Below are 56,140 nucleotides of genomic sequence, written 5' to 3'. Positions count from 1 at the left end.
AGCAGCCGGGCGGTCCAGACGTGCAGGACGTATCCGGGCTTCAGCGGCCACTCGCCGGGGATGCGCTCCAGCGCCTCCGTCTCGACACCCAGCTCTTCGCGCAGCTCGCGCACGAGCGCCTGCTCCGGACTCTCCCCCGGCTCGGCTTTGCCGCCGGGCAGCTCCCAGCGGCCGGCCAGCTCGGGCGGGGCGCTGCGCCGGGCGGCCAGCAGCCGCCCCCGATGGCAGAGGGCTCCGCCCACGACGACGCGTTCAGTCATGGGCGGAGCCTATGTGAATCCCTGTACACCGATGCGATCAGCTGCGCGTCGCGCTCTGACCGATCCGCTCGACCCAGTAGAGCTGCTTGTGCCCCCGGTCATCGAGGCTGTCAACGATCTTCTGGGCTTCGGCACGGGTGGCGTATCTGCCCACCCGGTAGCGGTTGCCGTTGTCGTCCTGCCGTATGACCAGCCACGGCAGAACAGCGTCGCTGTCGTTCATTGCGCTTTACCCTCCGCCGTCGTGCGCACCTCTGAGAGTCCCCAGGAAACCGCAATCCGCATATGCCCGAGCTTACGCCCGACCTTTACTGAGCGGATACGGGTTTTCACAAAGAGGTACGGCTCACAGGTAGCATCCAGCCAGTCGGCGGTTCGTGCGAAGGGGGCGCACAACAGCGCGCACGGGAGCAGGCATGACGGGGCGTCAATCCCGGTGCCGCCAGGGCGAGTCCGGTCGCGATGAACGCTGAAGAGGCTTCCGGCGTATCTGCCGAACAGCCTGAAAACGGCCGGAATCGGTACGGTCGAGGCGGCCACCATCACACCCAAACCGGCCGGAATTATGAGCGCCGGCGCGGTGCCCCACCGGCCTGGGCGGCGGCGGTTACCTCACGGGCAGGTGGTAGGCGATCCGGTACCGGTCCGCCGGGACCACCACATCGGCGGTCTCCACCGCCCGCCCCGACGCGTAGTACGTCCGCTCGATGACCAGCACCACATGCCCGGGGACCCCGCCGAGCGCCATGATCTCCTCCGCCAGACCAGGACGCGCGCCGACCTCCTCCACGACGTTGTCCACGACGACGTCGATCGCGGCCATCCGCTCGACCACCCCGCAGCCGCCGAGGGGCCCTTCCTCGGGCAGCATCACGGGCGTACGGCCGGTGACGGCGAGTGGCTCCCATGACGTGGAGAGCATCATCGGCTCCCCCGCGTCCCGGAAGACGTACCGCGTGCACATCACGCGCTCGCCCGGCGCGATGCCGAGCCGCGCGGCGACCTCGCGGCTAGCCTCCGCCTGCTCACTGCTGGACTCCCAGGTGCCGCGCACGCCACCGTCGGCCTGCTCCTGCCGGAAGGGCGTCGAGCCGCCGCCCGCGCGATAGCCGGTGCGGGCCACGCGGCGCGGGACGGGTTGCTCGCGTACGTACGTCCCGGAGCCGGAGCGGCCCTCGACGAGCCCCTCGGCCATCAGCACCTTGCGCGCCTCCAGGGCGACGGTGTCGCTGACGCCGTACTCCTCGCGGATGCGGGCCTGCGAGGGCAGCCTGGTGTGCGGTGGCAGCGAACCGCTGACGATCTTCTGCCGGAGATCACTCGCGACGCGCAGATAGGCCGGCTGCTCACCGAATGTCACTAGCCACTCCCATCAGGTTGACAGACAGCAACAGCGTGGCAACCGTGGGTCGTTGACCGCAAGCACAGGCCAAAGTTTCACTCGATGTGATGACTTGCCCTTACGCAGCACTTACCGCAGGTATGGCGATCAAGCCCCTTGACCTGAATGGTCCAGACCAATAGCTTCCCGCATGCACGACACGGCTCCTGCGCCCGCACTCGTTCCCGTACAGGAAAGAGCCCTTCCTCAAGGCGGGGACCGGGACGGGTCGGGTACCGGGACGGGTACGGCCTCAGGCCGACCCGGACCCGGACCCGCCCGTCGAGTTGGCACCCTCGCTGTCGCCCGCACTGGAGTCCTCGTCGTCGTACACGGGAGGCGTCGTGTCGAGGCCGAGCGCCTCGCGTGCCTTGGCGTCCTTCGCCTGGACCTCGATGTCGAGGGCCAGGTCGGCCGCCTCCCAGTGCTTCCAGAACGTCTCCTCGTCGGCCGCCCCGGCCGCCTTCGCCCAGTGCTTCTGCGCGCCCTCGATCTCCCGTATCCGGTCCTTGACCGCCTTGTCCGCCGACGCCGGCCACGCATGCGCGCGCAACTGCCGCGCTTGCCCGGTCAGCGTGTCCGACATTTCCTCCGCCCAGACCTGGTAGCTCTCCAGGTCCTCCTCGATCTCCGCCTCGGGAGCATCGGCCGCGACGAAGTCGGTCGGATGGGCGGCCTGAAGGTAGGCGAGCTGGTGTGCGTCGATCGACGTGGCCTCCTGCTTCAGCGAGCTCCTGAGCGGTCCGTCCTCCGACCCGAAGGCACAAGTGATCAACCGGTCGCCGAGCTTCCAGCTCTCACTCGTGGGCGAGTAGGAGTAGGTGTCGACGTGATCGGGCACCGCCCAGGGGTCCATCGCGTACTTGTCCTGGAGCCGCCAGCACTGCTCATCCGCCTCCGCGGCGAGGGCCTCGGGGCCGGGGAGGGTTCCGTCGAGGGTGTGAGTGCCGTACACCTCGGCGTCGTGCTGCTCGGTGCAGGGCACGACCGTGACGTCGTAGACCTCGGCCTCGAGGTCGCCGCCGGGGACGTTGAAGCAGTCCCCGGTGGTCAGATCCATGGTGCTGCGGGTCCGGGAGCCCGCCTCCAGCCCGTCCTCGAACGCGTCCCGGAAGCCGCTCGCCCCGCCGACGGCGAGGCCGATCACCAGGAACAGCGTCGAGACGGACGAGAGCACGATGCCGGCGGTGGCCAGGCCCTGACCGCGCTCGCCCTTCCTCTTGATCTGCGAGAGGGCGACGATCCCGAGTACGAGACCGATCGGCAGACAGCACAGGAGACCGAGCACGAGCGAGGCGACGGCCAGCCCGTTGAGCGGCGGCTGCTGCTGCTGATACGGATAGCCGTATCCGTACGGATGCTGCGGGGGCGGCGGCCAGCCCTGTGGCACCTGTCCGGAAGGGGGCGGCGGAGGTGTGTCCACGGAGTGCGGTGCTCCTCGTTGAGATCATGCGAACGGCTGCGCGAATCGTACGCGGTGGCCATGCGCCGAGGAACGAAGCGGGGGCGGCCGCCGCAGCGACCGCCCCCGCCTTCAGCTCACCCGCGCGTCAGAACTGCAGCGCCCAGGAGTCGATCTTGCCGGTGTCGATGTTCGCGTTGTCGCTCACCCGCAGCTTCCAGGTGCCGTTGGCCACCTCGGACGACGCGTTGACCGTGTAGGTCTGAAGCACGTTGTCCGAACTGCCGCCCGTGCCGTACCCCTTCAGGGTGTAAGCGGTACCGTCCGGGGCGATCAGGTCGATCTTCAGGTCACCGATGTAGGTGTGCTTGATGTCGACCGGGACGCCCAGGGTCGCGGGCGCGTTGCCGGCTACTCCGCTGACGGTGATCGGCGACTCCACGGTGGAGTTGTCGTTGATCGCGTAGTCGGCGGTGTTCTCGAACTTCGGGCCGGGTGGCTGGGTGGTGCCGCCACCGACGTGCAGCAGGCGGTTCGGCGAGCCGGTGCCCGGGCTGCCGACGACGTTCGGCGTGGCGGCGTTGACCAGGGCGGTCGACACCTGCGCCGGCGTGGACGACGGGTTGTCCGCCAGGTACAGGGCGGCCGCGCCGGCGACGTGCGGGGACGCCATCGACGTACCGGAGATGGTGTTCGTCGCGCTGTCGCTGGTGTTCCAGGACGAGGTGATGGACGAACCGGGCGCGAACAGGTCCAGGACGTTTCCGTAGTTCGAGTAGCTCGCCTTGGCGTCCGTGCTGGTGGTGGCGCCGACCGTGATCGCCTCGGTCACCCGGGCGGGCGACTTGGTGTTGGCGTTCGTGGACTCGTTGCCCGCCGCCACCGCGTAGGTGATGCCGGAGGCTATGGAGTTGCGTACGGCCGTGTCGAGCGCGGAGTCCGCGCCGCCGCCGAGGCTCATGTTGGCGACGGCCGGCTTGACGGCGTTCTGCGTCACCCAGTCGATGCCCGCGACGACCTGGGCGGTGGTGCCCGAGCCCTGGTTGTTCAGCACGCGGACGCCGACGATCTTGGCCTTCTTGGCGACACCGTAGGCGTTGCCGGCGACGGTTCCGGCGACGTGCGTGCCGTGGCCGTGGCCGTCCTGGGCGGTGTTGTCGTTGTCGATGGCGTCGTAGCCGTACGAGGCCCGGCCGCCGAAGTCGCTGTGGCTGATCCGGACACCGGTGTCGATGACGTACGCGGTGACGCCCTCGCCGGCCTTGTCCGGGTAGGTGTAACTCTGGTTCAGCGGAAGGTTCCTCTGGTCGATCCGGTCCAGACCCCAGGACGGCGGACTGGGCTGGGTTCCGGAGACCGTGAAGACGCGGTTCTGTACGACCGAGTCGACGGCCGGGTCCGCGGCGAACTTCTTCGCCTGGGCCTCGGTCAGCTCGACCGCGTAGCCGTTGAGAGCCGCGTGGTACGTCTTCTTGATCTTCGCGCCGAACTTCTTCGCAAGCGCGCGACCCTCGGCGGAGCCGGCGTCGGCCGCCGATTCGTCGAGGGTGACGATGTAGCTGCCGGCGATGGCACCTGGGGCGCCCGCGTTCTCGATCCGGCCTTCGGCGGCGGTGTCCGCGGCGACGGCGGGGAGCGCGGAGACCGCGCCGAGTGCGAGGGCGGCGACTGCGGTCGCACTGATGCCGGCAATTCTTCGCCGGGAATGACGCATCACAGACATGTGAGGGGTCCTCCTCATAGGTGGTGCGTTGCGGTGGGGGGTGCTGTGGGGGGTGCTGGGGATAGATCGACAGGGACATGACAATCCGCCGCTACGGGTTCTGCGCCGGTCCGTCGTCCTACTGCCAGCGAAAGATTGACGCATGCATAGGAATCCCACAAGGGTTCTACACACGCGTAACGCGCCTGCCACACAGTCGCCATGACACCACGTCACCAATTGCGACATAGGCCGACGCGGACGGCAGCCCGGTCCGCTGCGATGCGGCGGCCCGGCGGGCGCCCTCCGATCCACGACACGACCTCTCCCACCAGCCCGGCCGGCCCGGGCCGAGGCGCTGGGACCTGGCCTTCTCCGACTTTCTCCGCCGCAGAGATCAAGCCAACTCCGGCTCAGGCAGCCGGTTTCACAGGGGCGTTACAACGGCCGCGGTTTACTCGGGATCCCGCGAGGCCCGTCACCGGGCCGTCACCGTCGGCGAGGATGCACACCAGGGCTCCGCCATTTCTCCACCGCTTCCCCAAAGCGCCCGCCACCTCGATGTCGGATTCTCGCCAGCGTTCGACCGCACCGCCTGATGAACTGCGGTCATGACACAGCAGACAGAACAGCCGCAGCAGACGGCTGAGCAGACGGCTCAGCAGCGTGAGCAGGCCCAGCACGCGAAGGCCGTCGCCTTCCGTTCCCTGCACACCGCCGCCACCCCGCTCCCGCTGGCCAACGCCTGGGACGTCGCCAGCGCCCGGCTCGCCGAGGCGGCCGGCGCGCCGGCGGTGGCCACCACCAGCGCGGGTGTGGCGTGGAGTCTCGGCGCGGCGGACGGTGACGCGCTCGACCGCGACCGCGCGCTGGACCTCATCGCCCGGGTCGCCGCGGCCATCTCGGTCCCCGTCTCCGCCGACATCGAAAGCGGCTTCGCCGACACACCGGCCGGGGTCGCCGCGACCGTCGCGGGCGTCCTCGCGGCGGGGGCCGTGGGCGTCAACCTCGAGGACGGCCGCCGGGCGCCCGCCGAACAGGCCGAGCGCATCGCCGCGGCCCGCGGCGCGGCGGACGCCGCCGGCATCCCGCTCTTCCTCAACGCCCGGATCGACACCTACCTGTTCGGCCTCGGCGCCGCGGCCACCCGCCTCGACGACACCGTGTCCCGCGCGAAGGCGTACGTCGCCGCCGGCGCGGACGGCATCTTCGTCCCGGGCGTCGCCGACCCCGCGACGATCGCCGCCCTCGCTCAGGCCGTGCCCGCCCCGCTGAACATCCTGGCGGGCCCCGGCTCCCCCACGGTCGCCGAACTGTCCCGGCTGGGCGTCGCCCGCGTCAGCCTGGGCTCCTCCGTGGCCGAGGCGGCGTACGCCGTAGCGCGACGCGCGACGGAGGAACTCCTCTCGGCCGGCACCTACACCGCCGTCTCCGATGCCGTCGACTACCACGAGCTGAACACCTTGCTCAGCCCCTGAAATCGCTTCCCTGTGCCCGAATTCGGGCAGAAATCTTGGCGTTACCCAGCCGAATCCTTAGGATCATGCCTCGTGTCCACACGAAAAGCGCCGGCAGAGCCCGCGGCCTCCCTCACCGGCATACCGCCGCAACCACCCCAACCGCCCACGGCCCGGCGGGTCTCCGGCACGGTGTGGGGCGCCCTCGCCATCGTCTACGTCCTGTGGGGCTCCACGTACCTGGGGATCCGTATCGCGGTGGAGACGATGCCGCCGTTCCTCTCCGCGGGCAGCCGGTTCATCGTGGCGGGCCTGCTCCTCACCGCGCTGGTGGCCTGGCGGCAGGGCCCGGCCGCCCTGCGCGTCACGCCACGGCAGCTCGCCTCCGCCACGGTGGTCGGCCTCCTCCTGCTCCTCGGCGGCAACGGCCTGGTCGTCCTCGCCGAGACCACGGTCCCATCCGGCCTCGCCGCACTCCTGGTGGCCGCGGTGCCCATGTGGGTGGTCATGCTCCGGACGGCCTCGGGCGACCGGCCGCCCCTGCGGACGTTCGGCGGCGTACTGCTGGGCCTGGCGGGCCTGGTGGTGCTGACCGTGCCCGGCCTGAGCGGCGAGGTGAAGCTCTCCGGAGTCCTCACGATCATCGTCGCAACCCTGCTGTGGTCGGTCGGCTCCTTCTCCTCGTCGAAGATCCCGATGCCCGCCAACCCCTTCGCGACCAGCGCGTACGAAATGCTGGCGGGCGGCCTGGGCTGCCTCCTGCTGGGCCTGACCCGCGGCGAGCACCAGGGCCTCAACGTGGCCGAAATCTCCACCCGCTCCTGGCTCGCCCTCGCCTACCTCATCATCTTCGGTTCCCTGGTCGCCTTCACGGCATACGCCTGGCTCCTGCACACAGCCCCCCTCTCCCTGGTCTCGACGTACGCGTACGTCAACCCGGTGGTGGCGGTACTGCTGGGCAGCCTGATCCTGAACGAGCACCTGACCTGGCCGATCGCAGTCGGCGGCGCGGTAGTGGTGGCGGGCGTCTGCGTCATCGTCAGCACCGAACGCAGGAACTGAACCACCCAATGACGAAGGGCCGGACTCAACAAGCCCGGCCGCCGAGCAGGCGATCGAGGCCTCAATAGCGCGGCATGTTCGGGATCGCCTTCTCCGCGAGCTCGATGAGTGCCTCCACCTTCGTCAAGTCGGCCGCAACCTCCTCCGGCATCACGCTGGGGGCCTCCGACGACCGGCACTCGACTTCGTTCCGCCGGGCTCGCATGCGGTTGAAGGGACGCAGTATGGACCCGAGCGGCGGATCGAGCTGCGCTCGCACGGCCGCGTAGATGACGGTATGGCCACCACGACTGGTGGCGCGCAGTCCCTGGTTCTGCAATACCGCGGCCAGCGCCCTGCGCGCGGCGTCATAGGCCAGGGTGTACGCGCCCTCCGGGTCCGTGGCCAACAACTGCCGCGCGGAGCCGACATGCGTATGCGCCCGGACCAGTTCCGCTTCGGCGGCCTGCCGGGAAGCGGGGACGCGTTCAAGCTCACCGGCGCCGATGAGCGCGTCGACCGTCGACCGCCCTTGGTCCCAACGCGTCATTGCGCCTCCAGGTCAAGGTTCAACTGGACCAGCGGACGTTCACGAACGCTGGCGAGGAACGGATCATCCGTGCGGGCCTCCCACGCCTCGGCGGAGACCCGATGCACGTTGACCTCACGACGCAGCCGTCGGGAGGCCTCTTCGGCAAGGTCAAAGAGCGCGTCGGCATCGGGATCACCCACAACGAGGACATCGACATCAGCGGGCGGCGGCCCCGGCTCGCCGCTGTACCGAGCGGCCCACGTGCAGTCCTCCCAGCCCTGATCCTCGAAGACAAGCCTCACGCGGCACCCGTACCGTCGTCCGTCACGTCGGGATCGATCAGCTCGCGCTCTGAGACGTTGAGGTTTGCCAGGGCATTCTCATAGGCCTTGAGCAGTCGGCGAGCGTTCGCCGGCGAGCGCAGGAGGTAGGAGCCCTCACGCAGCGCAGCGTAGTCCTCGGCGGAAACCAGCACGGCGTTCCCATGTGGACACGATCTCAATGGCTTCGTGATCGTCGTTGACCTTCTTGATCAACGGAAAGAGAGCCTTGCGGGCTTCGCTCGCGGTTATGGACACGACCTGGCCCCCTTCAACGAGTGGCACGACAGGCACCACACCCGGCTCACCTAAGCAGTCGTGTACACATAGCACACTCGGTACGCTTGAGCGCATGAGTCAGATGCCCATAGAGTCCATCCGCGACGTGCGCGCGCACCTGGCTGAGGTCGTAGAGCGGGCAGACCGCGACGACGTGCCCACCGTCATCACGCGCCGAGGCAAGGAAGTCGCTGCCGTGGTGTCGATCGAGGTGCTGCGCAAGTACCAGGAATGGGAAGAGCGCGAGATCAACCGGATCATTGACGAGCGTATGGCCAGCCCGGCGGCCGGCATCCCGATTGAGGACATCATGAGGGAGACGCTGGCGCGCAGTGAGTGAGTACCGAACCGTCTTCCGACCCGAGGCGCAGGCCGAGCTTCGGAAGATCCCTCGCGACATGGCACTGCGCATCCTGGCCAAGCTGACCGAGCTGGAGAGCGACCCCCTCGGCTTCAACACCACCGCACTCGTGTCCCAGCCCGAGCGCCGCCGCTTGCGAGTCGGCGACTACCGCGTCGTCTACACGATCGACAACGGCGAACTGGTGGTCTGGGCGTTCACGTCGGACATCGCTCCACCGTTTACGAGACCTGATCACCGCTGACCCCGCGTCAGAATATCGGGCACCCATCCAGCACGGGGACGACGAAGGGGTCGGGCTCACCGGAGCCCGACCCCTTCTGACCTGCGCACTTGACGAATTATCTAGCGCGCAGTAACGGCACTGTTACACATTGAAGCGGAACGTCTGCGGCAGAGCTCCCACCTGCGAAGATGTGACTCTTCCGGGGGGTCATCCCAGCACGGTCCCATCACGGGAGCACCATCCCAGCACCATGCAGCTCGGACATCACTTTGGTCACACGGCCGTCGTGAGCGGTGGCGCCCGTCAAGTGGTGCAGGCGATGAAGGCTGGAAGCAGGTTGGGGACGGTGGGCTCCGCCGGATCGGATCTCAATCCGCACCAGCGAGCTGCTTGCGGGTTGCCCCTCCATGGATATCGCGATGGACCGCGTACCGGAGCGTTCAATCCCCTGCCTCATGTCGCGGAACACGGGCTCGCGACCCCGCCGTCCAGTGTCCGGCTACCGTTTTCGGTACGGCCGATTGCTGCCGGGCTCCCTGCTTCCGTGTGGGCGCGGGGTCGGAGCCTCCACTGACGCGTCGCCTTGCGGCGTGATCGGCCTGACTGCGTGCGGTTCCCGTAGTTCGATGCCCTCAGTCCCTGGAATTGTTTGGTCACGCGATGGCCCCGGAGCTGAGCGGCGGGCGATTTCCGGCACGGGGAGAACACCGCGCCTGAGAAGCTCCTCCACGCTGATCAGTGGGGAAGCGAGGACCCGGTCGAGTAAAAGGGATTGGGCGGGTTGCACTTCGACCAGGTGCCATAAAACCGCCAGCACATGCTGAAGTTCTTCACTCCAGGCAGGAAGCCACTGGTCCGGCCGTATACGGTCCAGCTCGCTGCTCGCTTTGGACGACGGGGGGCCGCTTCGCCGCCTCAGCCAGCCGTCGAGTACGTTCTGTCCGCCGACCTGGTACCCGCGCACACCAGGCGTCACCGGCCCAAAGACACCGCTGCCGAGACGCAGCTCCAGGCGGTCCGAATCATAGAGGAATCGCTCAGGCAGCTCATGTCTACCGACCTGTTTCCGGTACGTGATCGTCGGCAGCGCTGTTTCCCAGATCTGATCAGCGCCCCCGGGTCGCCCATCCTGCGGATCGACGCACCGTTCGCCGAAGGTCGAAGCCCAGATCACGGTCCTGCCAATAGAGAGCGCCTCCGACCACAGCGCGGCATCCCCGGTGAGCGGCACGCGAACGCCTCGCGTGGTCAGTTCATCCCCGAACCGTGAGGTGAAGTCAGGGTGAGCGATGACGGCTGCAATGTACGCAGCCAGATCTTCCGCAGAGACGTTCCGGTAGCCGAAGGAGTTAGCCAAGTGCTGTAGGAGGCCGGGAGCCACGTTGGGTGTGCCGTCCTTCTGCAGGAGGGACAGAACACGCCCCCCTCGGCCATCGAAGTGATCAAGGTCTGGCAACAGAGCCGAGAAGAGTACGGCGGGCCCGGGGCCGAATTTCTTGGAGTGCTGCTCAACGATCCGTATCTGGTCGGGAATCTGGCTCTCCCACAACTCCGGTGAGCTTCTGTCGAGGACTCTGTTGTCTGGAATAAGCCACTGCCGGTCGAAGGCGCGGTAGGCGACCAGCACTGGTTCGGGGCAGGCAGAAGAGCTGTCCATCATCGACTGTTTCGGCAGTGCCGAGCCAGGCAGGGGATGTACCTGCCGGTCCACGGTTCGGCTGTGCGTCTCCCGGAACAGGGCTCGCTTCTCCTCGACGTTCTGCTCCGCGGTCAGTCTCCTCCATCGGGCCCGCAGCGTGTCGTTGTCCGTGGCATAGACCCATGTGCGCTTCGGCAGCACGCCGGGCAACGCCCATGGCAACAGGTCACCAAGGGCCGGATAAGTATCCCAGTCGCCCTCCGCCGCGGGGGTGAAAGGAGCCTGGGCGTCTGAACGCACGGGACGCCATTGCGCACTGTCAGGAGTGAGACCTTCAAGCTGCGCATACTTCTCTTCGCCTGTGCCCTCCAGAGCGACGTACCTGATGCCGGCGGGCTTCTCGTCGCCCCCACTGCGGACAAAAACGGCGATCATGAGCTGCTGTTGAACTCCAGGGAAGAGGCGTGTCCGCACCGGAGGCCGGATGCCCTCCGGGCTGAGGTCGATGATCCAGCCCTCCGAACACGTACGGCGCAGGTACTCCCTCATGCCCCGGAAACCCGGGCCACTCAGAAAACCCGCGGTGCTGATAAAGGCGACGATGCCACGGTGCGATTCAGGACGGTGCTGGTCAAACACCTTGTAGGTGGCCCAGCGCCAGAAGTACACGTAGAGATTCTTGAGCTTGTTCTCCTGGGTGCCGTTCCTCCCTCGGAGACGAAAGGCGTCGAGCAGAGGCGCGATGCCTTCCTTCTCGGAACCCGCCTCTACCCAACCTCCCTCGCCTTCGGCCCTCTCACGGTCCGGCGGGTTGCCGATCACAACGGTCACTTGCTGTTCCCGCTTGATCCAATCCGCTTGTCGGCTGTTCTCGACCAGCGCGTCGTCGGCGGGCAGAAAGGCGAAGAGCGAGGACCTCTCGTAGGGGTCGGCAAGAGTGTCGGCGAGATGGAGCCGCAAGTCGTCTAGCCGTGTGCGGGTGTCCTGCTCACGAAGGGTCTGGGTGATCCTCATCTGGGCGACCGCGTACGCCGCCATCTGCCGCTCGAAACCTATTAGTCGCCCTGCCAGCTGCTCCACCGCCTCACCGCGGAAGCCCTGTCCCCGTCGGGCCCGCTGCTCGGCGACCGTGTCGATGATCTCGCTGAGGAAGGTGCCCGTTCCCATCGCCGGATCGATGACGGTGACCTGGCCATCGGCGAAGCCCTCCGCGCAGTCGAGCCGGGTTCGCAGCACAGCGTCGGTGAAACGGACCATCATACGGACGAGTCGCGGAGGGGTGTAGTAAGTACCGGAACGTCTGCGCAACTCGGGGTCGTACTCCTCGAGGAAGTCCTCGTAGAGATACACGTGGGCGTCGGGTCGCTGCTTCGTGATCGACTTCCAGTCGACGGCATCTACCACTTGGACCAGGGTGTTGAGGCGACGGGCGAACTCGGCATCCACCCTTTCTGTCAGCAGTTGCAGGCGTGGCCCATGACCGTGTTCTCGACTTCCAACTCACTTGCCACTGCGGCGAGATCCCGACCTGTCAGGCGCAAACCCTCGGTACGGGCGAGGAGCAGAGCAAAGGCGATGGTCTGCGTGTAACGGTCGGCGAAGATGTGGTCCGGGTCCTGCCCGTCGGTCGATGGGAGGAGCACCTTGCTCCAGTGATGGGCGAGCGCGGTGAAGGGCTTGTGAGCACGTCGCCGAGCCGGCGCGCTTTCCGGCGTCCGCCGCTCGATATCGAGTTGCTCCAGCACCTCTGCTCGAAGGTATTGGCACAGCGGAGCCATGGAAGTCACCAGTCGGCGGACGGTGGTGATCCGTTCAGGTTGCCAGCCGAGGAAGTCGCGCAGCAGATCCCGCAACGAGGCGCCGTCCGGGTCAGCCGTGCACAGTCGGCTGCCGGACCGGTACAGATCTCCTTCGAGCCGGACTGTCCGGAGGGGAAGCGGGCCACCCCGGTACAAGCACCACGTATGTCCGTTGGTGTAGAGGACATTGGGGAGCTGCCGCATCAGCTCCCACTGCTCGCGATCACGCTTCGTGAAGCCATCCGGCGTGATGTCGTGGCCGGGTGCCTTCAACTCCAGAAAGCCGGTGACACGTCCCCCGCTCTCCACGGCATAGTCGGGCCGCACTCTCGCTTCCGGGAGAGGGAATTCCGGATGCAGACGGGAGTTCAGTCTCCAGCGTCTGCCAAATGTCTCGACGAGCTTCTTCACCGGCGGGCTGAGCGATGCCTCGGTGTCGCTGAATCTCAGGCCCTCCCTGCACTCGGCTCCGAAGTCCGCCACGAGAGCCCGAATCCAGTCCTCCGGCACGCCGTCCCCCTCCAGGCTGTAGCCCTTTGCGGTGGCTTACCACCGGCTCATAGCTTGAGCCGCAGCAATAAGGCGGGGGAGCGCGCTCACAGGGGCGCAGGGCGCATGGAGGGCGCGTTCTGGTGCCGATGGTCCTCAAGATACGGGTGTTGATGCAGTGGGGCCGATCCGGCCGAGGCAGACCTCGTCGCCGCGCGCATCTCGCAAGGTGCGAGGAGGAGCGCACTGTTGACTGTGCTCTTGTGCGGGGCTCCCTTGCACATTCCGGTCCGACGCCCCCACGGAATCACCGACACACGGAATCATCGAAAGAGGGCGCCTGGGCTCAGGCACCTCCCATCACCGTTCACAGCGTGAACCTCAAGCCGCTCCGTAGTTCGAGGGGCACTCGCGAGGTGAGAGACCTCGGGTTCCGCGGCTATCGGGGCTGCCACGCCCGTACGAGGTCCTCCGGTCCCCAGTGCGCGGTCAGCGGCAGATCATCGACCACCCCGCAGCGGGAGACCGCGACCAGCGGAGTGTCCGGGGCGGTACCGGGGACAGCGAGCATGTCGCGTACCAAGGCGTCGTACTCATGACGGCCGAAGGGCTGGGTCTCCAGCCACTTGACCGACCCGACGAAGTGCACCTGCCGGGCCACCGGTTCGCAGTCTGCACCGATGAGATCGATCTCGGGGTTGTTTTGACGGTTCCACCAACCGCCGATGGCCTCGGTCTCGGGCCACTTGTCATTGGGCATCAGACGCAGCAAGGACTCGCGGATCAGTGGCTCGACCGCTCGCCCGCGCCAAGTGGTCCATGACCGCTCGATGCGTTCCAGCGCCAAGTCACCGCGGCCACGCTCGATGAGTGGGATCGCGCGCGCCAGAAAGGCCAGCCAGAACCGCAGATACGGGTCGGCGATCCGGTAGCGCTTGTTCTTGCTATCCGGCTTGACGGACAGGGGGAGATCAGCGGCCAGGACTCGCTTGGCCTGCAGCATGGCCAGCAGCGGGGAGAGCGTGCCGGACGGCAGCGCGCTGGCGCCGCCGGCCTGGGCTGCGATCGCACTGAACGTGCGCTCACCGCTGCCAACCGCTTCCAGTACGGCCCGTGAGTGCGAAGCCTCGGGGAATTCGCCCAGCAGGGACAGCTCGCCAGCCACCAGCAGGGGCGAGAGGGGATTGGCGACCGAAGCCTGCAAGAACGCCGTACGCCCCATTCCCGGCCGCCATGACTGCACGATCTCGGGGAATCCTCCAGTGATCAACTGGGCGTCGACGGCCCCTGCGGCGTCGAGCTCGGTCATGGCCTGCACGTCGGCCAGGTTCAGGGGACGGACGGTCATTTTCGCCGCCCGGCCGAAGAACGGGTGCCCGTACGACTGCAGTGCCTCCATCACCGATGTATCGCTGCCAACCAGCAGCAGAAGCACGGGCTTGGAAGAGAGGTGACGGTCCCAGACAGTTTGGAGTGCGCCCTCGAATTCCTGATCCTGCTCGACCAGCCAGGGCACCTCGTCAATCACCGCGATGCTGGGTGAGTCATCGGGTACCGCGAGCGCCAGCGAGCGCAGGGCCTGGTTCCAGTCCTGCGCCTGGAGGCCGGCGACCAGCTCCACCCCCGGCAGTAGGGACTGCGCGAGGGTCGCGGCAAAGTCGGCGCGCTCCCTCACAGGGTTACGCCCCCGGGTGGCCTGGAACACCACGTACGGCGCTCCCGAGCGGTCGCAGAACTCCTGGACCAGTCGCGACTTCCCCACTCGGCGCCGGCCCGTCATGATCACAGCCCGCCCTCGAGTGGCTCCAACACCCTCTGCCACTGTCCGGTACTGCTCGGCCAGCAGTTCAAGATCTCCGGCCCGACCTTGGAACTCCACGACACAACCCCAGGGTGATTAACGTAGATAGATTATTCCGTAGATTGAATCTTACTTCATCTCAGGCGGCCTAGTGGATCGAGTGAGGGCGGGTACAAAGGGCGAGATTGCGTGGCTGGTTGAGCCACCGCCTTCGGGCCCTCTGACAGTCACCCACGAACGAAACTCACACGCAACGAGCATCGCGGCTGATCAGAAGCCGCCTGTGGAGCTGCGGCCGCTTAGCACACAAGCCCTGCCTAGAACCCAGCACGGTAGGGGTGAGCAGGGGTGATGACGGGTGACGAGGGATCAGATTTCCCAGCACCATCCCAGCACGGGTAAAAACCAGGGGCCCGACTCCGAAGAGTCGGGCCCCATCTGACCTGCATATTTGCCAGGACACCAACGTGGTGTTATTTCACCCGCTCACACATTGAAGCGGAACTCCACCACGTCGCCATCCTGCATCACGTAGTCCTTGCCCTCCATGCGCGCCTTGCCCTTTGCGCGGGCCTCCGGCACCGAGCCCGTTTCCACCAGGTCCGCGAAGGAGATGACCTCCGCCTTGATGAAGCCCTTCTGGAAGTCGGTGTGGATGACGCCCGCCGCCTCCGGGGCCGTGGCGCCCTTCTTGATGGTCCAGGCCCGGGTTTCCTTCGGGCCTGCCGTCAGGTAGGTCTGCAGGCCCAGCGTGTCGAAGCCGACGCGGCCGAGGGTGGCCAGGCCCGGCTCCTCCTGGCCCATCGACTGGAGGAGTTCGAGGGCCTCGTCGTCGTCGAGTTCGATGAGCTCGGACTCGATCTTCGCGTTGAGGAAGATCGCCTCCGCCGGGGCGACCAGTACGCGCTGCTCGTTCTTGAAGTCCTCGTCGACCAGCTCGTCCTCGTCGACGTTGAAGACGTACAGGAACGGCTTGGTGGTGAGCAGGTGCAGCTCGTGGAGCAGGCGGCCCTTCTCCGTGCCGGCCGTGATGCCCGCGGCGAAGAGCGTCGTGCCCGCTTCGAGGATCTTCTGCGCCTCCTCGACCGCGGCGAGGACCGCGACCTTCTCCTTCTGGAGGCGGGACTCCTTCGTCAGGCGCGGGACCGCCTTCTCGACGGACTGGAGGTCGGCGAGGATCAGCTCGGTGTTGATCGTCTCGATGTCGTCCTTGGGCGAGATCTTGCCGTCGACGTGGACGACGTTCTCGTCCTTGAAGGCGCGGATGACCTGGCAGATCGCGTCGGACTCGCGGATGTTCGCGAGGAACTTGTTGCCCAGGCCCTCACCCTCCGAGGCGCCGCGCACGATGCCCGCGATGTCGACGAAGTCGACGGTGGCCGGGAGGATCTTCTGCGAGCCGAAGATGCCGGCGAGCACGGCGAGACGGGGGTCCGGGACGCCCACCACGCCGACGTTCGGCTCGATCGTGGCGAACGGGTAGTTGGCCGCCAGTACGTCGTTCTTGGTCAGGGCGTTGAACAGGGTCGACTTGCCGACATTCGGCAGGCCGACGATTCCGATCGTGAGCGACACGTTGGCGACTTCCTGGAGTGAGGACTGGCGTGGCCCCGAGTGGGCCGGTCCACCAGTTTACGGGCGTGTCGGGGTTGCCTCTCAGCCACATGACGTCGAACTCAGTGCCAAGCTCGGCCAAAGCGCGTGTCCAAAGCCGGATAGATGCCGTCCGGCGACCTACGTTGGTGGCGTGGAGCATCACAGGACGCGACCGCCTCGTCACCAGCAGCTACACCAGACCCCGCTGCCCCCCACCGGGGCGCTCGGTGAGACCGCCGCCCTCTACCGGGTCGCGGCCGCCCGGCCCGTGCGTCCGATGCCGCCCGCGGTGCAGCCGCTGCGCAGGATGCCCAAGCCCCGGCTCACCGGTCTCGGCGGCGGACTGTTCGCCCTGGCGTCCATGTTCCTGCTGGCCTGTGTCTGCCGGCTGCTGTTCGACGAGTCGGTGCCGGCGTACGGGCTGCTCTTCCTGCCGGTGAGCGCCGCGACCGCGCTGTGGGTGCGGCCCGCCGATCTGGTCACCGCGCCGATCAGTGTGCCGATCGCCTTCGCGGTCGGCGTGCTGCCCATCGCGGGCGGCAGCGAGAGCTTCGGCGGTCATGTGATGGGCGTGGTCACCGCCCTGGCGCTGCACGCCGGCTGGCTGTACGGCGGAACGCTGGTCGCCGGGCTGATCGTCACCGTACGGAAGGTGATGATCATGAGTCGGCGCAGGTCCCGCCGCTAGCCGGACCCCCTCAGCGGCCCGCCGCCGCCATCGCCGCGCCCACGATGCCCGCGTTGTTCTGCAGCTGCGCCGGCACTGTCTCGGCCCGCACGCCCTCGATGAGGGGCAGGAACTTGTCGGCCTTGCGGCTGACCCCGCCGCCGATGATGAAGAGTTCTGGCGAGAAGAGCATTTCGATGTGCGCGAGGTACTTCTCGACCCGGTGCGCCCACTGCTGCCAGCTGAGGTCCTCGTCCTCCTTGGCCTTGGTGGAGGCGTGCTTCTCGGCGTCGTGACCGTGCAGCTCCAGGTGGCCGAGTTCGGTGTTCGCGACGAGCCGGCCGTCGGTGAAGACCGCGCTGCCGATGCCCGTACCGAAGGTCAGCACGATGACCGTCCCCTTGCGGCCACGGCCCGCCCCGAAGGTCATCTCGGCGAGGCCGGCGGCGTCGGCGTCGTTGAGGAGCGTGACCGGCAGGCCGTTCAGCTGTCCGCTGAGCAGTTCGCGCGCGTCGGTGTCGACCCACCCGCTGTCGACGTTGGCCGCGGTACGGGTGATGCCGCCGGTGACGACGCCGGGGAAGGTGACGCCGACGGGGCCCGACCAGCCGAAGTGGCCGACGACCTCCGCGACGCAGCCGGCCACCTTGTCGGGGGTGGCCGGCTGCGGGGTCAGTACCTTGTGGCGCTCCTGCGCCAGGTCTCCACGGTCCAGGTCCACGGGAGCGCCCTTGATCCCGGATCCGCCGATGTCCACGCCGAAGATCTGCATGGACTCCACGTTACGGGCAGGCGCCCGCGCTCACTGGCCCGACAGGTCCGCCGCTTCGGCACGCAGGTCGCGGCGCAGCTCCTTGGGGAGGGAGAAGGTGATCGACTCCTCGGCGGCGGTGACCAGTTCCACGTCGGCGTAGCCGCGCGCGGCCAGCCACTCCAGGACACCGTGCACCAGGATCTCCGGGACCGAGGCGCCGGAGGTGACGCCGACCGTCGTGACGCCGTCCAGCCATGCCTCGTCGATCTCGTCGGCGAAGTCGACCAGATGGGCGTCGCGCGCGCCCGCGCCGAGCGCGACCTCGACCAGGCGGACGGAGTTGGAGGAGTTCTTGGAGCCGACGACGATTACGAGGTCCGCGTCCGCGCCCATCTGCTTCACCGCGATCTGGCGGTTCTGCGTGGCGTAGCAGATGTCGTCGCTCGGCGGCGAGATCAGCAGCGGGAACTTCTGCCTCAGCGCGTCGACCGTCTCCATCGTCTCGTCGACGGAGAGGGTGGTCTGGGAGAGCCAGACGACCTTGGACTCGTCACGGACGGACACGTTGGCGACGTCCTCGGGACCGTCGACCAGGGTGATGTGCTCGGGGGCCTCGCCGCTGGTGCCGATGACCTCCTCGTGGCCCTCGTGGCCGATCAGGAGGATGTCGTAGTCGTCGTTGGCGAACCGGACGGCTTCCTTGTGGACCTTGGTCACCAGCGGGCAGGTGGCGTCGATGGTGGCGAGCTTGCGCTCGGCGGCCTCGTCGTGGACGACGGGCGCGACGCCGTGCGCGGAGAAGACCACGATGGAGCCCTCGGGGACCTCCTCCGTCTCGTCGACGAAGATGGCGCCCTTCTTCTCCAGGGTCTGCACGACGTACTTGTTGTGCACGATCTCCTTGCGGACGTAGATCGGCGCTCCGTACTGCTCGAGGGCCTTCTCGACGGCGATCACGGCTCGGTCCACGCCGGCGCAGTATCCGCGGGGGGCTGCGAGGAGGACGCGTTTGTCACTGCGACGCGCAGCGTCTCCGCTCGGGGTGGCGGCGGGCGACGGGCGGGGAGTCGTAGCAGTCATGCCCACCATCGTAAGGCCGCGTCGGTCGGCGCAAGGGCCTCGGGGAGGGGCGGGGCTTCATCGCCCCGGGGTGCTCGCGAGGGCGGGGCGGGCCGAGCGGGCCGAACGGGCGGAGCGGGCGGAGCGGCCGTGTCGGTGCCACCCCCTAATCTGCGTACATGGCTCTGAATACGTCTGCGGATGCGCCGCTGCCCGTCGGCCAGGTGTCGCGGCTGATCGGGGGGTGGATCGACCGGCTCGGGACCGTGTGGGTCGAGGGGCAGATCACGCAGCTGTCGCGCCGCCCGGGGGCCGGGGTGGTCTTTCTGACCCTGCGTGACCCGTCGCACGACATCTCGGTCGGCGTCACCTGCTACCGGCAGGTCTTCGACGCGGTCGCGGATGTGGTGTCGGAGGGAGCGCGGGTGGTGATGCTCGCCAAGCCCGAGTGGTACGCGCCGCGCGGGCAGCTGTCGCTGCGGGCCACGGAGATAAGGCCGGTCGGGATCGGTGAACTGCTGGCGCGGCTGGAGCAGTTGAAGCGGACCCTGGCGGGCGAGGGGCTGTTCGCCCTCGACCGGAAGCGTGCGCTGCCGTTCCTGCCTCAGCTGATCGGGCTGGTCTGCGGGCGCGCGTCGGCGGCCGAGCGGGACGTACTGGAGAACGCGCGGCGGCGCTGGCCCGCGGTGCGGTTCGAGGTACGGAACGTGGCGGTGCAGGGCGTGAACGCGGTGACCCAGGTCGTCCAGGCGGTCAAGGATCTGGACGAGCTGCCGGACGTGGATGTGATCATCGTGGCGCGGGGCGGGGGCAGCGTGGAGGATCTGCTGCCGTTCTCCGACGAGCAGTTGGTACGGGCGGTGGCCGCGGCCCGTACGCCGGTCGTCTCGGCCATCGGGCACGAGCCGGACTCGCCGCTGCTCGACCTGGTCGCGGACCTGCGGGCGTCGACGCCCACGGACGCGGCGAAGAAGGTCGTGCCGGATGTCGGGGAGGAGCTGGACCGGGTGCAGCAGTTGCGGGACCGGGCGCTGCGGACCGTGCGCGGGGTGCTGGACCGGGAGGAGCGGGGTCTCGCGCACGCGCTGGCCCGGCCGGTGATGGAGCGGCCGCACCGGATGATCGAGGAGCGCGAGGAGTTCGTGGACGGGCTCGTCGGGCGGAGCCGCCGCACGCTGGGCCACCTGCTGGACCGCGCGGACTCCGAGCTGTCCCACACCCGGGCGCGGGTGGTCGCGCTGTCGCCCGCGGCGACGCTGGAGCGGGGGTACGCGGTGCTCCAGCGGGCGGACGGCCACGTGGTCCGCTCCCCCGAGGACGCGAGCGCGGGCGAGAAGCTCCGTGCGCGGGTCGCGGAGGGCGAGTTCACGGTGCGGGTCGCCGACTGACCACGTCACGCCCGCCCCTCCCACACGATCGTTGTCGTATCTCGCACCTAGGGTGGATCACATGGCCAACACCGACGAAGCCACGACGCTGGGCTACGAGCAGGCACGGGACGAGCTGATCGAGGTCGTACGCCGGCTGGAGGCGGGCGGCACGACGCTCGAGGAGTCGCTGGCCCTGTGGGAGCGGGGCGAGGAGCTGGCGAAGGTCTGCCGCCGCTGGCTGGAGGGCGCTCGCGCCCGGCTCGACGCGGCGCTGTCCCAGGGCGGGGACGAGCCCGCCGGAACTGCCGACTGAGCGGGCGCGGCCCCGCCCACGATGCCGCCCGCCCGCCGTGAGGTGGGTCACACTCCCCATGTAGTTGAAATTTAATCTATGGGTCTGCGGTTACACCCGGCGTAAAGATCCTCTGCTCGTCTCGGAAGGTACGCCAGCATGACCCTCGTTCTTGACTCCGCCGCCCAGGACCTCCTCTTCCGCGAGGCCCGCACCGCCAACACCTTCTCCGACGAGCCGGTGACCGAGGAGCAGGTTCAGGCGATCTACGACCTGATCAAGTACGGCCCGACCGCCTTCAACCAGACCCCGATGCGCGTCGTCCTGGTCCGCTCGGCCGAGGCCCGTGAGCGCCTGGTCCAGCACATGGCCGAGGGCAACCGCCCGAAGACCGCCGCCGCCCCGCTGGTCGCGATCCTCGCCGCGGACAACGAGTTCCACGAGGAGCTCCCGCAGCTGCTCCCCCACTTCCCGCAGGCCAAGGACATGTTCTTCGCCGAGCGCCCGGTCCGCGAGCAGTCCGCCCAGATCAACGCCGCCCTCCAGGCCGGGTACTTCATCGTCGGCGTCCGCGCCGCGGGCCTGGCCGCCGGCCCGATGACCGGCTTCGACTTCGCCGGCGTCCAGAAGGAGTTCCTGGACGGCGACCACACCCCGCTGATGGTCGTGAACATCGGCAAGCCGGGCGACGACGCGGCCTTGCCGCGCAGCCCGCGCCTGGCGTACGACGACGTCGTGACCACCGTCTGACACGCGTAGGCGGCGATCCGTACGCGAACGAGGCCGCCCGCCCCGGGTTCCGGGGCGGGCGGCCTTCGTGCGTTCGCGTGCGTGGTCGTGCGTGCGCGTGCGTGGTCGTCGCCGCGCGCTAGGACTTCTCGGTCTCCAGCGCCGCCGCCATCTTCGCCAGCTGCTCGTACGACGCCGTGCCCGTGACCACCGTCGTCGCGCCCTGGTCCTTGCGCACCAGCGCGTCGTACTTCGGGCCCTCCCAGCGCTGCCAGGTCTCGTCGCCGATCTGCTGCGTCTGCTCGGTCTCCGCCGCGTTCTGGCTGACCTTGCGGATGTACTTGTCCGCGGGAGCGGTGGACTGCTCGACCGCCACGTACTGCCCGTCCGGGTCGAGGAAGCCCAGGTGCCAGGCGTCGCCGTTGCTCCGCTCGTACGACACCGACGTGGGCCGCCAGTCCTTCGCCAGGCCCTCGGGGGCGGCGACCGGATAGGGGGCCGCGCGCCGGGCCGTCAGGAGTTCGACGCGGTAGTCGACGAGCCTGACCGGGTCGGCGTCCTCGTCATGGGGAATGAACATGTAGATGACCGCGACGGCGATGCCGATCACCGCCATCGACAGCATCATGTCCCGCACCGTCTGCTTGCCTCGCATACCAGCCACGGGTCCATCGTCCCCCATGCCCGACGGCCGGCTGCGCCAGGGGTTGCCCATTCCGAGCGGATACCGATATGCCGCTCATACGTGCCCCCCACTGCTCAATTTATCGACGTACCGATAGAGTCGCAGCACCCTCTTTCCGGCCGTCGTCGTACAGAAAGGTGCGCTCCGATGACCGAGCACAACAACTTGCCGTCCCAGCTCGAGGTCTCGCCCGAGGCTCCCGACCGCAACCTCGCCATGGAGCTCGTCCGGGTCACCGAGGCCGCCGCGATGGCCGCGGGCCGGTGGGTCGGCCGCGGCGACAAGATCGGCGCGGACGGCGCGGCCGTCAAGGCCATGCGCACGCTCGTCTCCACCGTGTCGATGAACGGCGTCGTCGTCATCGGTGAGGGCGAGAAGGACGAAGCCCCGATGCTGTTCAACGGCGAGCGGGTCGGCGACGGCACCGGCGCCGAGGTCGACATCGCCGTCGACCCGATCGACGGCACCACGCTCAACGCCAAGGGCATGCCCAACGCCATCGCCGTGCTGGCCGCCGCCGACCGCGGCACCATGTTCGACCCGTCCGCGGTCTTCTACATGGACAAGCTCGTCGTCGGCCCCGAGGCGGCCGACTTCGTCGACATCACCGCCCCGCCGTCGGTCAACATCCGCCGCGTCGCCAAGGCCAAGAACATGTCCCCCGAGGACGTCACCGTCGTCATCCTCGACCGCCCCCGCCACGAGGGCATCGTCAAGGAGATCCGCGAGACCGGCGCCCGCATCAAGTTCATCTCCGACGGCGATGTCGCCGGCTCGATCATGGCCGTACGTGAGGACACCGGCGTCGACCTGCTCCTGGGCATCGGCGGCACCCCCGAGGGCATCATCTCGGCCTGTGCGATCAAGTGCCTCGGCGGCACGATTCAGGGCAAGCTCTGGCCCAAGGACGACACCGAGCGTCAGCGCGCTCTCGACGCCGGTCACGACCTCGACCGCGTCCTGCACACGAACGACCTGGTCAGCGGCGAGAACGTGTTCTTCGTCGCCACCGGCATCACGGACGGCGAGCTCCTGCGCGGCGTTCACTACCGCGCCGAGACCGCCACCACCTCCTCGCTGGTGATGCGCTCCAAGTCGGGCACGATCCGCAAGATCGACTCGACCCACCGCCTGTCGAAGCTGCGCGCCTACAGCGCCATCGACTTCGACCGCGCGAAGTAGGCGGACAGGTAGACAGGGGCACCCCCGTTGTGCGGCGGGGGCGCCCCATTGGTCGAGTACGTACGGAGTCGTACGTACGCAGCGGTCAGCCGGCGGCCGCGATCGGGCCCGTCGGCGCGGCCTTGCGCAGCTCCACCTCGCGCCGCCTGCGCCGGGCCAGCACCACGCGGCGCTCGGCGGCCGTCATGCCGCCCCACACGCCGTACGGCTCCGGCTGGAGCAGCGCGTGCTCCCGGCAGTCGACCATGACCGGACAGCGTGCGCAGACCCGCTTCGCGGCCTCCTCACGCGACAGCCTCGCGGCCGTCGGCTCCGTGGAGGGGGCGAAGAACAGCCCGGCTTCGTCCCGGCGGCACACCGCCTCCGAGTGCCAGGGTCCGGCATCTTCCCGAGCCGGCCCCCGCTGGCTCGGGACTGCGGCGACCTGCGGGGACTGATGCGGCGGTTGCTGCACGGGTCTACTCCTGACGACGGCTTCGCGAGCGAGAGACGATGCAGCTGTCCCTACCCGCTGTGCGCGCGCCTATGCACTGAGTTCCGGTACTCGGAATTTCGCTCGGAATTTCGACCGGTTCTCGCCATGTCCGGCGTCCGGCGGCCGGCATCCGACGTCCTGCGTCAGTGCCCGAGGTGCTTGCGCAACCGGTTGTGCAGATCGACGAGGCGGCTGCCGCGCCTCGGCCGCGCCTCGATACTGCCGAACACCGAGAAGCCGCGGATCAGCACCACCGGGGCCTGTGGATCGGCGTCCTCGTTCGTCTTCACCTCGAAGTTCCCGAAGACGCCGGTGCCGAATCCGCGCAGGGTGATGTTCTCGGGAACCCAGACCTCGACACTTCCGAAGACGGACGTCGCGTTGATCTCGATGTGCTGCTGCTCGAACACCGCCTCGGTGAGGTCGATCTCGACGCTGCCGAAGACGGAGACGGCACGGGTACGTGCGCCGGGGCGCCAGCGCCCCTTGCGCGTCGAGCTGCTGAAGACGGCGACCAGGTTCTCGGTGGCGACAGGTCCGGGCGGCGTCGCCGGCGCGGCCCACGCGGGGGCGGCCGCCAAGGGCCGGTGCGGGCCGGCCGCGGGCAGGTCCCGTACCAGCGGTTCGAGTTCGCCGAGGGTCTTGGCCGCGTACACGCCGTCGATCCGCTCGGAGTGCTCCTCGGCGGTCAGCCGGCCCTCGGCCAGCGCGTCCCGGAGGATGTCGGTGATCCGGTCGCGGTCGGCGTCGGACGCGCGTACGGCGGAGGGTTCATGCTTTTCCAGGTCCACCCGGCGAGCATACCGAGACACGATAGATCGCGATAGTAGGGCGCGGCCGCGTACCGGGCCTTACCCGCCGGGCCGGGCGCCGGGTCTGGCCCCCGTACTGAGCCTTACCTCACAGACTCGGCGCGTCCGGATGGTTCTACCCTGGTTGACGCGCTGCCAATGGAGGCCGGCGCCGCTGTCTGCCGAGTGAGGAATGGCCCCGATGCCGGAGTTCACGTACACCGACCTGCTCCCCCTGGGAGAGGACACCACCCCGTACCGGCTGGTGACCTCCGAGGGTGTCTCCACCTTCAAGGCCGACGGGCGTACGTTCCTCAAGGTCGACCCGGAGGCGCTGCGCACGCTCGCCGCCGAGGCCATGCACGACATCTCGCACTACCTGCGCCCGGCCCACCTCGCGCAGCTGCGCCGCATCATCGACGACCCCGAGGCGTCCTCGAACGACAAGTTCGTCGCCCTCGACCTGCTCAAGAACGCCAACATCGCGGCGGCCGGCGTGCTGCCCATGTGCCAGGACACCGGCACGGCGATCGTCATGGGCAAGCGCGGCCAGAACGTCCTGACGGAGGGAAGGGACGAGGAGGCTCTCTCCCGGGGCATCTACGACGCGTACACGAAGCTGAACCTGCGCTACTCGCAGATGGCTCCCCTCACCATGTGGGACGAGAAGAACACGGGCTCCAACCTGCCGGCCCAGATCGAGCTGTACGCGACCGACGGCGGCGCGTACAAGTTCCTCTTCATGGCAAAGGGCGGCGGCTCCGCCAACAAGTCCTTCCTCTACCAGGAGACCAAGGCGGTCCTCAACGAGGACTCCATGATGAAGTTCCTGGAGGAGAAGATCCGCTCGCTCGGTACGGCCGCCTGCCCGCCGTACCACCTGGCGATCGTCGTCGGCGGCACGTCCGCCGAGTTCGCGCTGAAGACCGCGAAGTACGCCTCCGCGCACTACCTCGACGAGCTGCCCGCCGAGGGCTCTGCCGCCGGTCACGGCTTCCGTGACAAGGAGCTGGAGGAGAAGGTCTTCGAGCTGACGCAGAGGATCGGCATCGGCGCGCAGTTCGGTGGCAAGTACTTCTGCCACGACGTCCGCGTCGTCCGGCTGCCGCGGCACGGTGCCTCGCTGCCCGTCGCGATCGCCGTGTCCTGCTCGGCCGACCGCCAGGCGGTCGCGAAGATCACCGCCGAAGGAGTCTTCCTGGAGCAGTTGGAGACCGACCCGGCGCGGTTCCTGCCGGAGACGACGGACGAGCATCTCGACGAGAGCGGTGACGTCGTACGCGTCGACCTCAACCGGCCCATGGGCGAGGTGCTGGCCGAGCTGACCAAGTACCCGGTCAAGACCCGGCTCTCGCTGACCGGCCCGCTGGTCGTGGCGCGCGACATCGCGCACGCGAAGATCAAGGAGCGGCTGGACGCGGGCGAGGAGATGCCGCAGTACCTGAAGGACCACCCGGTCTACTACGCGGGCCCGGCCAAGACCCCCGAGGGTTACGCGTCCGGGTCCTTCGGCCCGACGACGGCCGGTCGTATGGACTCGTACGTGCAGCAGTTCCAGGCGGCGGGCGGCTCGAAGGTCATGCTGGCCAAGGGGAACCGCTCCCAGCAGGTCACCGACGCGTGCGGTACGCACGGCGGCTTCTACCTGGGCTCGATCGGCGGTCCGGCCGCGCGGCTCGCGCAGGACTGCATCAAGAAGGTCGAGGTCGTCGAGTACGAGGAGCTCGGCATGGAGGCGGTGTGGAGGATCGAGGTGGAGGACTTCCCGGCGTTCATCGTGGTGGACGACAAGGGCAACGACTTCTTCACCGAGCCGGCCCCGGCCCCGACGTTCACATCAATCCCGGTCCGGGGCCCCGGGCTCGGCTAGCACGCCGTGGACGCCCTTCGGGCGTGTCCTCAATCGCCGGACGGGCTGATTTTCAGCCCGTCCGGCGATTGAGGACCGGGGTCTGGGGCGGAGCCCCAGTCCTGCTACGCGAAGCGCTGGTTCGGCGCGCCCGTGCAGGGCTGCAGGCGTAGTGGCTCCTTCGAGCCCGCCAGGGTCAGGCACAGGCCCGTCGCCGCCGCCGGACGAATCGTGTCCGACTGGCGTACGAACTGCTGGTTGGCGCCGCCGTGGCAGTTCCACATCACGGCCGCCGTGCCCGCCGTGTAGCTGCCGTTCGGGACGTCCAGGCAGCGGTCGTGGGTCAGCTCGGTGTGCAGGGACTTGCGGCCTGCGTCGTACCACCAGCCCTGGTTGCGGGCACCGTTGCAGTCCCAGCCCCCTACCTTGGCGCCGTTGCGGCTGCTGACGCCGTACACGTCCACGCAGGTGCCCGTGGCCTCGTTCTTCAGCGGCTCATACGCGTCGTCCCAGCCGCCCGGGTAGAGCTGAGGCTTTCCGGTACTCGCCGGGTCCGCGCAACTCGCCTCGTCCAGGCCCGAGTTGTAGAGCTGGGTCAGGCACGAGGCGAAGGCGGCGTGGCCCCGTACGTTCGGATGGAAGGACTGGCGCACCGAGTTCGAGTCCGGCGGGAAGGGGTTGGCGAGGTCGATGTACAGGCCGCGCGCCCAGGCGTCGTCCATGCACACCTCGTGGCCGTGGAAGAGGCGGGAGTTGTCGAGGTAGACCGCCCCGGCCTGCTTCGCCGCCCGGCGCATCCCGCTCTGGAAGCCGGGTACGGCCGCGTTGCGGGCCCAGACCGCGTCCTGGTCGTAGCCGGTGCAGCCGCCGGGGATCTTGCCCCAGTAGCCCGGGTTGTCGTAGATGTCGGGGCCGATGGGGCCGGGGTAGCCCATGACGACCAGCTTGTAGTCGCCGTCGGCGTAACCCGCCTCCCGCATGACCGTACGCAGGTCCGCCACCGTCGCCTCGACCTTGGGCACCAGGCCGTCGATGCGGCCCTGCCAGCCGGGGGCGTACTTGGGCTCGCAGGCGCCCTGGAAGGTGAACCACCGGGTGACGCAGTCGGTGATCACCGGTCCGAACTGCAGGTCGTCGTTGGCGCCGGCGACCAGCAGCACCATCTTGATCCGGGTGTTGCGGGCCTTGATGGCGAGGTTGTCGCTCTGCACGAGTTCGTCGGCGTACTGCTTGCTGCCGCCGATGCGGATGTTGCCGGTGTACGCGCCGGAGCAGGACACGTTGTACGTGACGTCCGCGGGGATTCCGGTGCGGTGGATGGCGGCGTCGGGCGAGCGGTGGCACCAGTTCGACGGGCCGTTGGTGCCGGGTTCGTACGTGCCGACGCCCTCGCCGGAGATCTCGCTGTCGCCGAGGGAGATGAGGCCGGTCTTGCGCTCGGCGAGCGGGCGTTCGGCGGAGCTGCCGTAGAGCTTGGTCGCTTCGGCCGCGCGGATCGTCTCGAGTGCGGGTGGCAGCGGTGTGGACGCGACGCGGGTGGATGAGGGGGCGGCCGGTGCGGGGGCAGCCTGGGCCGTGGGGGTGATTGCGGTGAGTCCGCCGAGGGCGGCCGCGAGTGCCGCGAGAGCGGCGACGGTACATCTGAGTCTGGGTCTGGGTCTGGTGCGTGCCATGTACGCCTCCCCGATTTCAGGTGTTACCGAAGGTATTTACTGGCCGGTAAGAGACTTGGGAACACTTCGAACAAGACAATTGCTCAACTTTTTGGAGGGACGGCGAAGATGACTGCTGATCAGAACGACACCCGGTACCGCACCGAGCACGACTCCATGGGCGAGGTACGGGTCCCCGTGCACGCCAAATGGCGTGCACAGACCCAGCGGGCGGTGGAGAACTTCCCGCTGTCCGGCCAGCGCCTGGAGCGGGCCCACATCGAGGCCATGGCGCGGATCAAGGCAGCGGCAGCGAGGGTGAACGCGCAACTGGGCGTACTGGAGAAGGACATCGCGGGCGCGATCGAGGCGGCCGCGGCGGAGGTCGCCGAGGGCCGCTGGGACGACCACTTCCCCGTCGATGTCTTCCAGACCGGCTCCGGAACCTCGTCCAACATGAACGCGAACGAGGTCCTCGCCACCCTCGCCACCGAACGACTCGGCCGCGAGGTCCACCCCAACGACCACGTCAACGCCTCGCAGTCGTCCAACGACGTCTTCCCGTCCTCCATCCACATCGCCGCGACCGCCGCCGTGACCCGCGATCTGATCCCGGCGCTGGAGCACCTCGCGGCGTCCCTGGAGCGCAAGGCGGAGGAGTTCAGGGACGTCGTCAAGTCCGGCCGTACGCACCTGATGGACGCGACTCCCGTCACCCTCGGCCAGGAGTTCGGCGGATACGCGGCCCAGATCCGGAGCGGCGTCGAACGGCTGCGGTCCGCACTCCCGCGCCTCGCCGAACTCCCCCTCGGCGGCACCGCCGTGGGTACCGGTATCAACACCCCGCCCGGTTTCTCCGCCGCCGTCATCGCCGAGGTGGCCCACACCACCGGACTGCCGCTGACCGAGGCCCGCGACCACTTCGAGGCGCAGGGGGCGCGGGACGGGCTGGTGGAGACTTCCGGCCAGCTCCGCACCATCGCGGTCTCGCTCACGAAGATCTGCAACGATCTGCGCTGGATGGCGAGCGGCCCGCGCACCGGCCTGGCCGAGATCAGCCTCCCCGACCTTCAGCCGGGCTCGTCGATCATGCCGGGCAAGGTGAATCCGGTGGTCCCGGAGGCGGTGCTGATGGTCGCGGCCCAGGTGACCGGCAACGACACCACGGTCGCGGTGGCCGGCGCCGCCGGCAATTTCGAGCTGAACGTCATGCTGCCGGTGATGGCGAAGAACCTGCTGGAGTCCGTACGGCTGCTCGCCAACGCCGCCCGCCTGCTGGCCGACCGTACCGTCGACGGCATCACCGCCCACGTCGAGCGCGCCCGCGAGTACGCCGAGTCGTCCCCGTCCGTCGTGACGCCGCTGAACAAGTACATCGGATACGAGGAGGCCGCCAAGGTCGCCAAGAAGTCGCTGGCCGAGCGGAAGACCATCCGCGAGGTGGTCCTCGAATCCGGCTATGTGGAGCGGGGCGACCTGACCCTGGAGCAGCTCGACGAAGCCTTGGACGTGCTGCGTATGACCCGGCCCTGACCTGTGCGTTCACCTGGCCCGGCCGACGTCGTGATCTATACCGCAGCGGTCGGCGGGCCGCGCCCCTAAGATCTGCGCATGACAGGTACGACAGGCACTTCCCACTGGGCGCCGGGGGACCACATCCTCTGGCGCTACCGCGGCAACGCCGTGGAGGGAAACGGCCATGTCCACATCTGCCGCCCGGTGACCGTCGTCGAGGACACCCCGGATCTGCTTGCGGTGTGGATGGCGCCGGGCACCGAGTGCGTGAAGCCGGTACTCGCGGACGGCACACCCGTACATCACGAGCCGCTCGCGACCCGCTACACCGCGCCCCGCACCACGGTCCGCTCGCAGTGGTTCGGCACGGGCGTGCTCAAGCTGGCCCGGCCCGGCGAGCCGTGGTCGGTCTGGCTGTTCTGGGACCGCGGCTGGCGCTTCAAGAACTGGTACGTCAACCTGGAGGCGCCGCGGACCCGTTGGGTCCGCGGGGTCGACTCCGAGGACCACTTCCTCGACATCGCCGTGCATCCCGACCGCAGCTGGCGCTGGCTGGACGAGGACGAGTTCGACCAGGCCCAGCGGGCCGGACTGATGAACGCCGGGCAGGCCCGGCGCGTAAGAAGGGCGGGGCGCGCCGCGGTCGAGGTGATCACGGCGTGGGGCCGGCCGTTCTGTGACGGCTGGCAGGACTGGCGGCCGGACCCGCGGTGGACCGTGCCGGTGCTGCCGGAGGACTGGGACCGCACCCCGGCGCATATGACGTCATGAGACCCTTGATGCGCCCCCGGGGTTCAAACGTAGGATCGTCCTCCGTATGGCTGCGCAGCTGCAACGACGCTGCCATGCACAGGTCTTGACCGAACGTCACAAGAGGGAAACGAGAGGGGTCGAGAGGGAGGGAGTTGACGGTGTCCCTCCCGCTGAGCGGGTATACCGCGACTGAGTTGAGTGCAGCGCACATCCAGCGCAAACGGACGGAATCCCACGCGTGACGGAGTACCCCACCTCCCACGAAGGCCCGCAGCCCGGAGCTGCCCGGCCGACCGCGCCCGCGGACCCGCGCGGAGCGCTGCAGCGGCGTACCGGAACGGCCGCCGGAGCCCCGGCCGGCGCCCCGTCGGCCGGCGCCCCGTCGGCCGGCGGCGCGTCGCCCCAGCCGCGGTCCGCCGAGCCGCGCCCCAGGCCCCGGGAGGACGAACCGGGCGCCGCCGCGGACGGCCACGGCAAGACGGACGGCCACGGCAAGGCCGAGCCGCACGGCATGGCGGACGGGCTCGGCATGGCGGGTGCCGGGGCCGCCCCGGCGGCCCGCGGCCTCGCCGCCGATCCCGCGGGCATACGCGCCGATGCCGGACAGGCCGCCGATCCCGGGATGGCCCGCCGCGAGGGGGACCGGCTGCGGTTCGTGGGGGCAGCCACCCGGCGGATCGCCCGTGGCATAGACCTCGACGAGATCGTGCTGGGACTCTGCCGGGCCACCGTGCCGACGTTCTCCGACGCGATCCTCGTGTACCTGCGCGACCCGCTGCCCGTCGGAGACGAACGGCCCGCCGGTCCCGTCGTGTTACGGCTCAGGCGTACCGACCGGCTCCGCCCGATCGACGAGGGCACCGACACCACCGCGGACCCGGAGACCGACCCCGCCCGGCAACCCCTGTTCATGCAGGCCGACCTGCCCGCCGCCGAACTGTGCGAGATCCGCCCCGGCGGTGCGCTGGACGAGGTACTCCGGGGCGTACGGCCGGTGTTCGGCGCCTCCGCCGCCGCGCGCGCCGCGCTGCCGGAGCTGCTGGGCGAGGACGTTCCCGTACCGAACGGCAACCGGGCGATCCTCGCCCCGCTGCGCGGCCGGCGCCGGGTCATCGGCGCCGCGGTGTTCCTGCGCCGCCCGGAGCGGCCCGCGTTCGAGCCCAACGACCTGTTGGTGGCCGCCCAGTTGGCCACCCACACCGCGCTGGGCATCGACAAGGCCGTGCTGTACGGGCGTGAGGCGTACATCGCCGACGAGCTGCAGCGCACCATGCTGCCCGACTCGCTGCCCCAGCCGACCGGCGTCCGGCTCGCCAGCCGCTATCTGCCGGCCGCCGAGACGGCGCGGGTCGGCGGCGACTGGTACGACGCGATCCCGCTGCCCGGCAGCCGCGTCGCGCTGGTCGTCGGCGATGTCATGGGCCACTCCATGACCTCCGCCGCGATCATGGGCCAGCTGCGCACGACCGCGCAGACCCTGGCCCAGCTGGACCTGCCCCCGGCCGAGGTGCTGCACCACCTCGACGAGCAGGCCCAGCGGCTCGGCTCGGACCGCATGGCGACCTGCCTGTACGCGGTGTACGACCCGGTCTCGCACCGGATCACCATCGCCAACGCCGGCCACCCGCCGCCCGTTCTGCTGCACCTCGGCGGCCGCGCCGAGGTACTGCGGGTGCCGCCCGGCGCGCCCATCGGCGTCGGCGGGGTCGACTTCGAGGCGGTCGAGCTGGACGCCCCGGCCGGCGCCACGCTGCTCCTCTACACCGACGGCCTGGTCGAGTCCCGGCTGCGTGACGTCTGGACCGGTATCGAACAGCTGCGTGAGCGGCTGGCCGCCACCGCCCAGCTGACCGGGCCGGACCATCCGCCGCCGCTGGAGGCGCTCTGCGACGAGGTCCTCGACATGCTCGGCCCGGGTGACCGGGACGACGACATCGCGCTGCTCGCCGCCCGTTTCGACGGGATCGCGCCGAGCGATGTCGCGTACTGGTTCCTGGAGCCGGAGGAGCGCGCCCCCGGCCGGGCCCGCCGCCTGGCCCGGCGGGCGCTGGCCCGCTGGGACCTGGAGGAGCTCTCGGACTCGGTGGAGCTGCTGGTCAGCGAGGTGGTGACAAACGCCGTGCGGTACGCCGAGCGGCCCGTCACGCTGCGGCTGCTGCGTACGGACGTACTGCGCTGCGAGGTCGGCGACGACTCGCCGCAGTTGCCGCGGCAGCGCCGGGCCCGGGACACCGACGAGGGCGGGCGGGGCCTGTTCCTGGTCAACCGGCTGGCGCGGCGGTGGGGCGCGACCCGGCTGAGCAGCGGAAAGGTGGTCTGGTTCGAGCTGGCGGCGCCTTCTCGGAGCTAGCGGGTGACGGCGCGTCACGCTCTGTACGCGGACCAGAACTGGACCGGGTCCAAGTGTTGCCGACGTCGCGCCTGCGGAGTGACTGCTCTGGTGGGACCGGATCGGCCCGAACTACGCGCAGCTGCCGCCCAACCGGCCGCGCTCGCAGGTCAACACGTACGCGAAGGACGGCCCGATGCGGTACGACGCGCCCCGGGCGGCCCGCCCGTACGCACCGAACTCCTACGGCGGCCAGCCGGGCACGATGGTCCGCCAGGTCCTGGACGACGCGGCGCGCGACCGGTTCGTCTCCAACGTCAGCGGCCACCTGAGCGCCGGGGTCACGCGCCCGGTGCTGGACCGGGCGGTGCGGCTCTGGCGCAATATCGACAACGAGGTCGGCGACCGGATCGCCGAGAACGTGAACGGCGGCTGACCGCCCGCTCCCGCTTCCCGGCCGCCGGACAGGCCTACGGCTTCGGCGGCCGGAGGGTGTCTTCCTCGCCTCCGGTGTCGCCGCCCGTGCTGGTGCCGCCGTTGGTGCCGCCCGTGTCACCGCCGGTGTCGCCGCCGCCGGTGTCGCCGCCGGATCCGCCGATGAGGCCGCCCGGCGGGGTTCGCGACGGGTCGGGCGTGATGGTCGGGTCCGGGGTCTTGGTCGGCGGCGTACGCGTCGGGTCCGGATCGTCGGTCGGTGTGTCGGTCGGGTCCGGATCCTGCGTCTCGGTCGCTTCCTGGGTCGGGGTCTGGGGCGGCTCGACCACGCCCATGTCCGTCTCCAGGTCGAACCGCTGGTTCACCTCGCCGCCGGCCAGCGCGTCGGTCATGTACTGCTTCCAGATCCTGGCCGGGAAGCCACCGCCGTTGGCGCGGCCGGAGTTGGCGGTTCCGGTCAGTGAGACCTGGCCGCCGCCCTCCTTGGTGGACTCACCGAACAGTGCGACGACCGTGGTGAGTTCGGGCGTGTAACCGGTGAACCAGGCCGACTTGTTCTGCTCGGAGGTACCGGTCTTGCCGGCCGCCTCGTAGGAGCTGGACTTGACCGCGCTCGCCGAGCCCTCGTTGACGACGCCCGTCAGCACCTTGGTGACCGTGTCGGCGCTCTCGCGGCTGATCGCCTGCCCGCCGACCGACTCCGGCAGCTCGACGTCGCGGTTCTCGTGCTTGGCGGACTTCACGATCGACGGGGTGACGTTCTCACCGTGGTTGTCGAGGGTCGCGTAGGCGGCCGCCATGTCCAGGGTGCTGGAGCCCATCGGGCCCAGCGACATGGCCGGGCGCTCGTCGAAGGCACCGCGGTCCTTCATCCCGAGGTCGAGCGCGGTCTTCTTCACCTCGTCGGGACCCACATCCACGATCATCTGCGCGTAGACGGAGTTGAGCGAGTGGTTCGTCCCCTTCTGGACCGTGACGGGACCCCAGCTCTTGTTGTCCAGGTTCTGCGGGGCGAAGGCGGTGTCGCTGCCCTCCACCGGTCGGCGGCTGGTGCCGTCGTAGATGGTGTTGGGCTTGATCGGCTTGCCGTCCTGGGTCACGGACTCGTTCTCCAGAGCGGAGGCGAGCACGAAGGGCTTGAAGGTCGAGCCCGGCTGGTAGTCGGTCCGGGTGGCGTTGTTGATCCAGTGCTTGGTGGCGTCCGTACCGCCGTACATCGCGACCACGTGCCCGGTCTTCGGGTCCACCGAGGTCGCACCGGCCTGCACGGTCGCGTCGACCTTGTTGCCCTTGCGGTCGAGCTTGGACTCGAGCTGGTCCCTGACCGCCTGCTCGAGCTTCTTCTGCTTCTTCTCGTCGATGTTGAGCGTGATCGTCCAGCCGCCGGCGTCGAGGTCCCGCTTGGAGACCCCGGACCGCTCCAGCTCCGCCCTGGCCGCATCGACGAGGTAGCCGGTCTGGCCCTCCAGACCGGGCGCGGCCTTCGGTGCGTTGGGTACGGGGAACTTCAGGGTGGCGCGCTTCGCCTCGTCGAGCTTCCCCATGTCGATCATGTGTCCGAGGATGATGTCCCAGCGCTCCTGGACGAACTTCCGGCCGGTCGGGGTGGCCGCGTGCCAGTCGTAGGAGCTGGGCGCCTGAAGCAGAGCGGCCAGGTACGCGCCCTGGCCGACGTTCAGCTTGTCCGCGTCGATGCCGTAGTACGCCTGGGCCGCGGCCTGGATGCCGTGCGCACCCCGCCCGTAGTAGCTGGTGTTGATGTACCCCGCGAGGATGTCGTCCTTGTCCATGCGCTGGTCGACCTTGAGCGAGATCACCAGCTCCTTGAGCTTGCGGGTGACCGACTGGTCCTGTTCGAGGTAGTAGTTCTTGACGTACTGCTGCGTGATCGTCGAGCCGCCTTGCCTGCCCTTGCCCGAGAGGGTGTTGAGCAGGCCACGGGCGGTGCCCTTGAAGTCGATGCCGGAGTCCTCGTAGAAGGACTTGTTCTCGGCGGCGAGGAAGGTCATCTGGACGTCTCTGGGGATCCGGTCGAGGCCGACGATCTGCCGGTTCACCCCCTGGCCGGTGCGGGCCAGGACCTTCTTGCCGTCGCTGTACTTGTAGATGTTGCTCTGCAGCCGGGCCTGCGCGTTGGGCTGCGGTTCGTCCACATAGAAGTACAGCGCCACGAAGGCGCCCATCGCGAGCAGGCAGAGCCCGAAGAACGTGCCCAGCATCTTCCTCCAGGTGAAGAAGCGGCGTATACCGCCCCGCTTCTCCGCCTTCCTCGCCCGGCGCGCACCGCCCTGCCGTGCTCGTCGTGCTTCCGCTCGGCCCATGACTCCATTGCTCCGCTCGTCAACCCCCGACGTCAGCTCAGAAAGCTAACACCGCGCCTGTGGACAAAGGTCTGCCTATCCGGGCTTTCCGGACGTGACAATGAGCACCCGTCTCACCGGAACCGACTCCTGAGGGGTGTCCATGGTTGTGAGAGTGTGTAATCTGATATCAGTTTGATAGACCGCAGATCGACCGAAACGGGGACCAGTCATGTCCGAGAACGTCACCGCAGACCTCCCGCACATGCCGGAGCCGCGGGTCCGCGAGTTCGCCGCCCGCAGCATCGGCGGCGGGCTCGCCCTCCTCCTCGGCCTCCTCGGCCTGGCCGCCGGTATCACCCTCGTCGTCGCCGGCGCCGCGGCCGGTTCGGGCGGCGCCGAGGCGGCCCTGATCATCACGGGCGTCATGGTCGCCATCGCCGCCTTCCTCGCGATGTGCGGGCTGAACATGGTGGCGCCGGGCGAGGCCCGTGTCGTCCAGCTCTTCGGCCGCTACCGCGGCACGATCCGCACCGACGGACTGCGCTGGGTCAATCCGCTGACCTCCCGCGCGAAGATCTCGACCCGGGTGCGCAACCACGAGACCGCCGTACTCAAGGTCAACGACGCCTACGGCAACCCGATCGAGCTCGCCGCGGTCGTGGTCTGGAAGGTCGAGGACACCGCGCAGGCGATGTTCGAGGTGGACGACTTCCTGGAGTTCGTCTCCACCCAGACCGAGGCCGCCGTCCGCCACATCGCCATCGAGTACCCGTACGACGCCCATGACGAGGACGGCCTCTCGCTGCGCGGCAACGCGGAGGAAATCACCGAGAAGCTCGCCATAGAGCTGCACGCCCGGGTGGAGGCGGCCGGCGTCCACATCATCGAGTCCCGCTTCACCCACCTCGCGTACGCGCCCGAGATCGCCTCGGCGATGCTCCAGCGCCAGCAGGCCGGAGCCGTCGTCGCCGCCCGCAAGCAGATCGTCGAGGGCGCGGTCGGCATGGTGGAGATGGCGCTCACCCGGATCGCCGAGCAGGACATCGTCGAGCTCGACTCCGAGCGCAAGGCGGCGATGGTCAGCAACCTGATGGTGGTGCTGTGCGGCGACCGGGCCGCCCAGCCCGTCCTCAACACCGGCACGCTCTACCAGTGACGGACCCCGGCAGCCCGCAGGGCAAGCCGCAGCAGCGCAAGCAGGTGCTGCTGCGGCTGGACCCGCTGGTGTACGAGGCTCTGGCGCGCTGGGCCGGCGATGAGCTGCGCAGCGCCAACGCGCAGATCGAGTTCCTGCTGCGGCGCGCGCTGGCCGAGTCGGGCCGACTGCCCGGTGGCACGGGCCCGATCCCGCGCCGGGGCCGGCCGCCCAAGCCCGCCCCCGGCCAGGGTGCTGCGCCGGCGGAGGATCCCCGTACCGAATCGTGACAATCGCAGCTGACCTGCGGAGAGCCCGGAGGTGCGAAGCGCCTCTGCGCTTCCGGGCCGTGCTCGTTCATACCGGCCGTTGCTGCTGCTCGATGTACTGGCGGACGACGGTGAGCGGGGCTCCGCCGCAGGACCCGGCGAAGTAGGTCGGATGGGCCTCGCGCTCCTCCCGGCTGCCGGGAGGGCAGTCGTCAGGCGCGCCCGCCGCGTCAAACCCGCCACCGCAAGGGAGGCAGGAATCTCCCTCACTTACGAGGGAGGGAACTTCAATCGACCATGTCCCGGCTGCTGATGCTGAACGGACATGTCGAGCTCGACGGGATAGAGACCGGCGGCGGCGGTCCCGAGCGCAAGCGCTACGCGATCACCGCAGCCGGCGTCACCGACGTCGAGAGCTGTCTCGCGCAACCCGAGCCGTACCTCCAGTCGACGCTGTACACCAAGGTCGTCCTCGCGCCGCTCACCGAGCGCAGCGCGGCCGGCCTGCTCGACACCCAGCGGGCCGAGCATCTGCGCCTCATGCGCGAGCTCACCCGGCGCAAGCAGGGCGGCGACTTCGCCGACAAGCTCATCTGCGACCACGCCCGCTTCCACCTCGAGGCCGACCTGCACTGGCTGGACCTCACCGCCGCGCGCCTCGACCAGCTCGCCCAGGAGGTACGGAATTGACCGGCCCGCTGCTGACCGCCGACGAACTGCGCAATGCCGTCCTGCTGGTCACCGCGCTCAGCCTGCCGCCGCTGTGGGCGGCTGATGCGCCCGGAACGGCCCTGCGCACCGAGTGAGCGGCCCGCTCCCGGTGCGGGCCGGCTACTCTGCCGGCCACACCGGAAGCGGCCGCATCGCCTCCCGCAGCGCGTCCGCGAAGGCGGTGAACTCCTCCTGCCGGGCCGCGCCCGTGCGCATCGCCAGCGCGATCCGCCGGGACGGCGCCGGCTCGGCGAAGTAGCCGGTCGCCAGATACTCGTTACGGCTGGCCTCCACCCGCAGCGCCGTACGCGGGAGCAGCGTCACCCCGAGCCCGCCCGCGACCAGCTGCACCAGCGTCGAGAGCCCGGCCGCGGTGGTCGTCACCGCGGACCCGCCCGCCCGTCGCCCGCCACCACCCTCAGACGAGGGGCTGCGCCCCGCCCCTTCCGAAGTGCGCCCGGCCTCCCGGCAGATGTCGAGTGCCTGGTCCCGCAGGCAGTGCCCCTCGTCGAGCAGCAGCAGATCCAGCTCGCGCAGCGCCTCGCGCGGAATGTCGCTGCGCCCCGCCAGCCAGTGGTCACGCGGCGCGACCAGCACGAAATCCTCGTCGAACAGCGGCAGTTCGGTCACTCCCGGCATCCCCAGCGGCACCGCGAGCAGCAGCAGGTCCAACCGCCCGCCGGACAGCCCGTCCAGCAGCGAGGCCGTCTGCTCCTCGTGCACCTGGAGGTCGAGTTCCGGGTACCGCTCATGGATCAGCCAGAGCACCGTCGGCAGCAGATAGGGCGCCACCGTGGGGATCACCCCGAGCCGCAGCACCCCGGTGAAGGGCGCCCGCACCGCCTCGGCCTCCTCCATCAGCTCCCCGACCGCGTCGAGCACCGCCTTGGTCCGTACGGCGAGCCGCTCCCCGGCGGCCGAGAGCAGCACCTTCCGCGTCGTACGCTCCAGCAGCTGTACGCCGAGTGTGTCCTCCAGCGCCGAGACGGCCCCCGACAGCGCGGGCTGACTCATCCCGATCGCGGCGGCCGCGTCGCGGAAGTGCAGATACTCGGCCACGGCGGCGAAGGCGCGCAGCTGCGCGAGGGTGGGCTGCTTGCCCCTGCTCGCTCCCCTGTTACTGGCAGAATTGCCGGCAGACACTGATAGGTACCTCCGATCACGATGACCCAGTCTAGCTATTTCCGTGATCAATGGCCGCCATGCCACCATCGGCGATCCGTCCAACCCCGTGGAACGCCCCCAAAAAGGGCCTCTTCCTCACTGCAAGGAGAGTTTGTGCTCACTGTCGGTGACAAGTTCCCCGCGTTCGATCTGACCGCCTGCGTCTCGCTGGAGAGCGGCAAGGAGTTCGAGCAGATCAACCACAAGACCTACGAAGGCAAGTGGAAGATCATCTTCGCGTGGCCCAAGGACTTCACCTTCGTGTGCCCGACCGAGATCGCCGCCTTCGGCAAGCTGAACGACGAGTTCGCCGACCGCGACGCCCAGGTGCTCGGCTTCTCCGGCGACTCCGAGTTCGTCCACCACGCCTGGCGCAAGGACCACGCCGACCTGCGTGACCTGCCCTTCCCGATGATGGCCGACTCCAGGCACGAGCTGATGCGCGACCTCGGCATCGAGGGCGAGGACGGCTTCGCCAAGCGCGCCGTCTTCATCGTCGACCAGAACAACGAGATCCAGTTCGCCATGGTGACCGCCGGTTCCGTCGGTCGTAACCCCAAGGAGGTCCTGCGGGTCCTCGACGCGCTGCAGACCGACGAGCTGTGCCCGTGCAACTGGAAGTCCGGCGAGGAGACCCTCGACCCGGTCAAGCTGCTGGCCGGTGAGTGACCCATGGCCCTCGACGAGCTGAAGTCCGCGATCCCGGACTACGCCAAGGACCTGCGACTGAACCTCGGTTCGGTCATCGGCAACAGCGACCTGCCCCAGCAGCAGCTGTGGGGCACCGTGCTCGCCTGCGCGATCGCCTCGCGCTCGCCGAAGGTGCTGCGTGAGCTGGAGCCGGAGGCCAAGGCGAACCTCTCCGCCGAGGCGTACACGGCCGCCAAGTCGGCTGCCGCCGTCATGGCCATGAACAACGTCTTCTACCGGACCCGGCACCTGCTGTCGGACCCCGAGTACGGGACACTGCGCGCGGGCCTGCGGATGAACGTCATCGGCAACCCGGGCGTGGAGAAGGTCGACTTCGAGCTGTGGTCGCTGGCCGTCTCCGCGATCAACGGCTGCGGCCAGTGCCTCGACTCGCACGAGCAGGTGCTGCGCAAGGCCGGCGTGGACCGCGAGACGATCCAGGAGGCGTTCAAGATCGCCTCGGTGATCCAGGCGGTCGGCGTGACCCTCGACTCCGAGGCCGTCCTCGCCGCCGAGTAGTCGCTCGTACGCACGCGAAGGGGCCCACCGTCCGGAATTCCGGACGGTGGGCCCCTTCGTTCACTCGTACGAGTGCACGTTCCGTTACCGGACATGCCGGGGCGGCCGGGCCTACGATGATGCTCTCGACACCAGCCACCAGGAGGCGCCATGTCTGCCGCAGCAGTCGAGCAGCCCCATCGCGACACGCCGGCGACCCTGCTCGAAGCAGCCAACCAGCTCATGGAGCAGAACCCCGGCTTCCGCGTCGAGATCATCGGAGGAGTCATCGTCGTGACCCCGCCCCCGGATTTCCCACATGCTCGCGCTCTGACCGACCTGATGATCCCCTTCCTCGCGGCCGGGCTGCACGGCGGAGAGACCTCGGTCGCCCAGGGTGTCGGCGTCTGGCTCCCTGACGGTCCGGAGGACTATGCCATCCCCGACTTCGCCGTGGTTGACGCGGATATCGAAGAGCACCTCATCGAGAACAACTGCTACGACCCCGCCTGCTTCCGCCTGGTCCTGGAAGTCACCAGCAGCAACTACAACAACGACCTGCGGAACAAGGTCCGCGCATACGCCGAGGCCAAGATCCCCGTATACGTGATCGTCGACCGCAAGAACGGGCGGGTGCGCGTGCTGACGGACCCCCTCCCCAACGAGTACGACAAGCACGCCCTCTACGCACCTGGCCAGCAGGTCACCTTGCCGGAGTCGATCGGCGCCAAGGTCACCCTCGACGTCGCGGCCCTCCTGAAGGCCGGGGAAAGCCTGTCCTGACCCACCAGGTCAGCTGTCCCGTTCCGTCGTCGGCGCGTTACCGACCGCCGTCGCGCCGTGCGGCGCCGGGCCGATGCGGAGCGCCTGTCCGCGGGAGTACGCCCGCAGATAGCCGACCACCGTATTGGTCACGGCCACCAGCGGTACCGCCACCACCGCGCCGCCGATGCCCGCGACCAGGCCACCCGCGGCGACCGCGAGGACCACCGCGAGGGGATGCACGCGGACCGCGCGGCCGAGGATGAACGGCTGCAGCACATGGCCTTCGAGCTGCTGTACGGCGAGTACGACCACCAGCACCATCAGCGCGGTGAACACGCCCTGGGTGACCAGGGCGACGACCACGGCCAGCGCACCGGAGACGACCGCGCCGACGAGCGGGATGAAGGCGAACAGGAAGATGAACACGGCCAGCGGCACGGCCATGGGGACATCGAGGAAGTAGATGCCGAGGCCGATGAAGATCGCGTCGATCAGGGCCACTATCACCGTGCCGCGCACATAGGCGGTGAGCGTGCGCCAGGCACGCGGACCGGCGCCGGCGACGCCCGGCCGGGCCTGGCCCGGGACCAGCTTGAGCACCCACTGCCAGATGCGCTTGCCGTCGTACAGCAGGAAGAGCGTCGAGAACATCGCCAGGAGCATGCCGGTGAGGAGCTCGACCATCACGGTCACGCCCTGGAGTCCGGCCGAGGTGATCTCCTCGGTGTTCGTCCCGACCGTGTCGCTGAGGTTCTTCGCGATGTCGTTGATCTGCTTCTCGGTGACATGGAACGGGCTGTCCAGCGCCCAGCGCTTGAGCTCCTCGATGCCGTCCTTGACCCGGTCGGAGAGGTTGTCGAGGTTCTCCATGACCTGCCAGACCACGAACCAGCCGACGAGTCCGATGATGATGAAGCCGGCGACGGCGGTGACGGCCGTGGCGAGTCCGCGCGGCAGGCCGAGGCGCCGGAGCCGGGCCACGGTGGGCTGGAGGAGCGCGGTGATCAGGAGTGCCGCGACGAACGCGAGGACCACCAGGCGGATCTCGCTGATGATCCGCATCAACACCCAGAGCATGCCCGCCAGTACGAGCAGCCGCCAGCTCGCCTCGGCCGCGACCCGCATGCCCCAGGGGACGGCGTCCACGGGGTGCGGCCGGGCCGCGACGGCCGGTGAGTAGGCGGGCGGCGCGGGGACGTGATCGGGAGCGGGCGCGGCGGGCCGGCCTGCGGCCTCCTGCGCTATGACCGCTTGGCCCGCATGTCCCGCCTGGCCCTCGTATCCCGCTTGGTCCGCGCGATCGGCGACGCGGCCCGCCGGCCTCGCGCGATCCGCGTCCCCCGTGTCCGCGTCGTCGTCCGCCTGGCTTGCGGCGCGGCGCTCGCCCAGGCGCTCTTCCATCCGGGTCAGCCCGGTTCCGAGCCGGCCCAGCCAGCCTGGCATGTTCGACATGATGCTTCCCTTCCCCCCGGGCGACCGTACACGCGCGGAGCCCCTCACCGTAGGACGGCGAGGGGCTCCGCGAAGTTGACGTCGGCCGGCCCCTTTCGGTGCGCGGGCCGGACAGGACCTAGTACCAGTTGTTGGCCTGCCAGAAGCTCCAGGCACCGCACGGGCTGCCGTAGCGGCTGTCCATGTAGTTGAGGCCCCACTTGATCTGGGTCGCCGGGTTGGTCCGCCAGTCGGCGCCCGCGGAGGCCATCTTGGAGGCGGGCAGCGCCTGGACGAGACCGTAGGCGCCCGAGGACGGGTTCTCCGCGCGGTAGTTCCAGGTGGACTCGTGGTTCACGATGTTACTGAAGCACTGGAACTGGTCGGCCGGCACCATCTGGCGCGCGATGGCCTTGACCTGCTCGACGGTGTACGAGCTCTGCACCGAGAACGTGGACGCGTCGCGGGCCGCGGAGCGGCTGGCAGCCTGCTCGGCTTCCTTCGCCTCGCGCTCGCGCTCGGCCTTCTCCTCGGCGGCTTCCTTCTTCGCCTTGGCGTCCTTGGCGGCCTGCAGTCGCGCGGCCTCCTCGGCGGACTTCTTCGCCGCGGTGTCCGCGGCGGCAGCCTGGGCGTCGGCCTGCTGGGTCAGAGACGCGGTCTGGACCTGCGCCTGCTCGCCAACGGGTATGTCTGTGAGGAGAGTCGTGCCGGCTGCGGTCGCCTCGAGGTCGTTCGAGGGCTGGGTGTTGCCCGAGGCAACACCCACGACGGCGCCGACTGTGGTGACCGCAGTGGCAGATGCCACGGCGAATCCCCGGACCGAGATCCGGCTCACACTGTGTCCTTCCAGCAGCTTCCGCAGCGGTGACCTCGCGGACGCAATCGTGCCCCTGGCGCTGGCCTCCGATTGCGACTGGTCACTGGAGGCGCGGGCCCGTGGGCAACTCCCTTGCGGGGATTGCCGCGTGGTGCTCGGGCGGCATACGGCTAACGGCTGTTGAGTTGTGTGGTGCTCCGTACCTCTGGAGGTACAGGTGTGCCGTATGCGGGGCCTGACGGAAGCAAGACTCTGCCGGAAGCCGACGCCACGAAGCAATTCTCCGTTGCGTGTGAAACCTCACACCTCGTTTGTCCCAGCTGTTTTACGGAAAGGGGCGCGCAACGCGGCGCCGCCCGGCTAAGCTCCTGCGCTTTGCCGGGCGGCGCCAACTGCCTTGCCCCTTTTGCGTAGAGGCTTCTCTACGCAAAGGGGACGATCTAACCTTCCTCCAGCATTTCGGTCACGAGCGCGGCGATCTGCGAGCGCTCCGAGCGGGTGAGGGTGACATGCGCGAAGAGCGGATGCCCCTTCAACTTCTCGACCACGGCGACCACTCCGTCGTACCGGCCGACCCTGAGGTTGTCGCGCTGGGCGACGTCATGGGTCAGTACGACTCGGGAGTTCGCCCCGATCCGGGACAGAACGGTCAGCAGGACGTTCCGTTCCAGGGACTGCGCCTCGTCGACGATCACGAACGCGTCGTGCAGCGAGCGGCCCCGGATGTGCGTGAGCGGCAGCACCTCGAGCATGCCGCGCCCCAGTACCTCCTCGATCACTTCACGGCCGGCCACGGCGGAGAGGGTGTCGAACACCGCCTGCGCCCAGGGGCTCATCTTCTCGGCCTCGGTGCCGGGGAGGTATCCGAGCTCCTGCCCGCCCACCGCGTACAGCGGCCGGAAGACCATCACCTTCTGGTGCTGCCTGCGCTCCAGTACGGCTTCGAGCCCCGCGCACAGCGCCAGCGCGGACTTGCCCGTACCCGCCCGGCCGCCCATCGAGACGATGCCGATGTCGGGGTCGAGGAGCAGGTCGAGCGCGATGCGCTGCTCGGCGCTGCGGCCATGGATGCCGAAGGCCTCGCGGTCCCCGCGGACGAGCCGGACATTTCCCTCGGCCGTGATACGGCCGAGGGCCTTGCCGCGCTCGGACTGGAGCACCAGGCCGGTGTGGACGGGCATTTCGCTCGCCTCCGGCACGTACAGCGTGTCCTCGGAGTAGAGGAGGTCCACCTGCTCCGCCGAGAGCGCCAGTTCGCTCATACCGGTCCAGCCGGAGTCGGTGATGGCGAGTTCGGCCCGGTACTCCTCGGCGAGCAGGCCGACCGACGAGGCCTTGATGCGCAGCGGAAGGTCTTTCGACACGACCGTGACGTCGTACCCCTCGGCCTGCAGATTGCGTGCGACCGCGAGAATCCGTGAGTCGTTGTCCCCCAAACGGAAGCCGGCCGGAAGCACGCCGGGATCGGAGTGGTTGAGCTCGACGCGCAGCGAGCCGCCCAGATCCCCGAGAGGGATGGGGGCGTCGAGACGGCCGTACCGGATACGGAAGTCGTCCAGAAGGCGCAGTGCCTGCCGGGCGAAGTAGCCGAGCTCCGGATGGTGCCTCTTGGCCTCCAACTCCGTGATGACGACGATCGGGAGCACGACCTCGTGCTCGTCGAAGCGGGTCACGGCGTTCGGGTCGGCCAGCAGGACGCTGGTGTCGAGAACGTAGGTGCGCCTGTCGGGCATGCGGCGCTTTGTGCTGGTCACCACGGAAGGACGTACCCCCTCGGATGAGGTCGGGGTGCGACGGCGTCGCGGGCAGTAGGACCGGGCTCAGGCCACGATGCGCGGGCCGAGCGCCGGCCCTCCGTCGCGTCCACGAGGTTCGTGCGAACCACACGGTCGTCCTGGTGCAAAGGGCCTCCCGGGCGGACGACCCCATGCCGTCCACTGAGATGCGACGTCCTCCGACGGTGCTTTTCGGACGTCGACCTGGAAGGGGTATTCCCTCGAACACGCGCCGCCATGCCATGGCATATGACGGACGGTTCGTGAACGGCTGGTGAAGGCGCCGGGGCTGGTGGGGTGCAGGGCTTGGGGGTGTCCGGTCGATCAGGCCGGATCAGCGAGCGGCGGCTGGTGCACTGCACTCGCTCCGCTCGCTCCGTCTCGGCTCTTTGATTCATCCTCCGGATGCCGAGCGCAGCTGCAAGGCGGCCGGATTCGGCCATAGCGGAGCTATGGGTGGATTTGGCCAACGCGGCAGATGTGCGTGCGAGGCGACGGGAGCCCGGCATGATCGGCCGGACACCCCCTAGACTAGGAGCCGTAGCGGCGGTGGCGGGCCGCGTAGTCGCGCAGGGCGCGGAGGAAGTCCACCTTGCGGAAGGCCGGCCAGAAGACTTCGCAGAAGTAGTACTCGGAGTGCGCGCTCTGCCAGAGCATGAAGCCGGACAGGCGCTGCTCGCCGCTGGTACGGATGACCAGATCCGGGTCCGGCTGGCCGCGGGTGTAGAGGTGCTCCGAGATGTGCTCGACGTCGATGATCTCGGCGAGCTCCTCGAAGGAGGTGCCCTTGTCGGCGTGCTCCAGGAGGAGCGAGCGCACGGCGTCGGCGATCTCCTGACGGCCGCCGTACCCCACGGCCACGTTGACGAGTATTCCGCTGTTGCCGACGGTGGCCTGTTCGGCCTCCTTCAGTACGGACTGGGTGCGGGCGGGCAGCAGATCGAGCGTGCCCACGTGGTGCACCCGCCAGCGGCCGTCGGCGGCGAGGTTGCGGACCGTGTTCTCGATGATGCCGAGGAGCGGGCGGAGCTCCTCCTCGGGCCGGTCGAGGTTGTCCGTGGACAGCATCCAGAGGGTGACGACCTCGACGTCGGTCTCGTCACACCAGCCCAGCATTTCCAGGATCTTGTCCGCGCCGGCCTGGTGGCCCTGCTCGGTCGTACCGCCGGACGCCTTCGCCCAGCGCCGGTTGCCGTCGAGGATGACGCCGATGTGCTTGGGCACCTGGGCGTGGTCGAGTCGGCCTTCCACCCGGCGTGCGTAGAGCCCGTACACCAGGTCGCGCAGGTTCACGATCTTCCAGCCCCTCCGTGCAATGACTCCGTGCGATGTCAGCGTGGAATGTCAGTCTGTCCCCCGAGGCCGCCACACTACTGCGCACGGCTGTCAGCGGCCCAACCCAGGTGTGTCACAAGTCCGTGATAGGGAGGGAAGCGTGACTGAATCCTCTCTCCCCAGCCTTTACCGGGCGGACGCCGCGCGCTACGACTCCATGGAGTACCGGCGCACCGGGCGCAGTGGCCTGAAGCTCCCCGCCATCTCCCTCGGCCTCTGGCACAACTTCGGCGACGACCGGACGCTGGACTCCCAGCGCGAGATCCTGCGCCGGGCGTTCGACCTGGGTGTGACGCACTTCGACCTGGCGAACAACTACGGTCCGCCGCCCGGCTCCGCCGAGCTGAACTTCGGCAAGATGTTCGCACAGGACTTCTCGGCATACCGGGACGAGCTGCTCATTTCGACCAAGGCCGGCTATCTGATGCACCCCGGGCCGTACGGCGAATGGGGCTCCCGCAAGTACCTGCTGTCCTCACTCGACGCCTCGCTCGGCCGAATGGGTCTCGACTACGTCGACATCTTCTACTCGCACCGCTTCGACCCGGAAACGCCGCTCGAGGAGACGATGGGCGCGCTGGCGTCCGCCGTGCAGCAGGGCAAGGCGCTGTACGTCGGCGTCTCCTCCTACAACTCCGAGCAGACGGCGGAAGCGGCCCGGCTGCTGAAGGAGATGGGAGTCCCCGCGCTCATCCACCAGCCCTCGTACTCCATGATCAACCGCTGGACGGAGGACGACAGCCTGCTCGACACGCTGGAGGAGGCCGGCATGGGCTGCATCTCCTTCGTACCGCTCGCACAGGGACTGCTCACCGGCAAGTACCTGAAGGGCATCCCGGAGGGCTCGCGCGCCACGCAGGGCAAGTCGCTGGACCCGGAGCTGCTGTCGGACGAGGTCCTGCGCCGGCTGAACGGGCTGAACGACATCGCGCAGCGCCGCGGCCAGTCGCTGGCCCAGCTCGCGCTCACCTGGGTGCTGCGGGACGAGCGGATGACCTCGGCGCTGATCGGCGCGTCGAGCGTGAAGCAGCTCGAGGAGAACGTTGCGGCGCTGGCCGGTGCCAAGCTCAGGGACGAGGAGCTGACGGAGATCGACTCGTTCGCGGTGTCCACCCCGGGTACGAACATCTGGGCCGGGCGGGGCTGACACCGGGCGGGGCCGGCAGCAGCTCCACAGCCGGCCCACAGAAACGTGAGCAGAAAAAACGGGCCGGTCCGTGGGGGGGATACGGACCGGCCCGAGGGGGGGTTTCCACCATAACCCTTCGCATGCGGTGCGGCATGCACCGACTCACCGGGATTACGTCCCGAGTGCGCCCAGCAGCAGCCCGGTGAACGCCCCCGCGGCCATGGACGGGCCGAAGGGCATCGCCGTCTTACGGCCCGCCCGGCCCCGCAGCACAAGGCCGAGCCCGTACACGGCGCCGTACAGGAAGCCCGCGAAGGCTCCGACGAGCAATACCCCCCACCCGTACCACCCAAGAGCTACCCCCAGCGCGAGCGCCAGCTTGACGTCGCCGAAGCCCATGCCGTTCGGGTTGATCAGAAACAGTACGAAGTACGCGCAGCCGAGGGCGAGCCCGCCGAGCAGTGCCGGCCGCCAGGACCCGGCGGCGCCGGGCACCAGCGCGGCGACCCCCAGGAGCGTCGCGGCCGCGGCGGCCAGCGGGAGGGTGAGGGCGTCGGGCAGCCGGTGCACGGCGCGGTCGACCAGGGCGAGCAGCACGACGACCGGCGCGAGCAGCACCCACACGACCACCTCGGGCACGGCCCCGGCGGCCGCGGCGAGCGCCGCACACACACCGCCGGTGAGCAGGGCCGCGGCGGCCGGCCGCACGCCGTACCGGCCCTGGTCGGGCAGGGCGGGGGGCGGGGCCGCCGCACAGGGGCGGCAGCGCGCGGGGCCCAGCCATCCCGCGGCCGGGCCCGTGAGCGGGTGGCCGGCCGGGCACTCCGTACGCCACGGGAGGTCCGGCTCGACGGCGAGCCGGTACGCCGCACGCGGCAGCAGCAGGCCGGCGGCCGCGCCGAAGCCGGCGGCGAGGACGATCAGCAGCAGGTGCACGCTCAGACCATAGGGACCGGCGCGCCACGGGTCATGGGCCCAGGGGCCCGGAGCGGGGCCCGGAGCGGGCCCGGAGCGGGCCCGGAGCGGGCCCGGAGCGGGGCCCGGAGGCCAGTATCTGACCTATATGGCATCTACCGTCACCGCATGACGACAACCACGGTGTCCTGGACCGCAGCCAACGCCCGTCGCCTCACCCGGCAGTCGCTCACGCCCCCGGCCGGGAAGACCACCCCCGCAGAGGTCACCGGCGCCATGCTCGGCGCGCACGCGCAGGTGCTGTCCGCGGCGGAACTCTCGGTGGGGCTGCGGCTGGAGGGCGCGAGGGTGACGGTCGGCGGACACGCCTGACCTGCCGACCGTGGCCGACGGGCGTACGCTCGCCCCCGCATCCGACGTTCGACGTTCGACAGGAGGAGCTGGGGCCATGAGGCAGCGCCGGCAGGACGGCACGGGCAAGCTGACGATCGCCGGGCAGGACGCCGGAGACGGACACATACGGCTGGAGATCGCGGCCTCCTACCGCGCCAGAACCCGCGGGCTGCTCGGCCGCGACGGCATCGACGGGGCGATCCTGCTGACCCCCGCGGGCAGTGTGCACACGTTCCGGATGCGCTTCGCGATCGATGTCGCGTACCTGGACCGGGGGTTGAACGTCATCGCCGTACGGTCCATGCAGCCCGGACGGCTCGGCCTGCCGCGGCTGCGGTCACGGCATGTGCTGGAGGCGGAGGCGGGCGCGATGGAACGCTGGGGCCTGCGGCCCGGGGTACGCGTGAGTGTCGATTAGGGCCGCCGGGATCTCGGGCGGCCCGACCCCGGTCTCAAATCAACACCGTTCGGCCCTACTGCCGGCCACCGTCCATCGCCAGATCCAGCACCACCGCGATCGCGCACCCCGCCAGCACCGCTGCCGTGGGGGCAGCGATGCCCTCCACCGACAGCACCCGCCAGTTCAGGGCCATGTCCGCGGCCCGGTTCGCCAGCGGGACGGTCAGGCCGGCCACCAGGTGCGGGACGGGTCGGTCGCGGTGGGGTTCCGGGTGGATGCGGGACGCGGCGAGGGTGGCGAGGAACGCGCACAGCAGCGTCGGCAGGTGGAAGAGCAGCAGCCGCCAGCCGAAGGCGCCGGTGTGTTCCGCCGTGGAGAGTGGTTCGGTGACGGCGCTCCAGAGCATGTACTGACTGAGCAGCAGGACCACGATCCCGGCGGCCCAGGCCCGCATCAGCGCGAAGAAGGCCGGGGCCCGCGCGGTGCGGCTGCGGCTGCGTCGCTGCCAGGGGTGGGTTTCCTGCGAGCTGCTGCGCATGGGGTGGCCGCCTTTCGCGGGTGCGCTGGTTTCGCGGCACTGTACGGAAGCGGACGCTCCGGGAACATGGGCCCCAGGGCCCAGTCATTCGGGGGCCGGGCCCGGCGGCGCAGAGTGCGTACGGCATTGTTGACCGCGCTGTACCGAGGCGCGCGGGCACGGAGAGGGGTAGCGGCAATGGGGGAAAACCCACACGTCAGGGCGCTGACCGAGCTCATGCCGCCGGTGCACGGAACCGACGAGCAGGTCGACTGGGAGGCCGCCGAGGCCCTCTGGAACACCCGCTTCCCGGCCGACTACATGGCGTTCATGGCGACCTACGGCGGCGGCGGGATCAACGGCGAGGCGGGCGTACTGCTGCCGCTGCCGGAGCAAGGCCCCCAGTGGGAGCCCGGCTCCATGGCGAGCGAGACGGCGAACGCCCGCTACACCTGGGAGGCCGAGGGCGGTCGGAGCCCCCTCGACATCGACCCCGCCGCCATCCTGGCCTGGGGTGTCACGGCCGGTCCGGACATCCTGTGCTGGCTGACCACGGACGACGATCCGGACCGCTGGCCGGTGCTGGTGGTCGGCCGCCATACGTCGTCGACGTTCACGGTGCATCCGTACGGCATGGCCGAGTTCCTGCGCAGGCTCTTCCTCGACGACTTCGAGGAGTGCCCGGTCAGCCTCGTCTTCTGGGACGGGGCCCCGCCGCGCTTCGTGCACTGGCGCGAGGAGCAGCGGCGCTGGCAGGCCGGGCTGAACCCGGACACGGGCGATCCGGACCCGTACGCGGGGATGGCTGCCGGCTAGCCGGCTGGGCAGTCATCCGGCGATCGCGACACTGTCGACGATGCGGTTGATCTCCGCGTCGGACAGGGCGTCCCCGGTGGAGTTGATCCGTACGAGCACCGGCTCGTCGTCGGGGTCCATCGTCACGACATCGACGCCGCGGACTCGTTCTCCGCCCTTGGCGGTGCCGGCTGCGTACGTGTAGTCGATCCGTTCGGCATCCCGGTCCCCGATCCGGAACTGCTTGTTGCCCTTGATCTTGGCCCCCGGCTGCACCGAAGCCATCGCTCCCGCCGCCGCCGTGCCCGCGTCGCCCGCCTTCATGAAGCGCAGCTGTACGGCCACCTTGGCGACCTCGTCCCGGTTCTTGCCCGTACCCTCCACCAGCACGGCGGCGGCATCGGCCTTGCCTCTGCCGCCGGCGGGCAGTTCCGTCCATCCCTGGGGGTAGGAGAGCGAGACCGCACCGGCTTGCAGCTTCTGGCGTGCGTCGCCGGCTCCGGACGGGCCGTCCTCGGGCGCGCCGCATCCGGTCAGTACGCCGAGCACACCGATCGCGGCCGCCGCCGCGAGCGTCCTCGCGTACGAGTACCTGTACGTACGTGACATCGCGTCTCTCCTCCCGTTCGCCCGGGGTCAGTTCGCACAGTAGCTGTAGGGCGTGTACGCCCTGGTCCCGTCGGCCTTCGGGGCGCCCAGGAACTTCGCCTCCTCCAGCTTCATGTCGCTGTTCTCGAAGCTGAGCTTCGCGCCGAGGCTGAGGCCGAGGTTGACCTCGAATCCGTACTCCTCGGCGGAGACCGAGCCGGTGAACCGCTGGTAGCTCGATATCCCGTCCCGGAACATCAGCCGGCCGAATGCGTCGGCCGCGTCGGCCGGCATCCGGTCCGGTGCGCGATCGCCGAAGAGGTAAGTGAAGGGGGCGGTGTTGCCGCCGGAGCCGTCCAGCCAGTTCTCGACGGTCTCGCGATTGTCCCTGACCTCCTTGGCCTTGCGCGGATCGCTCTCCGTCGCCGCGTCCCCGGGTGGTGGGAACGTCAGGCTGTTGGTGACGACGTGCGTCTCCCGGTCCTTGTCCGTGCTCTGCGCACTGGCCTTGTCCTTCTTCGGCTTCCCGGCGGCGTCCGTGTCTCCGCTGCCGGCGTTCCGGTCTCCGGTGATCTTGCCGTTCTCAGTCCTGCGGGTCTCGATGGACTGGGTGATGTCGATCCGGGCGACCGACCCGTCCGCGTAGCGCATTACCGTCATCGTTCCGGTGCGGATCCGGCCCTTCTCCACTTTGTCGCTGAGGGGCCCGAAGGTGAGGTCGGCCGTACCGGCGTACTCCAGCTGGAACTGGTAGGTGTAGCCCTTCGTCGGCGGCTGAGTGGCGTTGTTGTTGGTGATGGTCGCCTCGGGGGCGATCTTGAGCTTGCCGCCGAGCTGGAGGCCGAGGCCGTTCTCGCTCTTCTGCGCCTTCTTCAGCGCGAGGTCGCCCGTACCTTCGAGGCTGATCCTGCCGAAGCTGATGTGCTGGTCGCCGAGGCGCTTGTTGAGCTTGTCGCGGAGGTTCGCTTCCTCGGCGATGGGGCCCTTGCCGAAGATGGCCAGCAGGCCGTTGCCTGCGGAGCCGCCGTGCGCGGCGGAGTGGCGGTTCGACATCTCAAGGGCTTTGAGGCGTTCGACGTCGTCGCGTAGCTCTTTGGCCTCTTCCTTGCTGTTGAACAGCCAGGTGTCGCCGTTGGTGACCTTGATTCCGGCGCCGAGTTCGACCTTCTCGCCGCCGAGCTTTCCTATCCTCGCGCCGACTTTCGGGGAGCCTTTGACGCCGACGGAGGCGGCGTCGGTGAAGGTGAGGAAGACCTTGGTCTTGCCGTCGGGAGTCTTGAACTCCTGCTCCTGGAAGCCGTATTCGCTGCCGAACGAGAACCAGGCGATCTTCGCCTCGGCGCCTGCCTTCTCCTCGACGGTGGAGGTGTTGCAGAGCGTGGGCTCGTAGTCCTTGTCCTGCTTGCCCGGCTTGCCTGCTGCTTCGGGGCCGCTGCCGCAGTCGCCGCCGAAGAGGCGGCAGAGGGCGGTCTGCAGGCCGCCGGTGATGGCGCCGCTGATGCCGGTCGCGGAGATCCCGGCGATGAGCGCGACGACCACGACCACCATGCCGAGGTAGTCGACTGCGGTGGCGCCGCGGTCCCGTCGGGTCCGTGTCACGGTCCGCACTCCCGTCTCTCGTGGGGTGGTGCCAGTGATTCCGGTCGTGGGAGACGGTAGAAGCGGGTAGGTGCGCCTGGCGTGGGCCCGAGGGCCCAACTCGCACCGGGCGCGGGCCTGGATTTGGCCGTGAGGCAGTTGAAATGAGTTGGCGGCGCCGCTGCGCGCACCGGCATCCTGTCCACATGCTGATCAGAGAAGCCACAACGGAGGACTGGCCCGCCATCTGGCCGTTCTTCCAACAGATCGTCACCGAGGGCGAGACCTTCACGTTTCCGCTCGACTTGAGCGAGGAGGACGGCCGCGACTGGTGGTTGCTGTCGGCGCCGAACCGTACGGTCGTCGACGTGGACGACGCGGGTGTGGTCCTCGGTACGGCAAAGATGAACCGCAACCACATGGGCAATGGCTCGCACATCGCGAGTGCCAGTTACATGGTGGACCCGGCGCACGGGGGGCAGGGCGTGGGCCGCGCGCTGTGCGAGTACACGGTGGACTGGGCGCGCGCGGCGGGGTACCGGGCGATGCAGTTCAACGCGGTCGTGGAGACGAACGAGTATGCGGTGAAGCTGTACCGGTCGCTCGGCTTCGAGGTACTGGGCACACTCCCGGAGGGCTTCCGGCACCCGACGAAGGGTTACGTCGGCCTGCACATCATGCATCTGGCCCTCTGAGCGGAAGCGGTACTTGGCCTGGGCCCGGGTCGGACGGTGCGGGCGGAGGCCGTCAGCAGGGTCTGGGTCAGTGCGGCGGACGCCGGAACACCGCGTGTGAGGCGTTTGCGGAGTCCGAACAGCAGGGAGATGCTGGGCGCGGACTTTCCTCACCTCGGGCAGACCAGGAGGTCGACGTGGTCGTGACGGCCGGGCGGCGGAGCCGGGACTTCGCGCTGCTGGCCGGGATCCTTGTGGTGGTGCTGGCCGGCGCGAACATCCCAACCCCTCTCTATGTCGTTTACGAGTCCCTCTTCGGCTTCAGACCCGACCTCACCACGGTGATCTTCGGTGTGTACGCCGTCGGCGTGCTGGTGTCACTGCTCTTCTTCGGCAGGGCCTCCGACCACCTGGGCCGGCGGCCCGTGATCGGCGCGGCACTGGTGCTGACGGCGGCGAGCGCGGCGCTCTTCCTCGCCGCGGAGAACGTCCTCATGCTGTGCCTGGCCCGGCTGGTCTCCGGCCTGGCCATCGGTCTCGTGGTGGCCCCGGCGACCGCCGGGCTGAGCGAGCTGGAGCCGGGCCGGAACGCGCGCCGGGCTGCGGTGGTGGCGACCTCCGCGACCATGATCGGCCTCGGTCTCGGCCCGCTCCTCTCCGGCTTCCTGAGCGAGTACGCCCCAGCACCCACGCGCCTGGTCTACGCCGTCTACCTGGGACTTCTCACGCTCGCGGCCGTCGCGCTCGCGCTGGTCCCGGAGACGGTGGCCGCGCGGGACCGGCGGATCGCGCCCCGCCTCGACGTCGGGCTTCCGGCCGCGATCCGGGCGGAGTTCCTGCCTGCGGCGATGGGGGTGTTCTCCGGCTTCTTCGTCCTGGGGCTCTTCGTCGGGCTGATCCCGTCGTTCCTCGGCAACGACCTGCACTGGACGAGTCATGCGCTCGGCGGGGCGGTCGTCTTCCTGCTCTTCGGCGTCGCGGCGACAGCCGAGCTGCGGGCACGCAGGCTCGCCGACCGGCACGCCCTCGGCGGGGGCCTGTTGGTGCTCCCCCTGGCGCTGGCGGTGATCGTGCTCGCTTTCGCCCATGCCAGCCTGCCGGCATTTCTGGTGGGCACGGTGCTGGGCGGTACGGCTGTGGGCCTGGTCTTCATCGGCGGGCAGGCGACCGTGAACCGAATCTCCCCGACGGAACAGCGCGCCGCCGTGACCTCCGCACTGTTCACCGCCGCCTACGCCGGTTTCTCGGTGCCGGTGGTAGCGGTCGGCGTGGCCTCGGTCCAACTGGGCACACTCCGCGCCACCACGGGCGCCGCCATCGGCTTCGCGGTCATCTGCGGCTTCGCCCTCTGGGTGCTGGCCGGGGCCCGCCGCCATCGCTCCGCATGAGCGAGCACGATGCCGCCGCCGGCTGACTCGGACCTGGCCCGAACCGTTCGGCGATCGCCGCCAGGGAACGGTCCACCCCCAGCTGCCGCGTGCCCGCCGCCCACCCGTCACTACCCAGCCCGGCGCAGGGCGACCGCCGCTGCCACGGTCGCGATCAAGCCCCCCCGTACCCGCCGCAAAAAAGGCCACCGGCGGTGCCGTGAGGTCCAGCAGTACCGTTCCTCTTGACTGAGCAGGAGTGAGCCCGCTCAGCCGCACGCCCCGAACGGTCTTGGGCGCACTGGTCCCCGGCGTACTCAACCCCGGGGCGGCGACACGCATCCTGTGCGTGGTCCGGGCCCGGGAGGTCGGTTCCCTGCGCGATCCGGCCAAATCGGTACGGCCAGAGGCGACGGGGAAGCCCTGAACCATCACTCCGGTGGAGCAGGGGCCCCGCACGCCGGCGCCGTACCCGGCGTCCCAGATCACACGATCACGTTAACCCGGACGGCCCAGGACGCCGCAAGCCCGGAAGCCGACCATCACACGATCGAGCTAAACCGCCCTCGTTCCCAGGGAGAGCCGTCGGCACCGTGCGCTGGATCAGGGTGTTGGTGGCCACATCCATCGCCGCGATGCCGAGGTCGCGCGTCGCCTGCACGGCGAACGCGGCGGCCACCGACCAGGCCAGGCCGGTCAGCAGGTTGCCCGCACTGCTCACCGCGAAGCCCACCAGCAGCAGTACGGTCATCGACAGCTTCGGCCCCCGGCTGCCGCCGAGCAGCGCGTACCCGGCGAACAGCCCGATGCCGACCGCCGCCAGCAGCAGGCCGACCGCCGAGTCGCCGCCGTGCAGGGTGTCCTTGGCCAGGAAGACCAGGGCCACGTCGTCGATCGCGTTGAAGGCAACCACGGCGAAGAAGCCGAGCCCGATCGCCCGCAGCAGCGGAGTGGTCACGATGTAGCGCAGCCCGTCCTTCGCATCGCTCCACATCGTCGTAGTCCTCGCGGCCGCGTCAGAGGCCGACGCCGCTGGCCGAGCCGCAGGCAACATGACCAGCAGGGCGGCCGACAGCAGGAAAGTACCGGCGTCGACAAGGAGCACACCGCGTACGTCCAGCAGCGGCAGGAGCAGGGCTGCGACCAGCGGGCCCAGCGTCTCGCCACCGTTGGTGCCCAGCCCCACGGCTGCGTTGGCGCCTTCGAGGTCACGGTCGCGTACGAGGGCGGGCACGATGGCGCGCGAGGCGGGCTGGAAGATCTGGCCCGCGATCGCGCGCAGCCCGACGAGCACCAGCAGTACGGGCAGCGAAGGCATCCAGAGCGCGATCAACGCCATCAACCCTGCCTGCACCAGCTCACAGGTCACAGGTCACAGGTCACCATGACCCGCTTGTGGGCGAACCGGTCAGTGATCGCGCCCGTCAGCGGCCCGAGCAACGCCGGTGCGAAGTCGCCGACGAGGAGCAGCAGCGCCACCGCCAGGGCCTGCCCGGTGGAGTCCGCGACGTACAGCATCAGGGCCACGAGGCTGAGTGAGTCGCCGAGGAAGGAAACCGAGCGGGCGGTCCACACCACGCGGAACGGCCGGTTCGCCCGGATGAGCCGGAACGCCCCGGCGGGCTCGTTTTCCACCCGCCGATCTTCCTGGAGGGCCCCACTGCCGGTCCAAGGAACATCCCGTGGACCGGCAGCGTGCCGTCAGCTAGGCAGCACGTGCGACGAAAGCCACCGTGTTGCGACCCTCAGGGACCACGTGCAGGTCGACCGCAACATCCAGCGCCGCAGCGAGCCTCGCCAGGAGATCGGAGGAGACCGGCAGAACCCCACCCAGCTCGATGGCCTCGACTTCGTCGGCAGACATTCCGAGCCGCTGCCCCAGCTCGGAACTCGTCAGCCCAAGCGCCATACGACGGTCGTAGACGAGCTGCCCCAGATCATGTGCGAGGCGAATCTGCTCGCGCTCGGCCACCACCGCGGGAGACTCCACGTACCGTTCCTAGAGACTGAGCGGGAGTGAGTCTTGTTTCCAAGACTGCTGCTCAGCCGTGCGCCCCGAACGGTGTTGG

Annotated in this window: 53 protein-coding genes and 5 pseudogenes (1 of these 58 cut by a window edge); 26 read left to right on the top strand and 32 right to left on the bottom strand. The window is 69.2% G+C overall.

The features are described 5' to 3' along the window. The 5 genes from NLX86_RS22390 to NLX86_RS22370 form a co-directional block, all read right to left on the bottom strand. Window positions 1-260, bottom strand: the 5' portion of a protein-coding gene (locus tag NLX86_RS22390) for a (deoxy)nucleoside triphosphate pyrophosphohydrolase (RefSeq protein WP_254373544.1). Its footprint begins 145 nt before the window's first position; only the first 260 of its 405 coding nucleotides appear in the window; it begins with the start codon at window positions 258-260; its stop codon lies off the left edge, out of view. A 37-nt stretch (window positions 261-297) separates the two neighbouring features. After that, window positions 298-483, bottom strand: a complete 186-nt coding sequence (locus NLX86_RS22385; protein WP_254373543.1) for an SPOR domain-containing protein — start codon at window positions 481-483, stop codon at window positions 298-300. Between the two features lie 384 nt (window positions 484-867). Next, complete coding sequence (locus tag NLX86_RS22380) at window positions 868-1,620, bottom strand: GntR family transcriptional regulator (RefSeq protein WP_254373542.1); 753 nt, start codon at window positions 1,618-1,620, stop codon at window positions 868-870. 274 nt (window positions 1,621-1,894) lie between these two features. Continuing rightward, window positions 1,895-3,064 carry a DUF4190 domain-containing protein gene (locus NLX86_RS22375; RefSeq protein WP_254373541.1) on the bottom strand — a complete coding sequence of 390 codons (1,170 nt, stop codon included), beginning with the start codon at window positions 3,062-3,064 and terminating at the stop codon, window positions 1,895-1,897. Between the two features lie 127 nt (window positions 3,065-3,191). Then, a complete protein-coding gene (locus NLX86_RS22370; RefSeq protein WP_254373540.1) occupies window positions 3,192-4,766 on the bottom strand; it encodes a S8 family peptidase in 1,575 nt (524 codons plus the stop codon). Between the two features lie 590 nt (window positions 4,767-5,356). Here NLX86_RS22370 and NLX86_RS22365 point away from each other — a divergent pair. Then, a complete protein-coding gene (locus NLX86_RS22365) occupies window positions 5,357-6,223 on the top strand; it encodes an isocitrate lyase/phosphoenolpyruvate mutase family protein (RefSeq protein WP_254373539.1) in 867 nt (288 codons plus the stop codon). 120 nt (window positions 6,224-6,343) lie between these two features. Next, window positions 6,344-7,264 (top strand): EamA family transporter, encoded by a 921-nt coding sequence (locus NLX86_RS22360; RefSeq protein ID WP_254373604.1) that lies wholly within the window; start codon window positions 6,344-6,346, stop codon window positions 7,262-7,264. Window positions 7,265-7,325: 61 nt separating this feature from the next. On the opposite strand, the gene NLX86_RS22355 is transcribed toward NLX86_RS22360, so the two are convergent. The 3 genes and pseudogenes from NLX86_RS22355 to NLX86_RS22345 all read right to left on the bottom strand — a co-directional run bounded on the left by NLX86_RS22355 (window position 7,326) and on the right by NLX86_RS22345 (window position 8,353). Beyond that, complete coding sequence (locus NLX86_RS22355) at window positions 7,326-7,793, bottom strand: hypothetical protein (RefSeq protein WP_254373538.1); 468 nt, start codon at window positions 7,791-7,793, stop codon at window positions 7,326-7,328. Further along, the gene (locus tag NLX86_RS22350) at window positions 7,790-8,077 is read right to left on the bottom strand and encodes a hypothetical protein (RefSeq protein WP_254373537.1); all 288 of its coding nucleotides are present in this window, start codon (window positions 8,075-8,077) and stop codon (window positions 7,790-7,792) included. Before NLX86_RS22350 ends, NLX86_RS22355 begins: the two co-directional genes overlap by 4 nt. Continuing rightward, window positions 8,074-8,353, bottom strand: a pseudogene (locus tag NLX86_RS22345) (type II toxin-antitoxin system Phd/YefM family antitoxin). Before NLX86_RS22345 ends, NLX86_RS22350 begins: the two are co-directional and overlap by 4 nt. Window positions 8,354-8,447: 94 nt before the next feature. Between NLX86_RS22345 and NLX86_RS22340 the strand changes: the two are divergent. Continuing rightward, complete coding sequence (locus tag NLX86_RS22340; protein WP_254373536.1) at window positions 8,448-8,714, top strand: type II toxin-antitoxin system Phd/YefM family antitoxin; 267 nt, start codon at window positions 8,448-8,450, stop codon at window positions 8,712-8,714. Next, a pseudogene (locus NLX86_RS22335) lies at window positions 8,707-8,969 on the top strand (type II toxin-antitoxin system RelE/ParE family toxin). The gene NLX86_RS22340 and the pseudogene NLX86_RS22335 overlap by 8 nt, the downstream one beginning before the upstream one ends. Before the next feature lie 491 nt (window positions 8,970-9,460). Here NLX86_RS22335 and NLX86_RS22330 read toward each other — a convergent pair. The 4 genes from NLX86_RS22330 to ychF form a co-directional block, all read right to left on the bottom strand. Continuing rightward, window positions 9,461-12,046 carry a type ISP restriction/modification enzyme gene (locus NLX86_RS22330; RefSeq protein WP_254373535.1) on the bottom strand — a complete coding sequence of 862 codons (2,586 nt, stop codon included), beginning with the start codon at window positions 12,044-12,046 and terminating at the stop codon, window positions 9,461-9,463. A gap of 8 nt (window positions 12,047-12,054) precedes the next feature. Continuing rightward, window positions 12,055-12,909, bottom strand: a complete 855-nt coding sequence (locus NLX86_RS22325) for a hypothetical protein (RefSeq protein WP_254373534.1) — start codon at window positions 12,907-12,909, stop codon at window positions 12,055-12,057. Window positions 12,910-13,327: 418 nt separating this feature from the next. After that, window positions 13,328-14,767, bottom strand: coding sequence for an ATP-binding protein (locus NLX86_RS22320; protein ID WP_254373533.1), 1,440 nt, complete (start codon window positions 14,765-14,767; stop codon window positions 13,328-13,330). Window positions 14,768-15,175: 408 nt separating this feature from the next. Next, on the bottom strand, window positions 15,176-16,264 hold the full coding sequence (ychF, locus tag NLX86_RS22315) for a redox-regulated ATPase YchF (protein WP_254373532.1): 1,089 nt from the start codon (window positions 16,262-16,264) through the stop codon (window positions 15,176-15,178). 172 nt (window positions 16,265-16,436) lie between these two features. On the opposite strand from ychF, the gene NLX86_RS22310 reads away from it, so the two are divergent. After that, window positions 16,437-16,973: a DUF6542 domain-containing protein gene (locus tag NLX86_RS22310; protein ID WP_374213932.1), complete on the top strand. Its 537-nt coding sequence runs from the start codon at window positions 16,437-16,439 to the stop codon at window positions 16,971-16,973. Between the two features lie 10 nt (window positions 16,974-16,983). Here the strand turns inward: NLX86_RS22310 and ppgK are convergent, their stop codons facing one another. After that, complete coding sequence (gene ppgK, locus NLX86_RS22305) at window positions 16,984-17,724, bottom strand: polyphosphate--glucose phosphotransferase (RefSeq protein ID WP_254373531.1); 741 nt, start codon at window positions 17,722-17,724, stop codon at window positions 16,984-16,986. Window positions 17,725-17,754: 30 nt separating this feature from the next. Then, the gene (locus tag NLX86_RS22300; RefSeq protein WP_254373530.1) at window positions 17,755-18,786 is read right to left on the bottom strand and encodes a 4-hydroxy-3-methylbut-2-enyl diphosphate reductase; all 1,032 of its coding nucleotides are present in this window, start codon (window positions 18,784-18,786) and stop codon (window positions 17,755-17,757) included. 158 nt (window positions 18,787-18,944) lie between these two features. Here NLX86_RS22300 and xseA point away from each other — a divergent pair, with 158 nt between their 5' ends. The 3 genes from xseA to NLX86_RS22280 all read left to right on the top strand — a co-directional run bounded on the left by xseA (window position 18,945) and on the right by NLX86_RS22280 (window position 21,177). After that, window positions 18,945-20,153 (top strand): exodeoxyribonuclease VII large subunit, encoded by a 1,209-nt coding sequence (gene xseA, locus NLX86_RS22290; protein ID WP_254373529.1) that lies wholly within the window; start codon window positions 18,945-18,947, stop codon window positions 20,151-20,153. A gap of 61 nt (window positions 20,154-20,214) precedes the next feature. Further along, window positions 20,215-20,448: an exodeoxyribonuclease VII small subunit gene (locus NLX86_RS22285; RefSeq protein WP_254373528.1), complete on the top strand. Its 234-nt coding sequence runs from the start codon at window positions 20,215-20,217 to the stop codon at window positions 20,446-20,448. 138 nt (window positions 20,449-20,586) lie between these two features. Next, window positions 20,587-21,177, top strand: coding sequence for a malonic semialdehyde reductase (locus NLX86_RS22280; protein WP_254373527.1), 591 nt, complete (start codon window positions 20,587-20,589; stop codon window positions 21,175-21,177). Window positions 21,178-21,295: 118 nt separating this feature from the next. On the opposite strand, the gene NLX86_RS22275 is transcribed toward NLX86_RS22280, so the two are convergent. Continuing rightward, complete coding sequence (locus NLX86_RS22275) at window positions 21,296-21,811, bottom strand: DUF4245 domain-containing protein (RefSeq protein WP_254373602.1); 516 nt, start codon at window positions 21,809-21,811, stop codon at window positions 21,296-21,298. A gap of 177 nt (window positions 21,812-21,988) precedes the next feature. Here NLX86_RS22275 and glpX point away from each other — a divergent pair, with 177 nt between their 5' ends. Further along, on the top strand, window positions 21,989-23,023 hold the full coding sequence (gene glpX / locus NLX86_RS22270) for a class II fructose-bisphosphatase (protein WP_254373526.1): 1,035 nt from the start codon (window positions 21,989-21,991) through the stop codon (window positions 23,021-23,023). An 85-nt stretch (window positions 23,024-23,108) separates the two neighbouring features. Here the strand turns inward: glpX and NLX86_RS22265 are convergent, their stop codons facing one another. Then, window positions 23,109-23,477 carry a WhiB family transcriptional regulator gene (locus tag NLX86_RS22265; RefSeq protein WP_254373525.1) on the bottom strand — a complete coding sequence of 123 codons (369 nt, stop codon included), beginning with the start codon at window positions 23,475-23,477 and terminating at the stop codon, window positions 23,109-23,111. A 164-nt stretch (window positions 23,478-23,641) separates the two neighbouring features. Continuing rightward, window positions 23,642-24,289 (bottom strand): DUF1707 domain-containing protein, encoded by a 648-nt coding sequence (locus NLX86_RS22260; protein WP_254373524.1) that lies wholly within the window; start codon window positions 24,287-24,289, stop codon window positions 23,642-23,644. Window positions 24,290-24,491: 202 nt separating this feature from the next. On the opposite strand from NLX86_RS22260, the gene NLX86_RS22255 reads away from it, so the two are divergent. Then, window positions 24,492-26,159, top strand: coding sequence for a fumarate hydratase (locus NLX86_RS22255; protein ID WP_254373523.1), 1,668 nt, complete (start codon window positions 24,492-24,494; stop codon window positions 26,157-26,159). Window positions 26,160-26,263: 104 nt separating this feature from the next. On the opposite strand, the gene NLX86_RS22250 is transcribed toward NLX86_RS22255, so the two are convergent. Then, window positions 26,264-27,811 (bottom strand): ricin-type beta-trefoil lectin domain protein, encoded by a 1,548-nt coding sequence (locus NLX86_RS22250; RefSeq protein WP_254373522.1) that lies wholly within the window; start codon window positions 27,809-27,811, stop codon window positions 26,264-26,266. 108 nt (window positions 27,812-27,919) lie between these two features. Here NLX86_RS22250 and NLX86_RS22245 point away from each other — a divergent pair, with 108 nt between their 5' ends. From NLX86_RS22245 to NLX86_RS22230, 4 genes and pseudogenes are all read left to right on the top strand, one after another. Beyond that, window positions 27,920-29,323 (top strand): aspartate ammonia-lyase, encoded by a 1,404-nt coding sequence (locus NLX86_RS22245; protein ID WP_254373521.1) that lies wholly within the window; start codon window positions 27,920-27,922, stop codon window positions 29,321-29,323. A 78-nt stretch (window positions 29,324-29,401) separates the two neighbouring features. Further along, entirely contained in the window at window positions 29,402-30,076 is a 675-nt protein-coding gene (locus NLX86_RS22240) for a DUF402 domain-containing protein (RefSeq protein ID WP_254373520.1), read from the top strand. Between the two features lie 220 nt (window positions 30,077-30,296). Next, window positions 30,297-32,408, top strand: coding sequence for an ATP-binding SpoIIE family protein phosphatase (locus NLX86_RS22235; RefSeq protein ID WP_254373519.1), 2,112 nt, complete (start codon window positions 30,297-30,299; stop codon window positions 32,406-32,408). A 97-nt stretch (window positions 32,409-32,505) separates the two neighbouring features. Next, window positions 32,506-32,823, top strand: a pseudogene (locus NLX86_RS22230) (catalase-related domain-containing protein); the annotation flags it as partial. Between the two features lie 34 nt (window positions 32,824-32,857). Here the strand turns inward: NLX86_RS22230 and NLX86_RS22225 are convergent. Next, window positions 32,858-35,143 carry a transglycosylase domain-containing protein gene (locus tag NLX86_RS22225; RefSeq protein ID WP_254373518.1) on the bottom strand — a complete coding sequence of 762 codons (2,286 nt, stop codon included), beginning with the start codon at window positions 35,141-35,143 and terminating at the stop codon, window positions 32,858-32,860. Between the two features lie 211 nt (window positions 35,144-35,354). Here NLX86_RS22225 and NLX86_RS22220 point away from each other — a divergent pair, with 211 nt between their 5' ends. Beyond that, a complete protein-coding gene (locus NLX86_RS22220) occupies window positions 35,355-36,281 on the top strand; it encodes an SPFH domain-containing protein (protein WP_254373517.1) in 927 nt (308 codons plus the stop codon). After that, window positions 36,227-36,550: a hypothetical protein gene (locus NLX86_RS22215; protein WP_374213931.1), complete on the top strand. Its 324-nt coding sequence runs from the start codon at window positions 36,227-36,229 to the stop codon at window positions 36,548-36,550. Before NLX86_RS22220 ends, NLX86_RS22215 begins: the two co-directional genes overlap by 55 nt. Window positions 36,551-36,617: 67 nt before the next feature. On the opposite strand, the pseudogene NLX86_RS22210 reads toward NLX86_RS22215, so the two are convergent. Then, a pseudogene (locus NLX86_RS22210) lies at window positions 36,618-36,701 on the bottom strand (IS200/IS605 family transposase); the annotation flags it as partial. Window positions 36,702-36,817: 116 nt separating this feature from the next. On the opposite strand from NLX86_RS22210, the pseudogene NLX86_RS22205 reads away from it, so the two are divergent. Continuing rightward, window positions 36,818-37,219 (top strand): annotated as a pseudogene (locus tag NLX86_RS22205) (PadR family transcriptional regulator); the annotation flags it as partial. A 141-nt stretch (window positions 37,220-37,360) separates the two neighbouring features. On the opposite strand, the gene NLX86_RS22200 reads toward NLX86_RS22205, so the two are convergent. Continuing rightward, complete coding sequence (locus tag NLX86_RS22200) at window positions 37,361-38,383, bottom strand: hydrogen peroxide-inducible genes activator (protein WP_254373515.1); 1,023 nt, start codon at window positions 38,381-38,383, stop codon at window positions 37,361-37,363. Window positions 38,384-38,518: 135 nt separating this feature from the next. Here NLX86_RS22200 and NLX86_RS22195 point away from each other — a divergent pair, with 135 nt between their 5' ends. The 3 genes from NLX86_RS22195 to NLX86_RS22185 all read left to right on the top strand — a co-directional run bounded on the left by NLX86_RS22195 (window position 38,519) and on the right by NLX86_RS22185 (window position 40,375). After that, window positions 38,519-39,073 carry a peroxiredoxin gene (locus tag NLX86_RS22195; RefSeq protein WP_254373514.1) on the top strand — a complete coding sequence of 185 codons (555 nt, stop codon included), beginning with the start codon at window positions 38,519-38,521 and terminating at the stop codon, window positions 39,071-39,073. 3 nt (window positions 39,074-39,076) lie between these two features. Next, window positions 39,077-39,613, top strand: a complete 537-nt coding sequence (locus NLX86_RS22190) for an alkyl hydroperoxide reductase (protein ID WP_254373513.1) — start codon at window positions 39,077-39,079, stop codon at window positions 39,611-39,613. A gap of 150 nt (window positions 39,614-39,763) precedes the next feature. Continuing rightward, entirely contained in the window at window positions 39,764-40,375 is a 612-nt protein-coding gene (locus NLX86_RS22185; RefSeq protein WP_254373512.1) for a Uma2 family endonuclease, read from the top strand. 9 nt (window positions 40,376-40,384) lie between these two features. Here NLX86_RS22185 and NLX86_RS22180 read toward each other — a convergent pair whose 3' ends face one another. From NLX86_RS22180 to NLX86_RS22165, 4 genes are all read right to left on the bottom strand, one after another. Next, the gene (locus NLX86_RS22180) at window positions 40,385-41,809 is read right to left on the bottom strand and encodes an AI-2E family transporter (protein ID WP_254373511.1); all 1,425 of its coding nucleotides are present in this window, start codon (window positions 41,807-41,809) and stop codon (window positions 40,385-40,387) included. Between the two features lie 118 nt (window positions 41,810-41,927). Further along, window positions 41,928-42,623, bottom strand: a complete 696-nt coding sequence (locus NLX86_RS22175) for a transglycosylase SLT domain-containing protein (protein WP_254373510.1) — start codon at window positions 42,621-42,623, stop codon at window positions 41,928-41,930. A 422-nt stretch (window positions 42,624-43,045) separates the two neighbouring features. Then, window positions 43,046-44,362: a PhoH family protein gene (locus tag NLX86_RS22170; protein WP_254373509.1), complete on the bottom strand. Its 1,317-nt coding sequence runs from the start codon at window positions 44,360-44,362 to the stop codon at window positions 43,046-43,048. Between the two features lie 549 nt (window positions 44,363-44,911). Next, a complete protein-coding gene (locus NLX86_RS22165) occupies window positions 44,912-45,673 on the bottom strand; it encodes an isoprenyl transferase (protein WP_254373508.1) in 762 nt (253 codons plus the stop codon). Window positions 45,674-45,815: 142 nt separating this feature from the next. Here NLX86_RS22165 and mgrA point away from each other — a divergent pair, with 142 nt between their 5' ends. Beyond that, entirely contained in the window at window positions 45,816-46,862 is a 1,047-nt protein-coding gene (gene mgrA / locus NLX86_RS22160) for an L-glyceraldehyde 3-phosphate reductase (RefSeq protein WP_308409626.1), read from the top strand. 153 nt (window positions 46,863-47,015) lie between these two features. Here the strand turns inward: mgrA and NLX86_RS22155 are convergent, their stop codons facing one another. Beyond that, window positions 47,016-47,780 (bottom strand): A24 family peptidase, encoded by a 765-nt coding sequence (locus tag NLX86_RS22155; RefSeq protein ID WP_254373507.1) that lies wholly within the window; start codon window positions 47,778-47,780, stop codon window positions 47,016-47,018. 147 nt (window positions 47,781-47,927) lie between these two features. Here NLX86_RS22155 and NLX86_RS22150 point away from each other — a divergent pair, with 147 nt between their 5' ends. Together NLX86_RS22150 and NLX86_RS22145 are read left to right on the top strand one after the other, a co-directional pair. Then, a complete protein-coding gene (locus tag NLX86_RS22150; RefSeq protein WP_374213930.1) occupies window positions 47,928-48,131 on the top strand; it encodes a hypothetical protein in 204 nt (67 codons plus the stop codon). A 76-nt stretch (window positions 48,132-48,207) separates the two neighbouring features. After that, window positions 48,208-48,570 carry a DUF192 domain-containing protein gene (locus NLX86_RS22145; protein ID WP_254373506.1) on the top strand — a complete coding sequence of 121 codons (363 nt, stop codon included), beginning with the start codon at window positions 48,208-48,210 and terminating at the stop codon, window positions 48,568-48,570. A 55-nt stretch (window positions 48,571-48,625) separates the two neighbouring features. Here the strand turns inward: NLX86_RS22145 and NLX86_RS22140 are convergent, their stop codons facing one another. Continuing rightward, window positions 48,626-49,090: a hypothetical protein gene (locus NLX86_RS22140; RefSeq protein ID WP_254373505.1), complete on the bottom strand. Its 465-nt coding sequence runs from the start codon at window positions 49,088-49,090 to the stop codon at window positions 48,626-48,628. A gap of 177 nt (window positions 49,091-49,267) precedes the next feature. Between NLX86_RS22140 and NLX86_RS22135 the strand changes: the two genes are divergently transcribed. Beyond that, entirely contained in the window at window positions 49,268-49,885 is a 618-nt protein-coding gene (locus NLX86_RS22135; protein ID WP_254373504.1) for an SMI1/KNR4 family protein, read from the top strand. A gap of 12 nt (window positions 49,886-49,897) precedes the next feature. Here NLX86_RS22135 and NLX86_RS22130 read toward each other — a convergent pair whose 3' ends face one another. Beyond that, window positions 49,898-50,473 (bottom strand): hypothetical protein, encoded by a 576-nt coding sequence (locus NLX86_RS22130; RefSeq protein WP_254373503.1) that lies wholly within the window; start codon window positions 50,471-50,473, stop codon window positions 49,898-49,900. Between the two features lie 27 nt (window positions 50,474-50,500). After that, a complete protein-coding gene (locus NLX86_RS22125) occupies window positions 50,501-52,051 on the bottom strand; it encodes a hypothetical protein (RefSeq protein WP_254373502.1) in 1,551 nt (516 codons plus the stop codon). A 185-nt stretch (window positions 52,052-52,236) separates the two neighbouring features. On the opposite strand from NLX86_RS22125, the gene NLX86_RS22120 reads away from it, so the two are divergent. Beyond that, window positions 52,237-52,725: a GNAT family N-acetyltransferase gene (locus NLX86_RS22120; protein WP_254373501.1), complete on the top strand. Its 489-nt coding sequence runs from the start codon at window positions 52,237-52,239 to the stop codon at window positions 52,723-52,725. A gap of 176 nt (window positions 52,726-52,901) precedes the next feature. Beyond that, window positions 52,902-54,092 (top strand): MFS transporter, encoded by a 1,191-nt coding sequence (locus tag NLX86_RS22115; protein WP_254373500.1) that lies wholly within the window; start codon window positions 52,902-52,904, stop codon window positions 54,090-54,092. Window positions 54,093-54,564: 472 nt separating this feature from the next. Here the strand turns inward: NLX86_RS22115 and NLX86_RS22110 are convergent, their stop codons facing one another. The 3 genes from NLX86_RS22110 to NLX86_RS22100 all read right to left on the bottom strand — a co-directional run bounded on the left by NLX86_RS22110 (window position 54,565) and on the right by NLX86_RS22100 (window position 56,061). Then, a complete protein-coding gene (locus NLX86_RS22110) occupies window positions 54,565-55,440 on the bottom strand; it encodes an MFS transporter (RefSeq protein WP_254373499.1) in 876 nt (291 codons plus the stop codon). Continuing rightward, complete coding sequence (locus NLX86_RS22105; RefSeq protein ID WP_254373498.1) at window positions 55,437-55,706, bottom strand: MFS transporter; 270 nt, start codon at window positions 55,704-55,706, stop codon at window positions 55,437-55,439. Before NLX86_RS22105 ends, NLX86_RS22110 begins: the two co-directional genes overlap by 4 nt. A 70-nt stretch (window positions 55,707-55,776) precedes the next feature. Then, window positions 55,777-56,061 carry a helix-turn-helix domain-containing protein gene (locus tag NLX86_RS22100; RefSeq protein WP_254373497.1) on the bottom strand — a complete coding sequence of 95 codons (285 nt, stop codon included), beginning with the start codon at window positions 56,059-56,061 and terminating at the stop codon, window positions 55,777-55,779. Window positions 56,062-56,140: the final 79 nt, after the last annotated feature.

This window comes from Streptomyces sp. A3M-1-3 (assembly GCF_024213665.1).
GTDB lineage: Bacteria > Actinomycetota > Actinomycetes > Streptomycetales > Streptomycetaceae > Streptomyces.
This window is presented reverse-complemented; position numbering and strand designations above follow the sequence as displayed.

Bases quoted from the DNA above. Each gene is read 5' to 3' on its own strand.
- NLX86_RS22135 (WP_254373504.1), top strand. From the start codon at position 49,268: ATGGGGGAAAACCCACACGTCAGGGCGCTGACCGAGCTCATGCCGCCG.
- NLX86_RS22150 (WP_374213930.1), top strand. From the start codon at position 47,928: ATGACGACAACCACGGTGTCCTGGACCGCAGCCAACGCCCGTCGCCTC.
- NLX86_RS22180 (WP_254373511.1), bottom strand. From the start codon at position 41,809: ATGTCGAACATGCCAGGCTGGCTGGGCCGGCTCGGAACCGGGCTGACC.
- NLX86_RS22240 (WP_254373520.1), top strand. From the start codon at position 29,402: ATGACAGGTACGACAGGCACTTCCCACTGGGCGCCGGGGGACCACATC.
- NLX86_RS22120 (WP_254373501.1), top strand. From the start codon at position 52,237: ATGCTGATCAGAGAAGCCACAACGGAGGACTGGCCCGCCATCTGGCCG.
- ppgK (WP_254373531.1), bottom strand. From the start codon at position 17,724: ATGCAGATCTTCGGCGTGGACATCGGCGGATCCGGGATCAAGGGCGCT.
- NLX86_RS22190 (WP_254373513.1), top strand. From the start codon at position 39,077: ATGGCCCTCGACGAGCTGAAGTCCGCGATCCCGGACTACGCCAAGGAC.
- NLX86_RS22285 (WP_254373528.1), top strand. From the start codon at position 20,215: ATGGCCAACACCGACGAAGCCACGACGCTGGGCTACGAGCAGGCACGG.
- NLX86_RS22140 (WP_254373505.1), bottom strand. From the start codon at position 49,090: ATGCGCAGCAGCTCGCAGGAAACCCACCCCTGGCAGCGACGCAGCCGC.
- NLX86_RS22340 (WP_254373536.1), top strand. From the start codon at position 8,448: ATGAGTCAGATGCCCATAGAGTCCATCCGCGACGTGCGCGCGCACCTG.
- NLX86_RS22280 (WP_254373527.1), top strand. From the start codon at position 20,587: ATGACCCTCGTTCTTGACTCCGCCGCCCAGGACCTCCTCTTCCGCGAG.
- NLX86_RS22225 (WP_254373518.1), bottom strand. From the start codon at position 35,143: ATGGGCCGAGCGGAAGCACGACGAGCACGGCAGGGCGGTGCGCGCCGG.
- NLX86_RS22220 (WP_254373517.1), top strand. From the start codon at position 35,355: ATGTCCGAGAACGTCACCGCAGACCTCCCGCACATGCCGGAGCCGCGG.
- NLX86_RS22300 (WP_254373530.1), bottom strand. From the start codon at position 18,786: ATGACTGCTACGACTCCCCGCCCGTCGCCCGCCGCCACCCCGAGCGGA.
- NLX86_RS22255 (WP_254373523.1), top strand. From the start codon at position 24,492: ATGCCGGAGTTCACGTACACCGACCTGCTCCCCCTGGGAGAGGACACC.
- NLX86_RS22275 (WP_254373602.1), bottom strand. From the start codon at position 21,811: ATGCGAGGCAAGCAGACGGTGCGGGACATGATGCTGTCGATGGCGGTG.
- NLX86_RS22185 (WP_254373512.1), top strand. From the start codon at position 39,764: ATGTCTGCCGCAGCAGTCGAGCAGCCCCATCGCGACACGCCGGCGACC.
- NLX86_RS22130 (WP_254373503.1), bottom strand. From the start codon at position 50,473: ATGTCACGTACGTACAGGTACTCGTACGCGAGGACGCTCGCGGCGGCG.
- NLX86_RS22145 (WP_254373506.1), top strand. From the start codon at position 48,208: ATGAGGCAGCGCCGGCAGGACGGCACGGGCAAGCTGACGATCGCCGGG.
- NLX86_RS22365 (WP_254373539.1), top strand. From the start codon at position 5,357: ATGACACAGCAGACAGAACAGCCGCAGCAGACGGCTGAGCAGACGGCT.
- NLX86_RS22385 (WP_254373543.1), bottom strand. From the start codon at position 483: ATGAACGACAGCGACGCTGTTCTGCCGTGGCTGGTCATACGGCAGGAC.
- glpX (WP_254373526.1), top strand. From the start codon at position 21,989: ATGACCGAGCACAACAACTTGCCGTCCCAGCTCGAGGTCTCGCCCGAG.
- NLX86_RS22250 (WP_254373522.1), bottom strand. From the start codon at position 27,811: ATGGCACGCACCAGACCCAGACCCAGACTCAGATGTACCGTCGCCGCT.
- NLX86_RS22355 (WP_254373538.1), bottom strand. From the start codon at position 7,793: ATGACGCGTTGGGACCAAGGGCGGTCGACGGTCGACGCGCTCATCGGC.
- NLX86_RS22245 (WP_254373521.1), top strand. From the start codon at position 27,920: ATGACTGCTGATCAGAACGACACCCGGTACCGCACCGAGCACGACTCC.
- xseA (WP_254373529.1), top strand. From the start codon at position 18,945: ATGGCTCTGAATACGTCTGCGGATGCGCCGCTGCCCGTCGGCCAGGTG.
- NLX86_RS22370 (WP_254373540.1), bottom strand. From the start codon at position 4,766: ATGTCTGTGATGCGTCATTCCCGGCGAAGAATTGCCGGCATCAGTGCG.